Raw genomic sequence first — 51132 nt, forward strand, 5'->3', positions numbered from 1 at the left:
ACTGCTCCTGCGTTATTCTAATGACTTACATCCATGTAAGAATAAGTAAAAACCGAGTAAAGCTTCCGCGTCCTGCTCACGCCCCTTACACATCCATGTAGGCAACAAAGAGTTTATCGCCCCTAGGCAGAACCCGAAGGGCAGCGCATGTTTGGCATTTATGCTGCGTTATCGCCTATTTATGTGGAATAACCACACTTCATAGGCTCTGTCTTGCCTAAAAACCAAACATGCTGCTGCAAATTCAACCATCAAAGTTCAACACGCCCTCGAAACATAAATACTAAAAACCCAAGCAAAGGCTTGGGTTTTTTATAATTACGAGCTTGCTTTATCTGCGCTGCTAAGTATTTAGCTTTAAACAATTGCTACGCACAAATTCAGAGGGTAGCTCAGTGATCACCGCTGCGCGCTGCCTGAAGCAAAAAAAAGTATAAACTTCATTTTCAAAGTCATCATTAATTGCACTACCAACTTGGTAAAGCGCTGAAGTAAAACTGCTATCAACCCTAAAATGATCTTTTACCACATAGTCTTTACTCAAATACCAATATAATTGAATACCTTCGTTTTTAGCGTATTGGTTAAGTACGTCTTTTAACGTTGAGCCGTTTTCAAAGCGTCTGGGTGCACTGGTTCCTGTCCAGCTAGCTGGCATAGGATCAACGGTTCTACCGCGCTCTGCTAAAACACGTTCAAGCGTTTGCTCCGGCTTTTTAAGTTGCAGTACAAACTTGTCGCGCTCCCTATCGGATTTAACTTGATTACGGATAGACGAATAAAAGCGAGAAAGCCCCTCGGCGGCTGCGTTCTTACTCTCTTTTATATCAAACAGGGGCCCTGTACCTACTAACACGTAAACTGCTAATAAAATTAACGCAACAGCTAGTATTAAGTGCTTAATCCAAAACCACATAACTCATGCTCATTTAGTATCATTATTTATTTATACCACTACTTTTTATAAAAAGAAGGGGTATTTTTATCAGGGCGTGTTTTAAAGCGGCGGTGCAGCCACATATATTGCTCAGGTGCGGCATTAATTGCTTGTTCAACACGTTGATTTACGCGTATTACATCCGCTCTATCATCGCCGCTTGGGAAGTTTTCAAGCTCAGGTACAATTTCTAAATGGTATTTACCTTGCTCATCTCTGCGGCTAATTAAGCTCATTGTTTCGCAGTGCTTGCTTGCTGCAAATAATAACGTGCCTGTGGTTGTTGCTGCATCTGGCACTGCGTAAAAAGGCACAAATTCACAGCGGTTTCGGCCGTAGTCTTGATCCGGTAGATAATAGCAAACTTTTTTATTTTTAAGCGATTTTAACAAGCCTTTTACGTCTTTTCGTCCAATTAAATACTCGTTAGAACGAAGGCGTCCATTGGTCGTAAAGTATTCCATGAGCGCATTATTGTGCGGGCGGTAAAACCCAAGCCCTTGGCATTTGGTGCCCATAACACGACTTGCCATTTCTAAATGCAAAATATGTGGCACTAATAGCAAAACGCCTTTACCTTGTGCCTGTACACGCTCAAAGTGCTCTAAGCCTTTGATAGAACCATAAGCTTTTTTAACGCGCCATTGCGGCCACCACCAAGCCATGCCCGTCTCAACCATGGCAATACCGGTATTTTCCATGTTTTTAAGTACAAGCTGTTGCTGCTCGGCTTCGCTCATATCAGGAAAACACAGTTTTATATTAACCTCGGCAATATGGCGGCGACGCTTCATAAACCTGTGTACCAAGCGCCCAAGCAACTTACCTAAGCTAAGTTGAAACTTTTGTGGTAACCACGAAATCAAATATAAAAAGAAAACGCCAATCCAAGTTAGCCAATAGCGAGGACCTAAAAATGAGGCTTTAAAAGGAGATGAGGTGACCACAAAATACTCTCTAAAATAAAAACGCTAGTTTAACGCTTCACATAATAAAATACAAAAAGCCAGCAATGGCTGGCTTTAAGCGTTACTAATTAACTTATTAGGCTTTTTTTAAACCTTGGTTTATGCTGCGTAAATCGGCGCTTGTTAGTGTACCAGCCGCTTGCTTTAAGCGAAGCGTAGATAACACGTAACGATAGCGCACATCAGCTAAATTACGTTTAGCATTATATAAATTTTGTGTGCTTACAAGCACATCAACGATAGTACGGGTACCTACTTCAAAGCCCGCTTCAGTGGCTTTAAGTGCACTTTGCGCTGATACCACAGCTTGCTCTAAGGCTTTGTAAGTTGCGATGTCTGATACAACTTGGTTGTATGAAGTAATTACGGTACGCGTTACGGCGCGGTAGTTAGTTTCGTAATCTTGACTTGCAGAAACATAAAACGCACGGGCTTGTTTAGTTGCCGCAACGGTTGCGCCACCTGTGTACAGCGGTACACTCAAATTAACCGCAACCGATGTTGAATCGGCACGTGGTTGGTCGTTAAAGCTTAAACCATTTATATTTTGATCAGTTAACGAGTCACCGTAGCTGGCATCAAGTGTTAACTTAGGGTAGTGACCCGCTTTAGCTAGCGTAATTTGATCTTTAGCAATATCAAGTGTCACTTTTGATACTTGTAAGCTGATATTGTTGTTTTCAGCGACTTTCACAAAGTCAGTCGGTTTTTTAATCGGTTTTACCGTTGAAAATGTGTCGGTGTTTAAAAAATCAAGCTTTGCATGGTATTTACCGGTGATTTCACGAAGTTGCTCGCGTGCTGTTTCAACAGCATTGCTAGCAATAATTTCTTGCGCTACTGAGTTATCATATTGTGCTTGCGCCTCATGCACGTCTGTAATCGCTGTAAGACCAACTGCGTAGCGCTGTTTTGTTTGCTCTAACTGACGTTCTATGGCGCGCTTTTCGGCTTGCACAAATTCAAGGTTATCAATGGCGCTTAATACGTTAAAATAGCCCTCAGCCACGCGCACAATTAAGTTTTGTTTGGCGTTATCGTATTGTGCATTGGCTTGCAGTGCTTGTTTTTCTGCAATATCAAGTGTGTTCCAAGCACCTAGGTCAAATAAGGTTTGGCTTAAACTAACACCGCGAGTGAATTGGTCGGTTTCGCTATTGATTTTAACTTGGTCAGCTAAGTTACCAACGCTCTGAAAAGAGGTAGAATCGCTTTTTTCATAGCCCATGCTTACGCCAATTTGCGGCAGTAATGCACTCATTGCTAAGTCGCTTTCGTAAGATTGCGCATCAGCTTGCGCTTTTGCTTTTAAAACAGTGGGATCGTTAGCAGTAGCAATTTCAAAAACTTGCATTAAATCTTCAGCACTTGCTGTGGTTGTGCCTAATGCGCACGACAAACTAACGAGCGCTGCAAGGATGTTTTTTTTCATGTTAGGTTCAGTCCTTAGACAAATTTTGTACTAAAAGCATGGTAACGTGTTTTGACCAATAACTAAAAAAGAAATTGGTAAAACAGTATGTTCAAATGTAACAGAATATATTAACAAACTTTAATCGTTCAAATAAGCGGGATGTATAATATGGCAGATAAAAGCCTGGTGCAATTTACACATAAAGATGTGAGCTTAAAAGCAGTTAAAAGTCTGTATAATGGCTTTTTTAAGGTGGATATGTATGAGTTTGAGCATAGCCTGTTTAATGGTGGTACATCGCAACTTATAAAGCGTGAAATATTAGAGCGGGGCGATGCAATCGCTGTTCTACCTTATGATGTAACTACGCAAAGTGTCCTTTTAATAGAGCAAATACGTATTGGTGCTATTAACAGCAAACACTCGCCCTGGCTGCTAGAATGTATTGCCGGTATGACCGATGGCAGCACCGATTATGAGAGTGTGGTAAAAAAAGAAGCCTATGAAGAGGCTGGGCTTGAGCTTACAGAACTTGAATTTATGCTTTCTTACCTTTCAAGTCCGGGTGGGACCACTGAGCGCTTACATTTATACTTAGCACGAGCAGATTTAAGCCAAGTACAAAGTGGTGTTTACGGCCTAGAAAGCGAAGGTGAAGATATTAAAACCCATATTTTAACCCTTGATGATGCGCTTTCGCGCCTCAATAACGGGGAAATAGATAACGCGGCAACGGTAATCTGTTTACAGTGGTTGGCGTTAAATCGAGAAAAAATAAGCAGTAAGTGGACATAATTTAACTTTTTAATACGGCGGTACTTTGACAGCACTTTTAGCAACCCAACGATATATTCAGAGCCTCCCAAAGTACATGACACTTTGCGAGCATAATTACGTGCGTCTTTCAAAACTATTACCTAAAGAGCGTAGCGCAAATAGCGTGCGTGAAATTAAATTAGGTCATAGTGAATTTGCCATTATCATTGACGATAGTGCTAAGTACACACTGGATATTTCTATCAAACAGCTAACAGGGATGGTTAAAGGCGTTTCTCCTTTGTATTTAACAGTCAGGCTTTATCAAGATGCAAAAGTGGCTGAAATTATTCATCACGATTACCATCAACGGATAAAACCCTCCTATGGTTATCCAAACCCCAAAATGCACCAAAAAGATGAAAAGTATCAACTTAATGCATTTTTATATGACTGGTTAGTAGCCTGTGTAGAGCATGGCCAAGCAGTACTAAATTGGGATATAAACAATGGCTTGGTTTGATGAGCATTATCACTTTAATACCTCATCGCTGCGTGTTGCGCACATAACCGATAGCCATTTATTTGCCGACCCTAACGCAGAGTACTTTAACGTAAACACCGCCGCGCATTTTGCACAAGCATTAGCGCACATGGCCACGCAGTCATTAGATGCGGTTATATTTGGTGGTGATTTAACACAAGATCATAGTTTTGAATCTTATTTATTATTTGCTGAGCTTATTAATAACGCTGATTTGACCTGTCCAGTATTTTGGGTACCAGGCAATCATGATGAGATTGTCATGCTTAATCGCATCAGTGGTGGGCAAATAGTGTCAGCTAAACGCATTCTCGCACAAGGGTTTGAGCTGTTACTCATTAATTCAAAAGGGCCTACACCTGCAGGGTGGGTATCTAGCGAGCACTTAAATGAAATCACGGAGTATTTAGCAAGTTCGCAATCGCAGCATGTGGTGTTTTGTCATCACAACCCGCTTGCTATTAATGGCTACCTAGATAAACACATGCTCGAAAACGGCCCGCAATTATTAAACGTATTAGTGAATAGTGGCAATGTTGGCGGACTATTTCATGGCCATGTACACAATCAATACATGCAAACTTTTAGAGGGCTGAGTATTTATGCAACCCCAGCCAGCTCGGTGCAATTTACAAAAAATAGCCCGCAATGGCACCAAGAAAACCTCGGCCCCGCTTATCGAATGTTGCATTTAACTAAACAGGACAATGCTTTAACAGTTAAAACGGATGTTGTATGGTTAAACGCGTAATTTATATTCATGGTTTTAATAGTTCTGAAAAATCATATAAAGCTGTGCGCTTTGGCGAGCTTATGGCAAACTATGACGTTGACTATTGTGTACCACGTTTAAATCACGAGCCCTTACAAGCTATTTTGCAGCTTGAGCATTTATTAACGCCAGATACCGCGTTACTTGGGAGCTCATTAGGTGGGTTTTATGCCACCTATTTGTCGCAGCGTTATAACCTGCGAGCAGCACTAATAAACCCAGCAGTAGCACCGTTTAACTTATTAGCGCCGCTTATTGGCCACAATTATAATCCGTATCAAGATTATCATTATGAGTTAAATAGAAGCCACATGGATGCATTAAAAGCATTGTATGTGCCTAAATTAACATCGCCCAAACTGCTTTATTTGTTACAGCAAACGGGAGATGAAGTGTTAAATTATCAACACGCAGTAAATTATTTTTCACAATGCAAACAGTTAGTTGAGTTTGGTGGCGATCACAGCTTTGTAGGTTTTGAACGCACCTTAGATAGTATTGTAGAGTTTCTTAAATTACCTAAAACAAATTAGCCTAAGCGCATAAAAAGATAAAAATTATGAGTCAGCAAAATTATAATGCCGAAGCCATTGAGGTTCTCAATGGATTAGAGCCGGTAAAACGCCGCCCAGGTATGTACACCGATACGGTACGTCCGAATCATTTAGGCCAAGAAGTTATTGATAACAGTGTCGATGAGGCCATGGCGGGGCATGCCACTAAAATTGATGTGATTTTACACGAAGATAACTCACTTGAAGTTATAGACGATGGCCGAGGTATGCCGATAGATATTCACCCAGAAGAAGGCATTCCGGGGGTGGAGCTGATTTTTACCAAGCTACATGCAGGTGGTAAATTCTCAAATAAAAACTACCAGTTTTCGGGCGGTTTACATGGCGTAGGTATTTCGGTTGTAAATGCGTTATCTACACGTGTAGAGGTTACCGTAAGGCGCGATGCACAACAGTACAGAATGGCCTTTGAAAACGGTGATAAAGTTGAAGACTTAAATGTCATAGGCACCGTGGGTAAGCGCAATACGGGTACAACGGTTCGATTTTGGCCTGATGCGAGTTACTTCGACTCAGCTAACTTTTCTATTACTAAATTAAACCATTTATTAAAAGCAAAAGCGGTTTTATGCCCAGGTTTGCGCATTAAGTTTGTCAATAAACAAACAAAAGAAACGCAAGAATGGTTTTACGAAACAGGCTTAAAAGATTATTTAATTGAGGCTGTTAAAGGCTTTGAAGTACTGCCAAAAGACCCATTTGTAGGTGAGTTTTCAAGCTCGATTGAAGGAGCCGATTGGGCTGTTGTATGGCAGCCTGAAGGCGGCGAGTCGATTGCCGAGAGCTATGTAAACCTAATTCCTACCGCACAAGGTGGTACTCACGTAAATGGTTTGCGACAAGGCTTACTTGAAGCAATGCGCGAATTTTGTGAATTTAGAAACTTATTACCGCGTGGCGTAAAGCTTACCCCTGATGACATATGGGAGCGCTGTAGCTATGTGTTATCGGTAAAAATGCAAGACCCACAATTTGCTGGCCAAACCAAAGAAAAGCTTTCTTCTCGCTCATGTGCAGCGTTTGTAGCTGGCGTGGTTAAGGATTCTTTTAGCCTATGGTTAAACGAGCACACAGATACCGCTGAACTGCTTGCCGAATTGTGTATTTCAAATGCACAGCGTCGTTTACGTGCAGCAAAAAAAGTGGTGCGTAAACGCGTTACCTCAGGCCCTGCACTGCCTGGTAAGTTGACAGACTGTAGTGCAGCCGATAACGACCGTACCGAACTATTTTTGGTAGAGGGGGACTCAGCTGGCGGCTCGGCTAAGCAGGCTCGCGATCGTGAGTTTCAGGCAATAATGCCGCTGCGTGGTAAAATCTTGAATACGTGGGAAGTAGAGTCAGGGCAAATATTAGCCTCGCAAGAGGTGCACGATATTTCGGTGGCGCTGGGTATTGACCCAGACTCAAGTGATTTAACCGGCCTGCGTTATAATAAAATTTGTATATTGGCCGATGCTGACTCTGATGGTTTGCACATTGCTACTTTATTGTGTGCATTGTTCGTACGTCACTTTCCGCAGCTGGTTAAAGCAGGGCATGTTTATGTAGCGATGCCTCCGCTGTTTAGAATCGATATTGGTAAAGAGGTTTATTACGCCCTCGATGAAGACGAAAAAACAGGTATTTTAGCCCGCATAGAGGCTGAGAAAAAACGCGGCAAGGTTAATGTGCAACGATTTAAAGGGCTGGGCGAAATGAACCCGCTACAGCTGCGCGAAACCACAATGGATCCAAACACGCGCCGCTTAGTGCAACTTACACTTGATGAAGAAGAGCAAACATTAGAAATGATGGATATGCTACTTGCTAAAAAACGCTCATCAGACAGACGCCAGTGGCTAGAAGATCATGGTAATAAAGCACAAGTTTAATAGGCTTGTGTTTAACACTTGGAGAGGCAAATGAATAAAATACTAGGAAGTTTATTGTTGCTTGGCTTAACAACAGCCCCAGCAATGGCAAAAGACATACTAGACAAACTCACCGTAGCACCTGGGTTTGAAGTAAGCTTATTTGCTGATAATGTTGAAAACGCGCGCCAAATAGCAGTATCAAAAAAAGGCATTGTTTACGCAGGTTCTCGTAAAGCCGGAAATGTATATGCGTTAATTGATCATAACAGCGATGGTGTAGCCGATAAAAAAATGGTAATTGCTGAAGGGTTAAACATGCCCTCTGGGCTAGCAATTAAAGATGGCGATTTATACGTAGGAGAAGTACACCGTATTATTCGCTTTAAAAACGTCGATACACAGCTAAAAGACCCTAAATTTGATGTTGTTTACAATGCGTTGCCATCGGATCGTCACCACGGGTGGAAGTTTTTACGTTTTGCGCCCACCGGCGAGCTTATTATTCCGGTTGGTGTACCGTGTAATATATGCGCCGAAGATGAGCGCTACGGACGTATTTTTGCATTAGATGTAGAAACTAAACAAATTAAAACAATAGCCCAAGGGGTACGTAACTCGGTAGGCTTTGATTTTCACCCCAGCACGCAAGCGCTTTGGTTTAGTGATAATGGCCGCGATATGATGGGTGATGACATCCCACCGGATGAAATTAACCGCGTAAGTAAAGAAAACGAGCACTTTGGTTTCCCTTACGTTCACGCCGGTGCCATTTTAGACCCTGAGTTTGGTAAAGGTAAAAACATGAGCGACTACAGTGCGCCAGCGCTTGCACTAGGTGCTCACGTTGCGCCTTTAGGTATTCATTTTTACACCGGCAAACAGTTCCCAGCTAATTACAAAGAGCAGTTATTTGTAGCGGAACACGGCTCATGGAATCGAACAAAAAAGTCTGGTTATAAAGTGGCTTTAGCCAATGTAGAACAAGGGCGTATTACTAAATACACACCGTTTATTACCGGCTTTATGCATAACGAAACAACATTTGGACGCCCAGTTGCATTTGCACAATTAAATGACGGCAGTCTGCTGATAAGCGACGATTACGCAAACGTGATCTACCGCGTAAGCTATAAGAAAAACTAGGTAAGCTTTAATGAGTGATACAGATACCTTGCTGATGCAAGGAATTGAACAACAAACAATGGGGCGCTTTACCGAAGACGCCTACTTAAATTACTCTATGTACGTAATTATGGACCGTGCATTACCGCATGTTGGTGATGGTTTAAAACCGGTTCAACGTCGTATTATTTATGCTATGAGCGAGCTGGGATTATCGGCCGCGGCTAAATATAAAAAATCGGCTCGTACGGTAGGTGATGTATTAGGTAAATACCACCCGCATGGCGACAGTGCCTGTTACGAGGCTATGGTATTAATGGCGCAGCCGTTTTCTTACCGCTACCCGCTGGTGGATGGCCAAGGTAACTGGGGTGCAGCAGATGACCCTAAATCGTTTGCGGCCATGCGTTATACCGAAGCGCGCTTATCAAAGTTCTCTGAGGTATTACTTAAAGAGCTAGGCCAAGGCACCGTTGATTGGACGCCAAACTTTGACGGCACCATGGATGAGCCATTAGTACTACCTGCACGTTTACCGCATATTTTATTAAATGGCGTAACCGGTATTGCGGTAGGTATGGCAACTGATATTCCACCACATAATGTGCGCGAAGTGGCCAGTGCGTGTTGTTTATTACTTGATAAGCCTAAAACTGAGCTTGATGAATTACTTGAGCTTGTACACGCGCCTGATTACCCAACCGACGCTGAAATAATTACCCCAAAAGCCGATATTCATAAAATATACAAAACCGGCCGAGGCTCAATTAAAATGCGCGCGGTGTATACTGAAGAGCACGGCGATATCGTGATTACTGCGCTGCCACATCAATGTTCTGGGGCTAAGGTGCTTGAGCAAATAGCGGCGCAAATGAATGCTAAAAAGCTGCCAATGGTTGCCGACTTACGTGATGAGTCTGATCACGAAAATCCAACCCGCATCGTGATAGTACCGCGTTCAAACCGCATTAAAGCTGAGCCGTTAATGGCGCACTTATTTGCCACTACCGACCTTGAAAAAAACTACCGTGTAAATTTAAACATGCTAGGCCTTGATGGCCGCCCACAAGTGAAAGACTTACGCAGTATTTTATCTGAGTGGTTAACGTTTAGACGTGAAACAGTACGTAGGCGTTTACAGCACCGTTTAGATAAGGTGCTGGCGCGGTTGCATATTTTAGAAGGTTTACTCGCTGCCTTTTTAAATATTGACGAAGTGATTGAAATTATACGCACAGAGGATAAACCAAAACCTGTGTTAATGGAGCGCTTTGAGTTAACCGAAATCCAAGCCGAAGCTATTTTAGAGTTAAAACTTCGTCATTTAGCAAAACTAGAAGAGTTTAAAATACGTGGCGAGCAGGATGAGTTGGCCAAAGAGCGCGACAAGTTAGAGCTTACCTTAGGCTCAGACCGTCGTATGTCAACGCTCCTTAAAAAAGAAATTCAAGAAGCGGCCGACATGTACGGCGACGAACGTCGCTCACCGGTTATTGAGCGTGTAGAAGCTAAAGCACTTAGTGAAAAAGATTTAATACCGTCAGAGTCGGTAACCGTTGTGCTTTCTGATAAAGGGTGGGCACGTGTTGGTAAAGGCCATGACATCGACGTAGAGGGGCTAAATTACCGGGCGGGTGATGAATACAAAGCCTCAGCTAAAGGGAAGAGTAATCAGCCAGCGGTATTTTTAGACTCTGCGGGGCGTGCATTTGCAACGGATGCGCACAGCTTGCCATCGGCACGAAGCCAAGGTGAGCCCATGACAGGGCGCTTTAACCTCACCACAGGCGCTAATTTTGAGCATGTGGTAATGGGTGAAGACAATCAAGTACTACTTATGGCGTCGGATGCAGGTTATGGCTTTATAACCGAGTTTAAAGATTTAGTAAGTAAAAATAAAAACGGTAAAGCCTTGGTAAGCGTGCCAAAGGGCGGCATTTTACTATCACCCATAAGAGTGAACGATGTAGCGACCGATTACTGCATGGCTATTTCGAACGAAGGACGAATGCTGTTATTTCCATTGCGCGATTTACCAAAACTGGGTAAAGGTAAAGGCAATAAAATCATCTCTATTCCGGGTGCTAAAGTACAAGCACGTGAAGAGTTTGTAAAAGTACTTGCTGTAGTACCGCAAGGCAGTAGCGTTACACTCCATGCTGGTAAACGAAAGCTAACGCTCAAACCGGGTGACTTGGAGCATTATCATGGCGAGCGTGGACGCAGAGGTAATAAGTTACCTCGAGGCTTACAACGTGTTGATGAAGCTGTTGTCGAGTTTACGCCGGCTGATGAGCAAAGTGATGACACGTTAGCTGAGGAATAAACCCGTAATAGATACCTCTAACGGCCTGCTTTTGCAGGCCGTTTTTGTTTACCCTGTGTTTTTCAGCTTACAGCTGTTCGCTATTGTCTCGAGTTCGTCATAAAATCACGTTATAATAGTGAAATATGCGCGGCTTATAGCGCATTGCACACACATTTTGGAGAAAAGTTTGTTAGCTGTTATACGTATTTTAATTATGGTGCTGTTTATATTTTTCAGCTGCGTGTTTGGGTTGTTACTGTCAATTGTGAGGCCGTTTCATCCTAACAATGTGCATGTGATTGCGGGTTGGTTTGCTTCGATGGCTAAAATGCTTGGAGTTAAACTTGTATTAAAACGCCACCCTGATGCAAAAAATATTGGCCCTGCAGTGTATATATCTAACCATCAAAACAATTATGACTTATTTACCGTACCTGCCATGGTGCCTAAAAATTGCGTAAGTTTAGGCAAAAAAAGTTTAAAGTGGATCCCATTTTTTGGCCAGCTTTATTGGTTGTCGGGAAACATATTAATAGATAGAGCAAATCGCTCTAAAGCAGCAGGTACAATTTCAAAAGCCGCTGAAAAAATTAAACAAAATGGTTTATCTGTTTGGGTTTTCCCTGAAGGCACTCGAAGCTACGGTCGTGGTTTGTTGCCTTTCAAAACGGGGGCATTTCATACCGCTTTAAGCGCAGATGTACCCATAGTACCGGTATGTATGAGCACAACAGATAAAACTATTAAGCTAAACCGCTGGGATAATGGTACAATTTACATTGAAATGTTAGCGCCTATATCACTTGATAAAGAAGTGAGTGCCCGTGAACAGGCCACTCAAGTGCATAGTATTATGGCTGCTAAAATAACTGAATTAGATGCTCAAGTGAGAGATAAATAATGGAAAACTGGCGTGAAATAAGTGAAGACATCGTAAGTTCACTACTTGAAGATGGCTCTGATCCTGAAATACTTTATGAAGTTGAGCATCATTTTGTATGCGAAGATTTTAGCAAATTAGAGCAAGCTGCGCTGGCTGCTTTTAAATTAGGCTACGATGTTGAAGAGCCGGCAGAGCTTGAGCTAGAAGATGGCAGCAAAATTTGGAGCTTTGATATTGTCGTCGAAGCTGAGCTAGACGTTGAAGTTATAATGGAAGACGTTGAGAAACTTGCAGCCCTAGCTGTTGAGTGTGACGTTGAGTACGACGGTTGGGGCACTTACTTTCAAGAGTAAGGCGTTAGCTAGTTGATAAAAGCGAGCATTTATATGCTCGCTTTTTTGTGTTTAGGGCAACATGATTCTTTAAACTCTTGCCTATTTTAGATATTAATGCACATTTTTTAGTGTAATGGCGCACTAATCCCCGCCTTTATTTTGCCTTATTTAACGGCAAAAAATATAAGTTTTTTAGTATTACCAATTTTATTTTTGTTATAACCAATTATTATTTTTCATGTAAAAAATTTAATTTATCTAAATTTATTCATTAAAAGTTAAGCTTGCTATATTTTTATTGGTAATAGAGCTTTTTCCGGCGTACTACTTATTTATTAAATAGAAAAAATATTTTTATTTATCGCTAATCTGTCCCCAATATATAACCTATTGAATAGTTAATACTATTTAAAATTTTTTAATACAATTCTTAATAAAACTAATACTTATTTGCTATTAGATTTACTGTTGACATATTGGTAACAAAAAATATAGCCTTTACCTCGCCATTTGGCATTAATATTGGTAAGGTCGCTTTTGGGTTTTATATTGGTTTTTGTAACCTGGGTTGTCTTGCCAAATCGATTCATACACAAAAGTAGAAACCTGTTTATACAGTGTGATCTAAGTTTTAGTGTCTACCACAAAACTAAGTAGTTAGGTTATTTTTATGTTCAGGTTTAAAGGAATAAAGATAATGATTAACCATAAAAAACTGTTTTTTTACAGCGCGATTGCGACAAGCTCAGCACTATCACATGCTGCAACAATTAATAATGCAGGCTTTGAAAGTGGCTTTAGTAACTGGAACGAAACTGACCCAGCCGCTATTTCCTCAGATGCTTACAGTGGCTCAAAATCGCTAAAAATTCAGGGTAGCCCAGCACGCGTTTATCAAGTAGTCGATGTGCAGCCTAACACTGAATACACCCTAAGCGCTTATGTGCTCGGTAAAGGGCAAATTGGTGTAAACGACTTAAATGGTTTATTTAAAAACCAAACCTTTAATGTTTCTTCGTGGACTAAAGTAACAAAAACATTTACTACGGCTAATACCAATTCACTGCAGGTTTTCGCTAAACACTACAATAACACCAGCGATGTACGATTTGATAATTTTGCCTTGGTTGAGGGTAGTGGCAGCAATGATGGCGGCAGCGATAACTCAAATGGTTCAACAATTCCTAGCAGCATTACCAGTGGCAGCATTTTTGATTTAGAAGGGGATAACCCCAATCCTTTAGTTAACGATAGTACTTTGGTGTTTGTCCCGTTAGAGGCGCAACATATTACGCCTAATGGTAATGGCTGGCGTCATGAGTATAAGGTAAAAGAAAGCCTGCGCGTTGCTATGACTCAAACCTATGAAGTGTTCGAAGCTACGGTAAAGGTGGAAATGTCTGACGGTGGAAAAACGATTGTATCGCAGCACCATGCAAGCGATACCGGCACTATATCTAAAGTGTATGTATCAGATACTGATGAATCGGGCTTTAATGATAGCGTAGCGAACAACGGAATTTTTGATGTGTACGTACGTTTACGTAATACCAGCGGTAATGAAGAAAAGTTTGCTCTAGGTACTATTACCAGTGGTGAGTCATTCAACTTACGAGTGGTTAATAACTACGGTGATGTTGAGGTGACGGCTTTTGGTAATTCGTTTGGTATACCGGTAGAGGATGATTCGCAGTCATACTTTAAGTTTGGTAACTACTTGCAATCACAAGACCCATACACATTAGATAAATGTGGTGAGGCCGGTAACTCTAACTCGTTTAAAAACTGTTTTGAGGATTTAGGCATTACAGAATCAAAAGTGACGATGACCAATGTGAGTTATACGCGCCAAACTAATTAATCAGCGACTCAATCACGGCCACTCACCTGAGTGGCCGCATTAAAAATTTTTTTATAACCACTTTTTATTTTTAAAATACAGCCCTATACCACCTGTAAGCACAATCAAAAAAATCACAAATGTACTAAATGCATAGGGGTTTTCGGTCCCAGGTATACCGCCTACATTTACCCCTAAAAGGCCTGTTAAAAAGCCCAGCGGTAAAAAAAGCGCCGCCACAACTGACATAACGTACATGCGTTGATTTAGTTGCTCAGACACTTGGTTGGTAATGGTTTGCTGAATAATTTGTGCGCGCTCTATAGCGCTATCTAGCTCTTCTAAATAGCGAATAAGTAAGTTAGTGGTTTCGTTTAGTTTTGCTTTATCTTCATCTTTAAGCCAAAGGTAGTGGTTATTTATCAGTAAACTTAGCGCTTCTTTTTGTGGTTTTAAGTAACGTTTCAAGGCAATAGTTTGACGCCGTAGTTGTGATAAACCTTGGTTATCAAATTTTTTGCTTGGCTCGTCTATTTCCTCTTCAAATTCATCCAAGGTTTCATCGAGCTTATTAATGACACTTTGCATCCGTGATGTCAGCTTTTGGGTTATACAGCAAACCAGCTCAGAAATAGAGCATGGGCCTTGGCCAGCATTAAGCTCTGCTAATATATCTTGGATTGAAAGTAAGCGACGCTTGCGCGTAGTAATAACTATTGATTCGTTAATAAATAATCGAATTGAAACCATGTCCTCAGGGCTTTGTGCAGGATTTAAATTTACACCACGTAAAAACAGCATATGGCCATTGGTACTGGGTGTTAAGCGTGGGCGAGTTTCATCAGCAATAAGCGAATCAAGCTCAAAGTCACTAAGATGTTCTTGGTTTTTTAACCACGTTACTGCCTCGCTTTGGCTGTAGTCCATATGTATCCACAGTTTACCTTGTTTAGGGTGCCAGTTATTTAAATCGCGAGTGTTTTCTATGGCGTGCGCACCACCTTTTTCGTCAAGCACCAATGCATGCAGTAAACCATTAATCATATTTAAGGCCTATATAATAGTGTGTTTTTAATACAAATAACTATAGCGTATCTGCAAAGTGCTTTTTAAAGCTACCTTAATTTTTTAGTCAGTTAGCTTTAAGGCTTAACCCCATATGCAGCCTTTAATTGCTAAATAAAACGCTAAGCAACAAGGTGTGCATTGTGTGGTCAGTTTCTATAAAAGATCAATTTAATTTACTCATCGACTAGATAAATTTATTTCGCTGGTGTTTTTTTCGCCTTAGCGTATAAGTCACTTTTTTATTAAGGGCACATTTATGACAGCAAAGTTGACCGTGGGTTGGCGTGAGTGGTTGAGTTTACCGGAGCTTGGTATCGAGAAGATTAAAGCAAAGGTGGATACTGGCGCCCGCACCTCATGTATTCATGCAGTTAATATTGAAGAGTACCAAAAAAATGGCGAAAAATGGGTGAAATTTATAGCGCAACCATTACAAGGTGATGAACAAACACAGGTTAAATGCTCCGCGAAGGTTAAAAAAATTAAAGCTGTAACCAGTTCAAGTGGGCAAAAAGAAATGCGCTATTTTATAGAGACCACACTACATGCAGGCCAACATAGCTGGCCTATTGAAGTGACGCTAACAAATAGAGCAACAATGAAATTTAGGATGTTACTTGGCCGTACAGCCATGGAAAACCATTTAGTCGTTAACCCGGCTTTATCACATTTATTAGATAGTTAAGGTTTTAACTATGAAAATTGGTATTTTATCTCGCAGCAGTAGTTTGTATTCAACGCGACGCCTAATAGAAGCGGCAGAAGCCCGCGGGCATGAAGTAAAAGTAATTGATGCGCTACGTTGTTATATGAACATAAACTCACAGCAGCCAGAAATTCACTATCGTGGTGAAAACTTAAAAGATTTTGACGCCATTGTTCCACGTATTGGGGCATCGGTAACGTTTTATGGCTGCTCAGTGTTGCGACAGTTTGAAATGATGGGGGTTTACCCGGTTAATGAATCAGTGGCTATTTCTCGTTCGCGCGACAAATTACGCTCACTTCAGCTGTTATCACGTAAAGGTGTAGGCATGCCGGTAACAGGTTTTGCCAGTAAGCCAGATGATGTAAAAGACCTACTAGAAATGGTAGGGGGGACACCTGTGGTTATTAAGCTACTTGAAGGCACACAAGGCATTGGTGTTGTACTGGCCGAAACGCGTAAAGCAGCTGAAAGTGTGATTGAAGCGTTTATGGGCTTAAAAGCCAATATTATGGTTCAAGAATACATTAAGGAAGCTGGCGGTGCCGACATTCGGTGTTTTGTATTAGGGGATAAAGTAATAGCGGCCATGAAGCGCCAAGCGCAAGAAGGCGAGTTTCGCTCAAACCTTCACCGTGGTGGTAGCGCAACATTAGTACGCATTACCCCAGAAGAGCGTAAAACAGCTGTTGCTGCAGCAAAAGCAATGGGCTTAAATGTAGCGGGTGTTGATTTACTTCGCTCATCACGTGGGCCACTGGTTATGGAAGTGAATTCTTCTCCAGGGCTTGAAGGGATTGAAGTAGCAACAGGTAAAGATATTGCTGGTATGGTCATCGAATTTATCGAAAAAAACGCTGCTATTAAAGGAACCGCAACCCGTGGCAAAGGTTAAAATTAATCGCCCTTTTACTTTATTAGAGGAAAGTATTGGGGTGGGCGAGCGCAAAACTCTCGCGTTGGAGGCCGCTAAACTTTACACCCATTCACCACTTAATATTCCTATTGAGGTGGTTAATGGTGTGATGGAAGGCCCTGTTTTAATGATATGTGCAGCTATTCATGGTGATGAGCTAAATGGTGTAGAAGTTGTGCGCCAGCTGCTATCTAAAATAGATGTAAGCCAATTACGCGGAACCATAATTGCCGTGCCAATTGTTAATGTGTTTGGCTTTATTCATAAGTCGCGTTATTTACCCGATAGACGCGATATGAACCGCAGCTTTCCGGGCTCTGAACGAGGATCGCTGGCGGGGCGTATGGCGCATATGTTTTTTAATCAGGTGGCGGTACATTGTACCCACATTATTGATTTACATACCGGCGCTATCCATCGTACTAACTTACCGCAAATACGCGCTAACTTAGATGATGAAGCAACCGCTGAGATGGCTAAAGCATTCGGCACACCCGCGGTTATAAATGCTTCACTTCGTAATGGCTCATTACGAAGTGAAGCCGCTAATTTAGGTATACCGGTTATTACTTACGAAGCGGGTGAGGCCTTACGCTTTGACCCTATAGCCATTGCAGCTGGAGTACAGGGTGTGGACTATGTGATGCGGCATTTAAAAATGGTCCGTGGCAAGCGCCCTAAAAAACTGCCCGATCCTATTATTGCCGGTTCTACAAGTTGGATACGCGCTGAGGTAGATGGCATTGTACGCGCGCAGGTATCGCTGGGTGAACACGTAGAAAAAGGCCAAGTGCTGGCATATATAAGTAGCCCATTAGGTGATGCTGAGCTTGAGCTTTTAGCGCCTAAAGGCGGTATTGTAATAGGTCAGCAAACTATGCCACTGGTAAACGAGGGGGATGCGGTGTTTCACCTTGCTTATTTTGCAAATGCAAATAGCCTAGTAGAGCAGCAGTTAGAGCATTTTATTGACGAAATAAATGATTTAGATGAAGAGCTTAAAACAGCGGAGCTAAATAATTAGCATTGTGTTAGCTAGTAAAAAGCCGCAGTAGGTAATTTATCTACTGCGGCTTTTTTGTGAACATGACTTTTTAAACTATGTTTTTTTAGAGCCAATTATGCGTTTTATTACCGGCGCTTTAGTAGGCTTTGGCTCCTTATTTAACACCATTACAGGGCGGGTAACAAACAGGTTATTAGGATAAACAACTCTATGCCCATCTACATGTTCAAGGAGTACGTTCATTAAACCTAATTCGACTATGCGTCCTTCTATGTGGTTTGCGCCATCAACAATACGTACCCAATTACCTACATGAAAACCGTTTTGGATAAACATGAGTAAAAAAGCGGTAAGGTTACTAAGCAGCGACCAAGCGGCAAATAAAGCGACTCCAAGCATTGCAAATAATGATGAGCCAAGTACTAATAACCCGCGCAGCTCAATGCCCCAAAATATCAGCACTAAACACAGTACAACAAACGCTAAAATGATTTTTAATAAAAGCTCAGCCCTAAATTTACGATGAACATCTACTTTTCCTTTAATGGCTTTTTCGAGCAGTTTTTTTGTTGCTTTTAATAACAGTGGAAAAAGTAAAACGGCAATAAGGGTAACAATTAATTTATATTGTGTACCCATTAGCTCTAAAAGCGTAAACAATTCCAAAGTGAGATCCCGTACTGTTTTTAGGAAAATTTAAAACGCGAGTGTAACGCTTTCGTTTATTACCCGCTATTTAAAAAGTGTTTTTTACACTCACAAGCCATTGCACCGAATCAACATCATCGTAGCCATCTAGTGGAGCGGCAATATCAAGGTGGATCATGGTGCCAGAGTTTGCTCTGCTTGGCGCTAAGCGCAAACCCACCCCAACATTTTTTAAAACATGATCGTTCTCGCCGTTATCTTCATCGTTAAACCAAGCGCGGCCAACATCAACAAAGCCCGCTGCACCTACTTTAAATAACTGCAGTAAATCGTACTCCCAGTAATAGCGTTTTTCTAGGCTGACTAAAAAGCTTCGGTCGCCGTGCTGGTAATCCATGGGATAGCCACGAAGGCCTGTTTCGCCGCCAAGTGTTAGCTGCTTATCGGCAGTTAGGTTTTTAGCGTACTGGGCGCGGGCTTTAACAAACCAGGATTGGTTTTCGCTGGTATTTAAGTAGTACTGCACTTCGCTGGTGGCCAAAAAGTTTTCAAGCTGTTTTTGCTCTTTATTCCAATAACCATCCACTTGTGCACTAAAACGCCACAGCGTTCTGTCGGTAGTAAAGTGCGCTTTTTTAGCTTTTAACGAATACACGGCTCTGCTGTCATCATTACTAAGAGACTCATCGGAGTAACCTAAAAGCGCTTTAATGTTCCAGCCTAAATTTAAATCTTCTGTTCGCGAAATACTGTCAAAATTACGTACTTTTATATAACTGTCTTCAAACCAATGACCGCTAACATAGGGGTAACTTAGCTGCCTATCTTTGGCTAAGGGAGCAAAGGTTGTTTCTATTTCTGCAAAGCTGTCTTCTTGGTTTACATAGCCAAGTGTCAATCGCTGCGTCCAGCTATCAGATAATGCTTTAGAGTGACCTAAAAAAGCGCTAAAAAAATTGGTTGTTTGATCAAACTCGCTGTATTCGTCACCCCGGCGATACAGCGCCTCTTCTCTTTGTTCAGAAAAGCTTTTAATACCATAGCTATAGGGCGTATCTATGGCATAAAACGGGTAAGTTAACTCTAATAAGTGGCGTTTACCATCGCTGTTATCGGCATATTCTAAGCGCCCGCGATACCGGCTTGATAATATATTAGGATCGTCATAAACAAATAAATAACCATTGCGATCGCTGTCGGTGGTGCGTGAAAACGATAAACGCTTACCCCAACCTAGTAAGTTCGACTCGCGAAAACCTATGCTCGATTTATTTTCGCCACCGCTGCGGCTAAAGCTTATTTCGGGTAGTAAGGTCCATAAATCGCGAGTTACTACGGTTACATCTACGTTGCCGTCGCAGTTTTCAATCGCGCTTATTTGCGCATCGTATAAATAGTTTTGTTGGCGTAATAAACGCTCTGACTCAGCGAGTTTTCTGGCATTGTAATTATCGCCTTGTTTAAATAACAAAATATTACTAATTACATCTGGCTCTGTTTGGATATGCGCACGGTTAGCAAAACGAAAAAGCGCGTTATTTTCCTCTTCCCGTTCGGTATTAAACACATTGAGTTGTTTAAGGGTAATTGACGCTATTTGAGCATCGCTGCGGCTATTAACGAGCGTGGTTGTATCTTCAACTTCGCGGCGTAAATTATTGCTTTTATTTGAGTGCGATTGCACTGTGGGGCAGCTGCTAGTTTTATTGCTTGGTTGTTGTGCAAAGGCCTTAGGCGCACTAAAGCTTACGAGAGCTAAGCTTATACAACAGTGTGCAATCCATTTTTTATTCACCATTGAACCTCTTCAATACTACTGCCAATATGAGTCGTAATATCAGCTTACATCATTGTTATTACAATGTAAGTAAAAGGTATGGATTTTGAAACTAATTAATTGTTATCGTTACGCACCTTTGTTAATTAACCTCAACGCTGCTTGTTTAGAGCATAGGGATGCGTTTTAGCTTAAGTAAAAGGCCAGGGCTGCTAATAAGTGCTCGGCTTCATGGCCTTCGCCATTAATCCAAATACTTTCGCTGTAGTGTTCAAAATTTAAATTAAAGGTTTGCTGTTGATAGCTAAAACGTAATTGATGACGATCAGCCCCTTGTGCGTAATCAATAATGGTTATCTCATCAGCGTGTAAAAACAGCGTGCTCCACAGCTCAAAGTCTTCATCATGAGGTGCCTCTACGGGGCTGATAACAATGCATTTATGGGCGTGATTGTATTCAATTTTGGTCATGATTTACTTAATTATTAGCAAGGTAGTTACGAATGGCCGTTAAAAATTCGCCGCCATATTTATTGAGTTTGGTAAAGCCAACGCCCGACACCTTTAAAAACTCGCTGTCGTTGGTGGGCATTAATTGCGCCATTTCGGCTAAGGTTTTATCGTTAAATACAACGTACGGCGGTACATCGTCTGCATCAGCAAGTTCTTTGCGTAGCGCGCGTAAGCGGGCAAATAGTTTTTTGTCGTAATTAAACTGCGCCAGTTTATCTTGGTATACGTGTTTAGCTTGTAAGCGCGGCTCGGCAAGCTGTAGGGCATATTCGCTTTTAAGTACTGCGCGTGCAGCTTCGGTTAAGCGCAGTGAAGCACCTTGGGTAATATCTTGGCTTAACAGGCCTTGGTGTATAAGTTGGCGTAATATACTAAGCCAAAACTCACTGCTTTTGTCTTTGCCTATCCCATAGGTGCTGAGTTCGTGGTGGTTATTATCGCGAATGCGGCTGGTATTAGCCCCGCGTAATAGTTCTACAATATAGCCTAAGCCAAAACGCTGCCCAGCTCGGTACACACACGAAAGCGCTTGTTGCGCTACTAACGTGCCATCAAAGCTTTTTGGTGGGTTTATGCAAATGTCGCAGTTACCACATTGCTCGCGTTTATACTCGCTAAAGTAGTTTAAAAGTATTTGGCGACGACATGTCTGCGCCTCGGCAAAACTGGCCATGGCATTAAAACGCTGCTCTTCTACGCGGCGGCGTTGTTCATCGTCTATGTCTTCAAAAAAGCGCCTAACGCGGCCAATATCGGCGGGATCAAAATACATAATGGCTTCTGCGGCTAAGCCATCACGCCCAGCGCGGCCGGTTTCTTGATAGTAGGCTTCAATACTTTTTGGAATATCGTAATGCAGTACAAAACGCACATTTGGTTTATTTATGCCCATACCAAAAGCAACGGTTGCAACCACAATTTGAATGTCATCGCGGGCAAATCCGGTTTGCACGAATTGGCGTTGCTCGTTACTCATACCAGCATGATAGGCGGCGGCATTTAGCCCTGCATCAGCGAGCTTTTCGGCAATGTCATCAACGCGTTTACGGCTAGTGCAGTAAATAATACCACTTTGATTTTTTTGCTCTTTTAAATAGCGCAGTAGTTGCGCCATCGGTTTAAATTTTTCTTCGATGGTGTAACGAATATTAGGCCTATCGAAGCTGCCGGTATGTATATAGGGCTGTTGTAATTTTAATTGCTCAACGATATCAAAGCGGGTTGCTTTATCGGCCGTGGCGGTCAGGGCCATCATAGGGACATAGGGAAAACGCTGTTTAAGCTCGTTTAATCTAAAGTAGTGCGGTCTAAAGTCATGCCCCCAATGCGATACACAATGTGCTTCGTCTATGGCAAATAGGCTTATATTTAAGTGGCTGAGCCGTTCGGTAAATTCATGCTGAAGCACTTTTTCAGGGGCAACATACAGTAATTTTATTAGCCCTTGGTGCAATTGTTGGTACACTAATTGTTGCTCTTCGCGAGCAAGGCTATTATTAATGTAAGCGGCTTTAACACCTAACGCTTGCAGTTGCGTTACTTGGTCTTGCATGAGTGAAATAAGCGGCGAAATGACCACAGTAACCCCTTCTAGCACTAACGCTGGTACTTGGTAACACACTGATTTACCACCGCCTGTAGGCAGCAGTACCAAAGAGTCTTGGCCATTAATAGCCGCATCGATAACCGCTTTTTGGCCATCACGAAACTCGCTGTAGCCAAACACTTGTTTAAGAACGGTGTCGGGCTTGCGGACCAATGTGCTAGGAGTAGGGGTTAGAGTATTCATCGCGGCTATTTTAGTGTTTTTTTTATAGGATGTCTTTAGCTTAGCGGTAAATGATTTAATTAGTGCCTCGTGGTTTTGCTTCAGGTATGCTTAACTCATCGTACCAGTCTTAATTTAAACATAGAGAATAACAATGAATAAAGAAATGTTAATTGAACAAGTGGGCGCACTGTTTGTAAATGGCATGCCATTTAACCAGTTTTTAAATATCTCGGTAGAGTCACTCAGCCCTGAGCAAGCTAAAATTACGTTCCCGTGGCAAGATGTATTTATAGGTAATCCTGCGCAAAAAATTCTTCACGGCGGTATTATATCGGCGGTGCTTGATAATGTGGGCGGCATGCTTGCAGCAGCCAGTGTTATCGATAAATTAACCGACTTAGATATTCCAAGCGTACAGCAAAAGCTGGCTACCTTAGGCACTATAGATTTACGTACAGATTATTTACGCCCTGGCAAAGGGGAGGTATTTACAGCCAGTGCCACTTTGATACGCTCTGGAAATAAAGTATGTGTATGCAGAATGGAGCTGCACAACGAAAAGGCAATACAAATCGCTTTTGGTACAGGTACGTATTTAGTCGGATAATGATGTTAAAATAAACTGTCTTGGGTTTAGGTTTACTCGCCTCAAAATAAGTCACTTAATAGCGCGAATTGGTATAAACTGTCGGCCTTTTAATACGGATAAGTAGTATGTATGTCGATTGCAAACGAGCAGCGTAAAGGCGGGATTTTTGCCTGTTTAGCTTTTTTAATGTGGGGCTTAGCGCCTATTTATTTCAAACAAATACAACATGTTTCTGCCTTTGAAATTTTAACTCACCGTGTTCTCTGGTCTGTGGTTTTTTTAATACTTGTGGTCAGTGTGCTCAAATACTGGGATAGGGTTAAACGTATCATTGTCCAGCCCAAAATTGTTTTAATGTTAGTGCTTACATCCTCTATATTAGGCTTTAATTGGGGGTTGTTTATTTGGGCGGTCAATAATAACCATATGCTCGATGCCAGTTTAGGCTATTATATAAACCCATTACTGAATGTGCTGTTGGGCATGCTATTTTTGGGCGAGCGACTGCGTAAGTTGCAAGGGGTTGCAGTGTTTTTAGCCTTTGCTGGTGTGGTACTGCAGTTGGTCAGTTTTGGCTCGTTTCCGGTGGTGGCGTTTTCGCTTGCCACGTCTTTTGCTATTTATGGCTTACTGCGTAAAAAGTTACCGGTTGAAGCGCTGCCGGGCATTTTACTTGAAGCGCTAATTTTATTGCCTGTTGCATTAATTTACTGGTGGGTGATGGCCCCAACGCCTACCTCTGATTTAGCCGTTAACGATTGGCTGACCAATGCGCTGTTAATTAGTGCTGGTATTATTACGACCTTGCCGCTGTTGTGTTTTACCGGCGCAGCTAAGCGTTTGCAGTACACAACTTTGGGCTTTTTTCAGTACATAGGACCCAGTTTAATGTTTATGCTTGCTGTGGTGTTTTACGATGAAGTGTTTGATGCCGAGCGAGTGATCACGTTTGCGTGTATTTGGAGTGCTTTAGCTATATTTACGTGGGATTCTTATCATCAATCACGTAAGCGTAAAAAAGCGGCGGTAACCGCCGCTGAAGTCTAATCCCAATGCGCAATAATAGTTTAAGTAAGTAGCTATAAAGCAGCGTTAAGGTTTAGCTTATTACTTTATTACGGCCGGTTTCTTTTGCATCATATAGCTTTAAATCGGCCTGTTTTAACAGTTCATCTATCTGGTAAATTGGGCCGCTTGCAAAACCAATAGAAATTGTAAATTTAATTTTTTCTTGGCTAAACTCTTGGCTATTTAGCTCTATAAACTGCCTAAAGCCTTCTAAGCGTTTTAGTGCTTGTGCTGTGGTTGCATCAGTAAAGTAAACGGCAAATTCTTCCCCACCTAAACGAGCAACTAACTGCTTTTCAAAGTACTTTTTAAAACACACTGCCAACCCTTTGAGCACTTCATCTCCGGCATCGTGGCCGTATGTATCGTTAATCGATTTAAAATGGTCTATATCAAGCATAGCGAGTGCGCCATCTTGATTCGATTTTTTTAAATACTTGAGTGACTTGCTCGACTCTTCAAAAAAGTAGCGGCGATTAGGTAGCTTTGTTAAGTAGTCTGTATTTGCCTGGCGTTTAATTGTGGCTATTTGCTCAAGCATGTCGACGTTTTGACTTAGGCGGCAGTAAAACTCTTCGCTGTTAAAGGGTTTATGGAGGTAGTCATTAGCACCATTTTTTAAAAATAGGCTCGATAATGCTGATGAGTCAGCCCCAGAAATGCCGATAATGGCTTTTTCATCATTACTGTAAAGTCGGCGAATTTCAGCGCATAACTCATCACCATTCATGTTTGGCATTTCGTTATCGGTAATAATAACAGACACGTCTTTTTGGCTTTCGAGCACCTCTAGCGCGTCTTTTCCGTCCTTTGCTTCGAGTATTTGATACTTATGGCGCTTTAGTAAGCTGCAAATGTATCTACGGGTAGACGTTGAGTCGTCGACAACCAGCACTTTTACGTTTTCGTTACGGGGTAAACGGCTCAGTTGTTTTTCTAGGTATTGGTAAGCTTGTTTGTTTTCTTTGATTATGTAATCAATGATTGGGTACTTTTCTACTGTGTCGCGAGTTTGCTTATCTATGTTGCCTGTCATTACGATGGTAGGAATGTCAGCATTAATAGTATACGGAATCGCCTCACCCGCAGGCGCATCAGGAAGGATAAAATCTACAACAGCACAAAAGTAGCTATTGTTTTTTATTAGCTCTTTTGTTGCCGCCAAAGACTCGGCTATATCAACTTCATAACCCACTTTGAGCGCGATATGCTTTTGCACACGCGCTATAGTAGGCGTATCTTCAATTATAAGTATTTTTCGCGTCACGTAACAACCTTGTTTGATATTTTGCAAAAGTGTTTGCTTATACAAGTTGTAACTGCTAAAACGCAAAAAAGCAAATAACTTAGAGGGTTATACGCTATCTGACTCGCCATAATCGTCTTGGCTTATTGGCATTGACCCTGACATTTTTGAGCGACCAAAAAGTGTATGAAACTTGGTTTTACTAGTTGTTAGTTTTAAATATTTAACCCAGGCTTTTTCGATTGGGTTTGTAGGTTCTTTATTGCCACAAACTACATCAACAAATTGCGCTTGTAAGGTATTTTGTGGCGCTAACGTTTTATTATAAAGCCCTTTTAGTATTACGCCATGTTGCTCTAATATACTGGCTTCTAATAAGGTAAAGTTTCCGCTGCGGCTAAACCCGCGAGGAAAGTTTTGATCATCATAAAATTGACGCTGGCTAACAAACGCTTGGCGAAGTAGTGAAATATCGTTGCTCATAACTGTATCCTCATACCCTGTTTATTGCTGGAGTATGATGCAAGTTTGACAATTTATTAAACAAGTTATTTTTATCGTGAGGATAAAAAATTGGATATAGATTTATTAAAAACATTTGTAGAGGTTGTGCGCACGCGTCATTTTGGTAAAGCGGCTGAAAACCTATACATCACTCAATCGGCAGTCAGCTTCCGCATTCGTCAATTAGAGCAGGGGCTGGGTGTAAACTTGTTTATTCGTCAGCGGAACAATATTCAATTAACGGCGCCAGGAGAGAGATTGCTTCCGCATGCTAAAATGATCATCACCGGCATGCAGCGTGCCAAAGTGGATGTGGCATTGGCCGATAACATGCATAAGCAAATAAGCTTAGCAGGGACACCCAATATATGGGATGCCTTTTTACAATTTGGCATTACTAATATAGTGTCGGCTATGCCTGGGGTGTCGCTAGTTGCAGAGGTTAAAGCCCAGCAAGAAAGCACACGGTTATTATTAGAGCGGACGCTTGATTTAGCCATTTTATTTGACCCACCTAAAGTGGATGAGCTTGTGGTTGAGCGAATTTGCGAGCTACCAATTATTCCTGTCAGTGGCTATGACACAGCAACTAACGAAAACTTTTTTGATAACCAATATGTATATGTTGATTGGGGCACTACTTTTTCGCTGTGGCATGCGCGTCAATTTACGGGTAAAACGCCTCCTTATTTTAGAACCAGTACGGGGCGTATCGCGCTTGATTTAATTATTCAGTGTGGTGGCAGTGCGTTTATACCCGAGGTGCTTGTTGAATCTCATTTAGAAAAGGGTGAGCTGTTCCATGTAAAAGATGTTGAACATACCTCGCGTGATATTTTTGTGGCCTACCACAGAGACAACGAACAAAAAGAGTTAATAGAAACCTTGATTAACTTATTACCTAAAATAAATGCTCATCAGCCTATTGATGAACACTAAATACCGACTATTATTTTTAGTGAGATTGAGTGGGTACAATTTTGTTTATTAAATATTCATGTCAGTTTGTTTTCAGGATTTAGACACTTTTATTAAAATAAAAAGACAAAAATGTTTCCTTTGTAATATATCTGTCATTTAACGATGACAAACTGCAGCTGTTTTAAAAAATTAGTTTTGTGATTATCGAGGAAATAACATGAATTTTGTAAAATCGAGCTTATGTATTGCTCTAGTAAGTGGTTTATCTTTTAGTGCGTTTGCAGATGTTGATGTTTACGGTAAAGCGAATGTTACTGTGCAATCATCTGATGACGGTGAAGGGTCTTTCACTGAAATTAAAAGTAATGCATCTCGCTTTGGCCTAAAGGGATCTGAAAAGATCACAGATGGATTAGAAGCGGTTTATAAGTTTGAGTTTCAAGTTGATGTATCTGACGCTGACTCTAAAGGTGATAACGACGACAATATTTCTGCACGCAACCAATACGTAGGTTTAAAAGGTGCTTATGGTCAAGTTGTTGTGGGTCGTAACGATACGGCACTTAAGCAATCACAAGGCAAATTAGATTTATTTAATGATCTTGAAGGCGATATTAAAAACGTCTTTAAAGGTGAAAACCGCTTGGGTGATTCAATCACTTATACATCTAAAAGCTACGAAGGTTTTAAAGTACTTGCTACATTTATTGCCGAAGATGACGTAGATGCAGATAACGGTTATTCAATGGCGGTTACCTACGGTGACGCTGCACTTAAAAAGAGTGCGGTTTACGCCTCGGTTGCAGCCGATAGCGAAGTAAATGGCTACGATGTAGTGCGTGCGTCAATCCAAGGTAAAGTAGAGAGCTTTAAATTAGGCGCTATGTACCAAACTCAAGAAAAAGTAGACGGTAGCGCAGAAGCGGATGGCTACTTATTAAACGCAGCCTACAGCATGGGTAAAAACACGTTTAAAGTGCAGTACCAAGCAATGGACTTTGATGATAGTGATGACAAAACGGCAGTTTCTGTAGGTGTTGATCATAAGTTTAATAAAAACATTAAAGTATTTGGTTTTTACTCAAGCTTTGATATGGACAACAATGTTGACCAAGATTACGTTGGCTTAGGTATGGAATACAAGTTTTAACTATTCGCTAAATTAGTTAAAACGCTCCCTTTTTAACCGCGCTCCTTTGAGCGCGGTTTTTTTGCTTTAAATTATTTACTTACCCGCCCATAATAGACGCTCATTTGGAATGGGGTGAAATTCCTCAACTATTCCCGTAACTGTAATGAGCACCGTGCTTTAAGTCAGATACAAATGAATAAAATATTTTAACGAGCGGGTAAACTCATTTTATTAGTGCACTATTTTTTTAGTGGTGTCTTAGTGAGTGCGCGTTTTTAAAGGACTCACTTTGCAAACTACATTAGCGCCAAACACGCCTTTATTAGACATTCAAAATGTGTCGTGGGAAGTTGATAATCACGCCATTTTAAACACTATTAATTTGCCTATAACAAAGGGTAAATTTATTGGCTTAATAGGCCCAAATGGGGCGGGTAAGTCGAGCTTACTGCGCTGTTTGTATCGCTTTAATAAACCCACCACAGGCAAAATTACTTTTAATCAGCAGGATATTTGGCAGCTTAAAAGTGAAGATTACGCAAAATATGTTGCTGTCGTTCTGCAAGAAACGCCTGCTCAATTTAACCTAACGTTATTTGATGTGGTTGCCCTTGGGCTTACGCCTCATAAACCACTATTTAGCGCCACCACCCACAGCGACAAACAAAAAATTACACAGGCAATAAAAACCGTAGGGCTTGAGCAGCAGTGTAAGCAAAATTTTGAATCACTTTCGGGGGGCGAAAAGCAACGAGCATTAATTGCCCGCGCCATAGTGCAACAACCGCAATTACTCATTATGGATGAGCCAACCAGCCATTTGGATGTTAAATACCAAATACAAGTGATGGAATTAGCAAAATCGCTAGGGGTCACTGTGTTTGCCTCATTTCATGATTTAAATTTAGCAGCTGCTATGTGCGATGAACTGGTGGTTATTAATAAAGGGAAAATAACACATACAGGCTCGCCTGAGCAGGTACTTAGTGAAGAGATGCTAGCAGATGTTTTTGGGGTATGTGCGCACGTAACCAGCCACCCGCAGCGCACAGAAAATGGCCAAACTATTCCTCATATTACTTACTTTTATGGCTATTAATTAAATGGATATAACAAACATAAACCCGTGGACTATTTTTATAGCTGCCTCATTAATTGCACTGGGCAGCCTTTTTAGTGCACTGAGCTTTGGCGCAGCAGATACACCGTTAAGTGATGTGTTCACCGGAGTTTTATCGGCAGGGGAGGGCTCGCTTAACGCACGTATTATTTATGAGCTTAGGTTGCCCCGTACTTTACTTGCCTTTATGGCGGGCGCAGGTTTGGCTATTGCTGGGCTTATTTTGCAAACGGTTACTCGTAACCCGCTCGCCGATCCATACTTATTTGGTATATCGTCAGGTGCGTCGTTTGGGGTTGTACTGCTTATGGCTGTGACAGGTATAAGTGCTGGGTTTATGTTATCGACTGCTGCCTTATTAGGGAGCTTTTTAGCTATGGGCTTATTGATACTTATTGCTGGGCGGCAAAAAAATACGCACGTAGAGTCTATGTTGTTAGCAGGTGTGGCGCTGTCGTTTTTATTTAGCGCATTTACCAGTTTATTGTTGTATTGGAGCGACCCGCAAGCAGTGGCTGGTATTTTATTTTGGACGTTAGGTAGCTTTGCCCGCGCACAATGGGCCACGTTATGGTTGCCATGTATGGTTATAGTGGTGTGTATTGGCTTTATGCTGAGCTTTAAAAGACAGTTAAATGCGCTGCTTCTTGGCGATGAAAGCGCCATAACGCTTGGGGTGCGTGTGCACCGGTTTAGAATTTTTATGCTGGTATTGAGCTCCATAATAACGGCCGTGCTGGTGGCCTTATGTGGCGGTATTGGTTTTGTAGGTTTAATGGTGCCGCACATAGTGCGCTTTTTTATATCTCAAGGCAGTACTGCTGGCTTACTCATCACAAGCTTAGTGGGTGGCACGTTTATGGTGTGGGTCGATGTGCTTTCGCGCTCATTACTTAAAAACCAAGAGCTCCCTGTAGGGGTGATTACAGCAGCTATGGGTAGCGTATTTTTTCTAAGCTTGCTCTTTTTTAGAAAAACAAAGGCATAGGGCGGATGAAAACCTTAATGATTCAAGGCACTACGTCAGATGCCGGAAAAAGCACCTTAGTCGCTGCGCTTTGCAGAGTATTTGCAAAGCGAGGTGTAACGGTTGCGCCTTTTAAACCGCAAAATATGGCGCTTAATAGCGCGGTTACGAAAGAAGGCGGCGAAATAGGCCGAGCGCAAGCTTTGCAAGCAATAGCGGCTAATGTAGAGCCTCAAAACGACTTTAATCCTATATTACTTAAACCAAATAGCGATACGGGCGCACAAGTTATTATTCATGGCAAAGCCATTAGTAATATGGAAGCGAGCAACTATCACGACTACAAAAAAGTGGCGATGGATGCGGTGCTTGCCTCGCATAAACGCCTAGCTAAACAGTTCGATTTATTATTGGTTGAGGGCGCAGGCAGCCCCGCAGAAATAAACCTTCGCGAAAACGACATTGCCAATATGGGGTACGCAGAAGCGGTAGATTGCCCTGTCATTATTATTGCCGATATAGACAAAGGCGGTGTGTTTGCGCATTTAGTGGGCACACTTGCGCTGCTAAGCGAATCTGAGCAAGCGCGCGTAAAAGGCTTTGTTATAAACCGCTTTAGAGGCGATATCAGCTTATTGCAAAGTGGGCTAGATTGGCTTGAGCGCTATACGAAAAAACCTGTGCTTGGGGTGCTGCCCTACTTGCATGACCTAGCCCTTGATGCCGAAGATGCCGTTGCAATAGATAATAAAGTGACACACGCCACCATTAATATAGCTGTACTTTTATTGCCGCATATTAGTAACCATACCGATTTTGATGCATTGCGACTGCACCCAAATATTAATATAAATTATGTGCGCCATACTCAAGCAATTCCGCCGGTCGATCTGGTTATTATTCCAGGTAGTAAAAACGTGCTGGGTGATTTAAGTTTTGTAAAAAATGAAGGTTGGGATACGCAAATAAAGCGCCACATACGCTATGGCGGTAAAGTGTTAGGGGTGTGCGGCGGTATGCAAATGTTAGGGAATAGCATTACTGATCCCATGGGGGTTGAGTCGTCATTAAAGCGTGTTAAAGGCCTTGCATTAAGTGACTTTGATACCACTCTTAGCACCCAAAAAGTACTCACTAAAGTAACCGCAACTATGCAGTTAAATAATAATAAAACCCCCTGTAGTGGCTACGAAATTCATGCGGGTATTAGTGAAGGTGCAGCACTTAATAGGCCATTTTTAACGTTTAACTCGCACCCTAAAGGATTTGTAAGTGATGGCTTTATTAGTGATGATAATGCCCTTGCTGGTACTTATTTACACGGTTTATTTGATGAGCCAGCTGCCACATCGCAAATTTTAAAGTGGGTAAAACCAGAGGCCGCAATAACGCCAATTAGTATTGCTAAGCACCGTGAACAGCAGTTAGAACGTTTAGCAACTATGTGCGAGGAACACTTAAACATACAACACATTATATCGATTTACGAAGGACATAATAATGACAGATAAAAGCAACGATAAGCATAAGCAGCGTCAACAAAAAGTAAAAGAGCAAGTAGATGCACGCGTTGCTGCAGCGCAAGATGTTAAAGGCATATTTCAGGTAATTACGGGTAATGGTAAGGGTAAATCAACCTCTGGGTTTGGTGTGGTTGCACGTTGTGTAGGGCATGGTAAAAAAGCCGCTGTTTGTCAGTTTATTAAAGGCACATGGGAGTGTGGAGAGCGTAACCTACTACAAAGCGCAGGGGTTGAATTTGCGGTGATGAATACCGGCTTTACGTGGGATACGCAAAACAAAGAAGCCGACACTGCCGCAGCGCAAGCAACGTGGCAAGAAGCCAAGCGCATGCTTGCCGATAGCAGTATAGATTTAGTATTACTTGATGAGCTTACCTATATGGTGACTTATGGCTACATTGATCTTGATGAAGTAGTAAGCGCGTTAAATAACCGTCCTCCTATGCAGTCGGTTATTATTACAGGTCGTGCAGCGCACCGCACGTTAACAGAACTTGCCGATACAGTAAGCGAAGTACGTAATGTTAAACATGCATTCGATTCAGGCATTAAAGCACTTGAAGGGTTCGACTACTAATGTACAGGGCATTTATAGTTGGCCTTGGGCTATGTAGTTTAATAGCCAGTGCTGTTGCAAACGAAACAACGCCCCCAAAAAAGCTGCGTGTAGTTGCACTTGCGCCGCATATAGTAGAAAACCTATTTGCTATAGGTGCGGGGGATAATATTGTTGGCACTGTTGATTATGCCGACTACCCTGCTGAGGCTAAAAATATTGAGCGCATAGGTGGCTACTATGGTATTTCACTTGAAAAACTACTAGCGCTAAAACCCGACTTAGTGATTGGTTGGAAAGGCGGAAATCAAAGTGGAGACTTAGAACAAATTAAGCGCCTTGGTATAAAAATACATTTAAGTGATCCAAAAAAGATAGAAGAAGTAGCAAATGAGCTGATCACTTTTGGTAAATTTACTGGGCGTATTGAGCAAAGTAAGCAAATAGCAAACGCGTTTAATACCAAACTTAAAAACATAAAAAAACAGCAGCAAGGTAAAAAAGTATTAACTGGTTTTTATCAATTATGGCCAGAGCCAATGATGACGGTAAGTGAAAATACATGGATAAACCAGCTTATTGAAACATGTCATGTAAGCAATGTATTTGCACAAAGCGATACCGACTACCCACAAATAAGTATTGAAAACGTGGTAATGGCTAAACCGCAAATTATTATAACCCCTGATGAAAAATCAAAAACACCACAACCGGTAGTTAATTGGCAAAAATGGCCTGAAGTACCCGCGGTTAAAAATAATCATTTTATACGTGTAAACGCCGATTTATTACACCGTTTTTCACCACGCATGTTAGAAGGGCTTGCCGATATGTGTGATAAAATAGATGCATCACGCAAACAAATTAAGAGTACACAATGAGCGATTGGCCAGCCTTTTTAGAAGATGAATTACAGCACCCTTATATGCAGCAAACATTAGATTATGTAGCAAAACGCCGCGCAGAAGGGATTGCTGTGTACCCACCCAAAGAGCAAGTATTTAGCGCCTTTGAAGCCACAGCCCTTAACGATATTCGCGTGGTTATTTTAGGCCAAGACCCATACCACGGAGAAGGCCAAGCCCATGGTTTATGTTTTTCAGTATTGCCAGAGGTTAAAAAGTTACCGCCGTCGCTAAAAAATATGTACAAAGAATTGGCAACCGATATACCTGGTTTTGCAATACCCGAGCATGGCTACTTACAAAGCTGGGCTGAGCAGGGCGTATTTTTACTCAATACGGTACTTACTGTAGAGCAAGGGCAAGCGCACTCGCATAAACACTTAGGGTGGGAGCAATTTACCGATAACGTCATTGCGCATATAAACGAGCACTGCCGAGGCGTGGTATTTATTTTATGGGGCGCTCATGCGCAAAAAAAAGGAAAAAATATTAACAGCACTCGCCATCATATTTTAAAAGGGCCGCATCCGTCTCCGCTTTCTGCGCACCGAGGTTTTTTTGGCTGTAAGCATTTTTCACAAACTAATGAATTGTTACAAGCCCAAGGGGACAGCCCCATAAATTGGCAAGTTTAATGGATATATTAAAAAGGCTTTCATACACTGAAAGCCTTTTGTTTATGAGCGTTTATAGGATTAAAAATCTAGCTCATCAATTTCAATACTGTCTGTAAAAAAGTCCAACTCCTGTAGTTCTTTACGTAACCGTTGCTTGTCTTTTATGGCCTCAATCTCGCGCCACTTTCTTTTTTTATTCTTTTGAGAGGTTTTTCTTGTTGTATCAGGACCTTCTAATATCTCTAATATATCGTTTAGGCTATCCATGACTATCTCCTATTGATTTTAGTGAACCTCGAGAATACCTATACCACAGGCCTAGCTAAAATAGAATAAAAAAGTGACAATAATGTTGCAAGTATGTGATGCCTTAATGAATGTTAACTTAGTTCAGCAAATAACGTAGGCATAAAAAAACGCCGCAAGTGCGGCGTTTAATATAGCGTAATTAGCGTGTATTACATTGCTTTAAAGCGTGCTTCTAGCTGCTCTTGTGCATCTGCGAATGAGCGAATGCCTTCAGCTAGCTTTTCAGTGGCCATTGCATCTTGGTTATGTAACCAACGGAACTGCGACTCAGTAAGTGGAGCAGGCTTTGGCTCTTTAGGAATATCACTTTGTAGTAAGTACTCTTCTGCGCCTTCTAAATTGCCTAAGTCTTCTAGTAGATTAGGGCTAATTGTTAGCTTGTCACACCCTGTAAGCGCAATAATTTCGCCGGTATTACGGAAGCTCGCGCCCATAACAACGGTTTTGTAATCATGGCGTTTATAAAACTCAAAAATGCTACGTACTGATTGAACACCTGGATCTTGTAGCGGATCGGTTGGTTTTTCCATACCATTTGCTACGTGCCAATCTAAAATACGGCCAACAAATGGCGATATTAAAAATACGTTTGCATCAGCACATGCACGTGCTTGAGCATCGCTAAATAATAAAGTTAGGTTACATTTAGTGCCTTCTTTTTCTAGTTGCTCAGCAGCTTTAATACCTTCCCATGTAGACGCAACTTTAATTAAAATTTTGTCTTTGCTTACACCTTCTTTCTCATAAAGGCTAAGCAGGGTGTGTGCTTTATCAATAGTTGCTTGGGTGTCGAATGATAAACGAGCATCTACTTCAGTAGAAATATAGCCAGGTACAATTTCGCTAATTTCTTTACCAATTAATACGGCAAAGTAGTCACATGCAAGTTCAAGCTGTTTAGCTGCATCTTGCTCTGTTTCTTTTGCATAGCTCCAAGCTTTATCTAGATAAGGCTTGTATGCTTCAATCTCGCTTGCTTTTAATAAAAGCGACGGGTTTGTGGTTGCATCTTCTGGTTGATGCTTTTTGATCGCTTCAATATCGCCAGTGTCGGCTACGATAGATGAATGTTGTTTTAGCCTTTGTAGAGCGCTAGTCATTTGCCTTCCTCATTCCAAGCAAGTTAAAAGAAAATCTAAACTACCTTAATATAAGTATTCAATACTGCAACAGTGTGACAATGCTTGATAGGTCTTATGTCCTTATCAATAGAAAAACGACGATGCATGATTTATTAAGGTAGGATTTAGGCCATTGCGATTAATTTTCAATGGTATTTTATAAACAAAACGTGCTTTTCGTCTCATTTAATGTTGAAATTGACATTAAATAAATTACAAGTCAATAGCTAACTATGATCACTGTTATTTCACCAGCAAAAAATCTTGATTACGAAACGCCACCCGCAACAGATAAGTTCACTCAGCCTGAATTACTAGAGCACAGCGAAGAGCTCATGAAAGTATGCCGTGAACTAACGCCTGCGCAAATTGGCAGTCTAATGAAAATTAGCGATAAGCTTGCAGGGCTTAACGCTGCACGCTTTAGTGAATGGTCACAACCGTTTACGCAAAGCAATGCTAAACAGGCGGTACTAGCTTTTAACGGCGATGTGTACGGTGGTTTAGATGCCGCAACACTCACTGCAGCTAACCTTGATTATGCGCAAAGTCACTTACGTATACTTTCAGGTTTATACGGCTTATTAAAGCCGCTTGATTTAATGCAAGCCTACCGCCTAGAAATGGGCACTAAGCTTGATAACCCTCGCGGGAAAAATTTGTATGAGTTTTGGGGCAGCATTATTGCGAATAAATTAAACGAGGAATTAAAAGCGCAAGACGCACAATACCTCGTTAACCTTGCTTCAAATGAGTACTTTAAAGCGGTAGATAAAAAAGCGCTTAATGCGCAAATAATTACGCCGCATTTTAAAGACTGCAAAAATGGTCAATATAAAGTAATTAGCTTTTACGCTAAAAAAGCACGCGGCATGATGGCCCGTTACATCATAGAAAACCAAGTAACGCAGTTGAGCCAATTAAAAGAGTTTAGTGTGGCGGGTTATTACTTTAGCCCTGAAGCAACCACTAAAGATCTTGAGCCTGTATTTATGCGCGACGAGCAAAACTAGCGTTTATACCCAGCAAACAATGAGTTAAAAAGCCATGCAATGCATGGCTTTTTTTATGCTGGCGCTAAACTTGCTAACTTCACCTACTATTAATGAAATAAAAAACAGATAGGTGTAAAAATATGATCAGTATTCCCTCAGTTGGCGAAGCCGAAAAGCTTATAGAAGAAAAACTTGGCGGTTGGTTTGATGTTGTAATTAGCCATATCCCAAACTTTATTGTAGCTGTTGTAATCGCTATTTTGTTTTCAATAATAGCGCGCTTTGCCGGCCAGCTAATGAAAAACCTATTAAGGCGCTCACTCGACTCTAAGCAAATAGCTGATTTAATGGCCTCTATTTTTAAAGTGATTGTGTTATGCGTAGGTTTATTTATAGCACTTGATTTTATGGGGCTAAAAGGCACTGTAACATCGTTACTAGCGGGTGCAGGTATTGTGGGTTTAGCCATAGGTTTCGCATTTCAAGACATGACCGAAAACCTAATTGCCGGTATTGCTATGGGAATACGCAAACCATTTAAAGCGGGTGATGTAATTGAAACCGACGACGTATTTGGTTCAGTGCATTCAATAAACCTGCGTAACACGCTAATAGAGAGCTTTTACGGGCAGTTAATACTGGTACCTAACAAAGTATTATTTAGAAACGTGCTAAAAAATTACACCACGTTAGGCGTTAGACGCATAGAGGTACCGGTGGGTATTTCATATGGCGACGACATAGAAAAAGCCAAAGAAGTGATAGTAGATAAAATTAACGAATTTGACTTTGTAATACGTAAAGATGAAACCGCTGTATACGCAGAAGGCTTTGGCGACAGCAGTATTAATTTACTGGTATGGTTTTGGATTAAATACCCAGGTGAGCCAGACTTTATGACAGTACGTCACAAGGGCGTAGTAGCCGTTAAACAAGCACTTGATGACGCTGATATTAGTATTCCATTCCCGATACGTACGTTAGATTTTGGCATTAAAGGCGGTGAAAAGCTCGATGCCATGATAAGCGATAAAATAAGCCAGCAATCAGCAAATAAAAAGGGTGATAATAATACTGATGCAAGCCAAGGTGAGTAAATAATTTAAAACTCACAACGCAAAAGCATTGGGAAATAGTTACCGACTATCAGCGCGTTTTTACAAAGTAAAAGCGCGCTTTTTGTATTAAAAAGGAATTGGTAAGCAAAAATACTTTAAGTTTTGCTACTCCCTTAAATACCCCGCGGGTATATGCACACTTTTTTACCTGATAGAGTCTTTCAGGCTCTAGCGCTTTCACATTGTTGCCAGTTTAAGCTAAGTAAAGCTAACCACCTACGCTGTTAATATTTCCAGCCTGCAATAGTACCAGCCCATAATAATGCTTAACTAATTTAAGAGCTCACACATGTGCTAGCTGCGTTAAAACCGCTGCAACTATAACAACTGCATCAGCGAGGTTACGCTATATTAAAATAGATTAATTAAATTACTACTGACGTTGGTTAAAGCTCTACAGAGTTTGTCGCTTCTTAAAGAACGTTTATATGAGTAGGGCACTGTGTGTTTTTTGTGTGAAGGGAGTAAGCTAAAAGGCATTTACTAAGCTATTTAAACTGGTTTATGAATAGGTTTGCCGCCGTTGAGATTATGTAGGCCATAAAAAGCGCCGCTTGTGTTGGAGTAACAAGCAGCGCTGAGGAATAAGTTAGGAAGAAGGTATTTTAAATAACACTAATTTTATTACGGATAATTTTAACGCCATCCATGTTTTCTAAAAACTTTTGTGCAAGTGCACGCTGAAAACCTGTTTGCGCTTCACCGTATAAATCTACTTCACCGTCTTCAACCTGCACGCGAATATCGTTTAATGCTAAATTTGGGTTAGTGCGTAACGTGTTGGTGATTGTTTGTTGTAAGTTAGGTTGAGTAGCCACACTGCTTACTACGGCTAAGTTAGTTGCTGCACTTACTTTTGTAGCGCAAGCTAATAAAAATAAACAACAAAATGATACTAAAGCGATAGTTAACTTAAAGCGGTTCATAACTTTATCCTTACATTACGGTTAATTGTGCAGCTGTTCTTAGCTGAGTTACTATCTCAGTTACAATTTCGATGCCAATTTTAATGCTTTGAAATATAAGGGTATTTTATTAATAAAGAATTCAGGTGGGCAATAATTACATTTTAATGGGAATGAGTTACATGCTTGGGTTACATTTGTAACGGGTACAAATAAGCCGGCAATGGCCGGCTTATTTAGGGGGTTATTTCTTTTTGTTTTTAGCTTTGGCTTTTTTCTTGGCCTTCATTTTAACAGGGTCTTTACGCTTTTTAGCGGGTGGCTTAGCTTCTTTATGCTGTGGCTCAAGCCCTTTAATTATACGACGCTTAAGCTTTTGCTCAGTGTAGCGTTCAACCTTGTATAAAATACCAATGTCGTGTGCTTCAACTAATGAGATAGCAATCCCTTTTTTACCAGCACGGCCAGTACGGCCAATACGATGTACATAAACATCGGCTGTGCGTGGCATGTCAAAGTTAATGACGTGGCTAATATCAGAAACATCAATACCGCGGGCCGCGACATCGGTGGCTATTAATATGCGCGTTTTGCCACTGTGGAAATTTTCCATCGCTTTCATGCGCTTATCTTGCGGCATTTCGCCACGCAGCCACGCGGCTTTTACGCCATTGTTAGTTAGCTCACCAATTAGGGTTTCTAGGCGCTCACGGGTTTTTACAAACACAATGGCTTTACTTACATCTGGGCCGTTTAGGGTATTAACCAACAGCTCAAGCTTGTGGTGGTAGTCATCAGCAAGGTGCACCCATTGATGAATTTTTGCTTTTTCTTTACGCGACGATTCGGCTTCAAGTAAAGCTGGGTCGTTTAAAATACGCTCTGCAAATAACTCAACGCTATCGCCTTCTAAAGTCGCAGAGAATAAAAAGCACTGACGACGATTTTTAGCTTCGTCACATATGCGTAGCATTTCTTTTCTAAAGCCCATATCTAACATGCGGTCGGCTTCATCAAGAATAAGCATTTCTACGTTTTCGGCATGGAAATTTTCGGTTTCAAGGTATTCCATTAAACGCCCAGGTGTGGCGATTAAAATATCGTTATTGTTTTCAAAAATTTCTTTGTGGGTACCGTAGTTTATACCGCCTGTTACTACACCAATTTTAAGGTGAGTGCCTTTAGCAAGCAGTTCACATTGCTCATGAATTTGATAAGCCAGTTCACGGGTTGGGGTCATTATTAACACACGTGCAAAACCTGGGTCGCGACGTGGAAAATCCATTAAGTATTGAATAGCCGGAATTAAAAATGCCGCCGTTTTACCTGTGCCAGTAGGTGCTGATGCTAAAATATCGCGACCTTGCAGCGCTTCAGGTATAGCTTGTTGTTGAATGCTGGTTGGTGTCTCGTAGCCCATTTTATCAATGGCGTTGAGGAGTTTAGTATCAAGATCAAATTCAGAAAATTGCATAGAGTGTCTAAAATAAGGGACAATTACTTGCAATTATACGCGCTATACGCCAGTTGGTGAATGAAAAGGTGAAAAAATGTCAGGGTTTACGTTTAAACAATTTAAGGTTGAGCACGATAAGTGCGCCATGAAGGTCTCAACCGATGGCATTTTACTTGGTGCATGGGCGTATTTAAAAGGGGCCAACACATTACTCGATATAGGCACAGGCACCGGTCTGCTGGCGCTTATGTGTAAACAGCGCCAACCGGCACTTAGCATAACCGCAGTTGAAGTTGATGAAGCGGCTTACAATCAGGCACAACAAAATATAGCCTCTAGCCCGTGGCCCAATATCACAGTAAAGCACACCACTATACAAGCGTTTAAACAAGCGGCGCCATTTGATGTGGTGATTTCTAACCCCCCTTATTTTAACCACAGCTTAAAAGGGCTAAGCGATGCCCGTAACACCGCACGCCATACCGATGGTTTAAGTTTTGACGAGCTAATAAATGCCTATATGCGTTTAAGTCATAAGCATTCGTGCTTTAACGTAATTTTACCCACCACAGAAGCGAGCCTATTTATTGAATTAGCAAAACAAAGCGGGCTTTATTTAAACGCGCATTGCCAAGTAAAAACCACACCAGGTAAAGCATTTAGCCGCAGCTTAATGCGCTTTAGCTTAATAAATACTTCGCCTGAGCTTACTTCCCTATGCATAAAAAATGAAAACAATTGCTACAGCGATGATTATATTGCGTTATGTAAAGCGTTTTACTTGAAGATGTAATTTTAAGGCAGGTAATTATCTAGTAATAAAGGATAGTTTACCCATTATGCATACGTATTCAGTTTTTATTTGAGCAACTCTCAAACTAGTGTTAACCACTTGTAAATAACGTCGAGTATGTTGTTTAACTCGCCCAACACTGGAAACACACACTATGAAACTGAATAAAATGATCACCACTGCAGGTTTTAGTTTAGGTTTAACCTTACCAAGTTTAGTATCTGCTGCGCCTACAACATTTGTGCATTTATTTGAATGGAATTGGCAAGATGTAGCCCAAGAATGTGAGCAGTTTTTAGGACCAAAAGGGTACGCTGCTGTACAGGTGTCTCCGCCTAACGAGCATATTACAGGTAGCCAATGGTGGACTCGCTATCAACCGGTGAGCTACCAACTACAAAGCCGAGGCGGTAACCGTTCGCAATTTATAGATATGGTTAATCGCTGTAACGCCGCAGGCGTCGATATATATGTTGATACATTAATAAACCATATGGCAGCCGGCAGTGGTACGGGCACTGCTGGTAACACTTTTGGTAATAAACAATACCCTATTTATAGCCCACAAGATTTTCACGAAAGTTGCTCTATTAACCCAGAAGATTACGGTAATAACCGTTATCGCGTGCAAAATTGTGAGCTAGTAGGGCTGGCTGATTTAAACACTTCTTCAAATTATGTGCAAAATACATTAGCGGCATATATTAATGACCTTCAAGCTATGGGTGTTAAAGGTTTTAGGTTTGATGCTGCTAAGCATGTTGCTGCAAGTGATATTCAAAGTTTAATGGCAAAAATAAATGGCTCGCCTGTGGTGTTTCATGAGGTGATAGATCAAGGTACTGAAGCGGTTGCTGCCTCAGAGTATTTAAGTATAGGACTAGTTACCGAGTTTAAATACAGTACGCAGCTTGGTAATACCTTTAGAAATGGCTCGCTTGCATGGTTAAGTAATTTTGGTGAAGGCTGGGGCTTTATGCCAAGTTCATCAGCTGTGGTATTTGTAGATAACCACGACAATCAGCGCGGCCATGGTGGTGCAGGTAATGTAATTACCTTTGAAGATGGCCGTTTATACGACCTAGCTAACGTATTTATGTTGGCGTATCCGTATGGGTATCCAAAAGTAATGTCGAGTTATGATTTTCACGGCGATACAGATGCGGGTGGGCCAAGTGTACCGGTGCACAATAATGGTAATTTAGAATGTTTTGCAAGTAACTGGAAGTGTGAGCATCGTTGGTCTTATATTGCTGGTGGTGTCGATTTTAGAAATAACACAGCCGACAACTGGGTAGTAACAAATTGGTGGGATAACACCCATAACCAGATTGCATTTGGACGTGGTAGCTCTGGTCATATGGCAATTAATAAAGAAGACTCAACGCTTAATGCAACAATTCAAACAGGTATGGCGCCTGGACAGTACTGCAATGTGTTAAAAGGCGAGCTTTTGGGTAATGCTACTAGCTGTAGCGGTGAAGTAATAACAGTTAATAGCAACGGCACCATAAATTTAAATGTAGCGCCATGGGATGCAATAGCAATTCATAAAAATGCTAAGTTAACCCAAGGGACAGCGCCTAATAATAGCGACTGGCAAAGAACCGTTGTTTTTATTAATGCTCAAACACAAAGCGGACAAGACATGTTTGTACGCGGTGGTATAGACCACAACTATGCAAATACAAACCTTGCTAGAAACTGCCAAATAACAAATGTTGAATGTGCTATGCCAATTCGCCATAACAATCTAAAAAACAACACCACAACACCTTGGAAAGCAAACGATAACTACCTAGATTGGTATGGAATTGAACAAGGCCAAAGCAGAGAAGCGCAAGGTACTGCCATGGATTGGACTACAAATGTTTGGCCAAGTGAATATGGCGCCTACAAATCGGTAACAGTAGATGGCTTTGGTGTTACACCCCTTAATATATGGGGCGAACACTATTGGATGCTTGATGTTGATATGGATTGCAGTAAAGCTGTGAACGGATGGTTTGAATTAAAAGCATTTATAAAAAATGGCCAAGAGTGGGAGGGCGATATAAGCCAAGCAAATACCCCCTATACAAGTACTAACCATATGGCACAGTGTGGCAAAATTAATATGTTTGAATTTAACAGCTCAAGTGTAGAGGTACGTGACTTTTAAATACGTACTTTAAAACGCGTACATTAAAAAACTATCAGCCAATTTAAAAACCAAGTGGGTTAACGCGCACTTGGTTTTTTACTTTTATATGTACCTAAATAGCAGTTTAATTTAATAGTGAGTTTATAAATCAGCTGGTATTATCGTTTTATTCGCCATTTTTAATTTAGGCAACACAATGAAAAAGTTAAACAAATTACCGTTACTAACAACACTCGCTGCGGCTTTATTTATAAGCCAAGGTGCGCTTGCAAACATGACTCCTGTTGGGCTTTGGAAAACCATAGATGAAGACACCAACGAGGCTAAATCGTATGTACGCATTACTCAAAATGATAAGGTGCTCAGTGGTAAAGTTGAGACTATTTTAGACCCAGCTAAACAAGACGGTATTTGTAAAGAGTGTGATGGGGCATTAAAAAATCAACCTATTTTAGGGATGACCATTATTACTGATGTAAAGCCAGAAGATGGTGGCGTGTGGGGCGATGGTGAAATACTTGACCCTACAAATGGTAAAACTTATACCGTGCAACTAACGCCGCAAAACGACGGTAAGACGTTAGAAGTGCGTGGTTATATTGGCTTTTTTTACCGTAACCAATATTGGCAACGCGTAGAGTAAGCTTTTTAAAAAGCGCCGCAAACGCAGCGCTTTTAATCCTGTTATAGCGTTTCGCTATACTCTGTCATTATTTGTTCGACCCAAGTGGCTATGCGCTCATCGCTTAGCTCGTATTGGCTATCTTCATCAAGGGCGAGGCCAACAAAGTGTTTGCCATCGGGGGTAAGTGCTTTTGACGCTTCAAACTCGTAGTTTTCATCGTTTGGCCAAAAACCAAGTTGCGTAAACGACTGGGTATTTATTTCATCGTGAAGCATACCAAGGGCGTCTTGAAACCATTGTCCGTAACCTTGTTGGTCGCCCATGCCAAATAAAGCAATGGTTTTACCATTTAGGTTTACATCTTTAATGTCGTCCCACTTAGACTCCCAGTCTTCTTGTATTTCTCCAAAATCCCATGTTGAAATACCAAAGATGATAAAGTCGTACTGCTCTGCATTTTTTAGTGGTTCGTCTTTAATATTGTGTAAGGTCACTACATCGGCGCCAATAAGGTCGCGAATTTTTTCTGCTGCCATCTCTGTGTAGCATGTAGTAGAGCCAAAAAATAAACCAATCTGCATCGTATTTATCACTGTGTAATTGCCTGTTATGATAGGGCGCAGTTTACCGTAAGGTATTTTTAATTGATACCTTCTACCGTGGGTATTACCAACATGAGATCACAACGTGACAACGCTACCTGACGATTTACCTGAACCAAATACTGAGCTAACAAGCAATAGCGACTTTTTAGAAACCTTTTTAGATAGCTTGTACTTAGAGCAAGGTGTAAGCGAAAACACCCTTAGCGCGTATCGCAGTGACCTAGATAAGTTTTGTCAGTTTTTAAAAGGCGAAAGCTTAATGACGGTAACCAGCTTAGATATAGAAAGCTATCTAGCGTATCGCGTAGATTTAGGGTTAAAACCACGTAGCACGGCTCGCAGCATAAGTGCGTTAAAGCGGTTTTATCAGTATTTTGTACGTGAAAAACGTATCACAAGCTCACCGCTTGAAAACATTGCGCAACCAAAAGCGGGTCAATCGTTACCTAAAACGCTCTCAGAGGCCGAAGTAGAGGCATTATTAAGTGCGCCCAATATTGAAGAGCCAATGGGGCTGCGCGATAAAGCCATGCTAGAGCTACTTTATGCAACAGGCTTACGTGTAACCGAACTTGTAGGGCTGCGTATGGAGCAAATTAACTTGCGCCAGTCGGTTGTGTTTGTAAAAGGTAAAGGCAACAAAGAGCGCTTAGTACCTTTAGGTGAAGAGGCGATGTACTGGCTTGAGCAGTTTTTAAAAAGGGGGCGTGCGCAAATGATAAAACATGCCACCGATTTTGTGTTTCCTTCAAAACGCGGTGTAGGTATGACCCGACAAACCTTTTGGCATCGTATTAAACACTATGCTATTTTGGCGTCTATTGAGTCAGATTTATCGCCGCATACATTGCGTCATGCCTTTGCAACACATTTACTTAATCATGGTGCCGACTTAAGAGTAGTGCAGATGATGTTAGGGCACAGTGATTTGTCAACCACACAAATTTATACCCATGTTGCCAATGAGCGATTAAAATCGGTACACTCAGAGCATCATCCGCGCGCTTAATATGAAATTTATTATCAGCTTAGCGGTCAATTTAGTATGTATTATTAGATAGAGAAAATTATGAAAAAATTAATGTTAGCAAGTGCAATGTTGTGCACAAGTATGAGTGCATTTGCAAATGGCGAAGCCACAACGCCAGATGCTAATGATCCTATAGTTACTAAATTTGCCACGTTAGGTGTAACCGTTAAGCAAATAAATCCAAGCCCTGTTGCTGGTTTAAAAGAGCTTATTACAAATAAAGGTGTACTTTACGCCAGCCCAGATGGCCAGTTCTTAATGCAAGGCACATTGATTGATCTAAACAACCGTAGCAACTTAACCGAGCAAGCGCTAAATGGTGTACGTGTTGAAGGCATTAAAGAATATGAAGACTCAATGATTGTTTATAAAGCGCCAAACGAAAAACACCAAATTACTGTATTTACAGATATTAGCTGTGGCTATTGCCGTAAATTACATCGCGAACTAGACGACTTGCTTGATGCAGGCATTACTGTTCGTTATTTAGCGTTTCCGCGTGGAGGGCTGCAAGGTTCGGGTTACGCCGATTTAATGAATGTATGGTGTGCACGCGACCAACAAGAAGCCCTAACAGAAGCTAAATCGGGCGAAGACACAACAGTTGTTGCCGGTTGTAGCGCACCAGTAGCTGAGCATTACCAGCTAGGCCAAAGCTTTGGTATTAGCGGTACGCCAGCCATTATTTTAGAAGATGGTACAATGATCCCAGGCTATCAGCCAGCAGCCGCATTAAGCGCAGCGCTTGAGGCAAACAAAGCGTCTTAATAAGGCGCTTGCGTTTATTAAAAGGCCGTAATGGCCTTTTTTTGTTTTTATTTTGAATTTATAAGTAAACCTCAGCATGAAAAAACTGATCATTGCGCGCGAAAATGTAGACGATTCTTATCTGCCAAGCGATCTGCACCCTGTTATTAAACAAATTTATGCCACGCGTAACGTGCAAAATGCACACGAGCTAAATAATAGTGCAGCCACGCTAATCGACTTTAAACTGTTTAAAGACATCGACAAAGCCACCGAGCTATTAATTGATGCGCTGAATGCGCAAAGTCGCATTTTAATTGTTGGCGACTTTGATGCCGATGGCGCAACCAGTACTGCCACCTTAATGCAAGGCTTAGCCATGTTTGGCTTTAACAACTTAGACTACCTAGTACCAGACAGGTTTAGCTTAGGTTATGGCTTAAGCCCAGCGCTTGCTGAGCAAATTGTTGATATAAAACCAGAGCTGGTTATTACGGTAGATAACGGTATTTCGTGTATTGCAGGCATAGACATATTAAAAAAAGTGGGCATTAAAGTACTGGTTACTGATCACCACTTGCAAGGGGAACAGCTCCCTAGTGCCGATGCCATTGTTAACCCAAACCGCCATGATTGTAGTTTTCCTTCAAAATCGATTGCCGGTGTAGGCGTTGCCTTTTACTTGCTTATAGCCCTTAGAAGCACGCTACGTGAGCAAGGCTACTTTGAAAACCACGCTATGCCAAACTTGGCCGACCTACTTGATATAGTTGCCCTAGGTACTGTGGCCGATGTCGTTGCGCTTGATGCAAACAACCGCACCTTGGTACACCAAGGTTTAGCGCGTATTCGCAGCGGCAAAACACGCCCAGGTATAACGGCACTTATTGAAGTAGCTAATCGCAATGCCGCACGATTAAGCGCCAGTGACTTTGGTTTTTCGCTTGCGCCGCGTTTAAATGCTGCAGGGCGATTAGACGACATGAGTTTGGGCATAGCGTGCCTATTAAGCACCGATATAAACCAAGCAAGGCGTATTGCCGGTGAGCTCGATAGCTTAAACCATGCACGGCGCGAAATAGAGCAGGGCATGCAAGCCGAGGCGCAAGCTGTGCTTGATAGGCTCGCGTTTAGTGACGACACCATTCCCGATGCCATTTGTTTATACCAAGAAGATTGGCACCAAGGTGTTATTGGTATTTTGGCGGGGCGCTTAAAAGAAAAATACCACCGCCCAACCGTTATTTTTGCCGGTGGCGAAAACGGCGAAATAAAAGGCTCATGCCGCTCTATTGAAGGGCTGCACATGCGCGACCTACTCGAGGGGTTAAATACCACCGACCCGCACTTAATTAATAAATTTGGCGGCCACGCCATGGCGGCAGGCTTGAGTATTAATGAGCAAAATTTTAATGACTTTAAAAATGCGTTTGATGCCGCTGTAAGTGCGCAGCTGAGCGAAGAAAGTAAACGCTGTATTGTATTTACCGACGGCGAGCTGCCAAACGAGTGCTTTACAATGGACTTTGCCCAACTATTAAAGCAATCAGGCCCGTGGGGGCAGCAATTTCCTGAGCCGGTATTTGAGCACACCTTTGAAGTTATTCAACAGCGTATAGTCGGCGAAAAACACTTAAAGCTGGTGCTTAAACATCAATCAGGGCGATTAGTTGACGCCATTGCATTTGGAATAGATGTAAAAGCATGGCCCGACACCGAGGCTCGTTTTGTTAAAGTGGCGTATCAGCTCGACATAAATGAATTTAGAGGCAAGTTTAGCTTGCAATTAATAGTAAGAGAGCTTGAAAAAGTGCATTAAAAAATATGCACAATGCATGCATAAAAGGCTAATAAAGCGCGCGGTTTTTTGTTAAAATCGGGCGTTTTTATCATTTGACGATAATTTATTGCGTTTAGTGCTAATTTTAGCGCGCAATAATCTAGCCATTTTGGAGTAATGTACATGTTTGAAGTGAATCCTGTGATTAATCAAATCAAGGAAATTCGCGAACGTACTGAACTGCTTCGGGGGTACCTTTGACTACGCTCATAAACAAGAGCGCCTAGAAGAAGTAAACGCCGAACTTGAAGATTCAGCCGTATGGAATGAACCTGAGCGCGCACAAGCACTTGGCCGTGAAAAATCAGCCTTAGAGGCCGTTGTTGAGACAATCGACAACCTAGTAGCCGGTGCTGACGACGTAGAAGGTTTATTAGAGCTTGCAGTAGAAGCAGAAGACGAAGACACGTTTGTTGAAGCGCAAACCGAACTAGAAGGCTTAAATAAACAGCTTGAGGGTTTAGAGTTTCGTCGTATGTTTTCGGGCTCTCACGATGCAAACGACGCTTACCTTGATTTACAGTCGGGGTCGGGCGGTACTGAAGCGCAAGACTGGTGTAACATGTTATTACGCATGTATTTACGCTGGGGCGAAGCTAAAGGCTTTAAAGTTGAGCTAGTAGAAGCAACTGACGGCGATGTAGCCGGCATTAAAGGTGCAACAGTACGCTTTGTGGGCGAATACGCATACGGTTGGCTGCGCACAGAAACAGGGGTACACCGTTTAGTACGTAAAAGCCCATTTGACTCAAGTGGTCGTCGTCATACCTCGTTTGCCTCTGCCTTTGTTTACCCAGAAGTAGATGACAATATTGAAATTGATATTAATCCGGCTGACTTACGTATAGATGTTTACCGTGCATCGGGCGCGGGTGGTCAGCACGTTAATACCACCGAGTCGGCAGTACGTATTACTCACGTACCGACCAACACGGTTGTACAGTGTCAAAATGAGCGCTCGCAACATAAAAATAAAGCCCAAGCAATGAAGCAGTTAAAAGCAAAATTATTTGAGCTTGAACTTCAGCAGCAAAATGCTGAAAAGCAATCGCAAGAAGACGCAAAATCGGATATTGGCTGGGGAAGCCAAATTCGTTCTTATGTACTTGATGATGCACGTATTAAAGACTTACGAACTGGCGTTGAAAACCGTAATACGCAATCGGTACTTGACGGCAACCTAGACAAATTTATTGAAGCCAGCCTAAAATCTGGCCTATAACCACCAAGCTAAAAAAGAGCTAAAAAATGACTGATCAAATCCAAGACGAAAATAAGTTAATCGCTGAGCGTCGCGGCAAATTAGACGCTATTCGCGAAAATTGCCCAGCCAACGGTCATCCTAATCAGTTCCGTCGTGAACATTACACGGCTGATTTACAGGCTGAGTTTGGTGATAAGACTAAAGAAGAATTAGTAGAGCTTCAGCACGTTGTATCAATTGCTGGCCGTATTTTAGCTAAGCGTGGTCCTTTTATGGCCATTCAAGACATGAAAGGCCGCGTGCAAGCTTACGCATCTAAAGATGTACAAAAAGACTTAAAAGCAAAATATGGCCAACTAGATATTGGCGATATTATTGGTGTTAAAGGTGCGCTTAATAAATCAGGTAAAGGCGATTTATACGTAGAAATGACCGAGTACGAGCTACTTACAAAGTCATTACGCCCATTACCAGAGAAGTTTCATGGTTTATCAGATCAAGAAACCAAGTACCGTCAACGTTATGTTGATTTAATTACTAACGAAGCAACGCGCGAAACATTCCGCATTCGCTCACAAGTAGTTGAAGGTATTCGTCGCTTTTTAGCAGAGCGCGACTTTATGGAAGTAGAAACGCCAATGCTACAGGTTATTCCTGGCGGCGCATCTGCGCGTCCGTTTGTAACTCACCATAACGCACTTGATATAGACATGTACTTACGTATAGCGCCAGAGCTTTACCTTAAGCGTTTAGTGGTAGGTGGTTTTGACCGCGTATTTGAAATTAATCGTAACTTCCGTAACGAAGGGTTATCAACGCGCCACAACCCAGAATTCACTATGATTGAATTTTACCAAGCGTATGCTGATTACATCGATTTAATGAACATCACCGAAGACATGTTACGTACAGTTGCAACAAACGTTTTAGGTAGCCCAATTGTTGTTAATACAACTAAAGATGAAAACGGCGACGTTATCGACTCAGTAGAGTACGACTTTGGCAAACCGTTTGAGCGCCTAAGCATGGCTGATGCTATCTTAAAATATAACCCTGAGTTTGATGCTGCGGTATTTAAAGACCCAGAAAACCACTTTGAAGAATTAAAAGCGTACGCTAAACAAGTGCACGTTAAAATTCCTGAAAATTGTGTATGGGGCCCAGGTAAGTTTTTATGTGAAATATTTGAAGAGACGGCTGAGCACATGCTTATCCAACCTACATTTATTACAGGCTACCCGTGGGAAGTATCGCCACTTGCGCGCCGTAACGACGAAAACCCATTTGTTACCGACCGCTTTGAGTTTTTTGTGGGTGGGCGTGAACTTGCAAATGGCTTCTCGGAGCTTAACGATGCACAAGACCAAGCAGAGCGCTTTATTCGCCAAGTTGAAGAAAAAGACGCCGGCGATGATGAAGCAATGCACTACGATGAAGACTACATACGCGCACTAGAGTACGGCTTACCGCCTACTGCCGGTGAAGGTATTGGTATTGACCGCTTAGTCATGTTATTTACTGATTCACCAACCATTAAAGATGTTATTTTGTTCCCGCATATGCGCCCACAAGCTGACTAAGTTTAAATTAACAAAATAAACACTAAAAACGCCGCTAAATTTTAGCGGCGTTTTTGTATGAGTATAAAAATAAGCGCCAATGCAGTAAAAGTTGGAGAGTAAACTGCTTTATAAAACAGACGAAAGAGAGGATAAGATTGTTCTCTTTTTAATTAATTAGTACTAAACTAAATTTTAAAGCTAGTTATTAGTGCTTATTAATAGTTAATTCAGATTAGGTTATTTAATGTAGCTTTGTTTTAAATAATCTTAATGACAGTGCTACAACGTAATTTATGACTGTTTTTTAAACATTATGTTGTATTTATGTAAAAAACTTAGCTAGAATACGCCAAAATTTTGAGCTGGGTCAAAATAGCACGCTAAATATGAATTCTCAAATGGACTTAGAATATAATATGAAAGACAACCGAGTTGAAGAATCGCCAGAAACCGACACAACAGAGCAAAAGCGACAAGCCTATTACAGAGCCTGTATTGCTGAGTTTCAGCAGTTAGGTTACCAAGAGCAATATCTAGCGCAGCTAAAAGATGATTTAGTGCCTTTAATGGGCGTTAACCCGCAAGACAAAAATATTTAAATCGTTTACTTTTCAAACCAATTATACAATTAAAGCTGACTTATGTGCGTTATGTAATCAGATAGTCATTTTTGACATAAAAGTGTTTGACATATTTTCTGAAATCTTTATTATACGCCCCACAAGACGGAGAGGTGTCCGAGTGGCCGAAGGAGCTCCCCTGCTAAGGGAGTATAGAGTTTGTAGCTCTATCGAGGGTTCGAATCCCTCCTTCTCC

At 41.5% G+C, this 51132-nt stretch carries 49 protein-coding genes, 1 tRNA gene and 1 riboswitch; of the genes, 35 read left to right on the forward strand and 15 right to left on the reverse strand.

Annotated features, from left to right (window positions below):
- Nucleotides 1-343: 343 nt before the first annotated feature.
- The 3 genes from AN393_RS15590 to tolC form a co-directional block, all read right to left on the reverse strand.
- A complete protein-coding gene (locus tag AN393_RS15590; protein ID WP_055018572.1) occupies nt 344-916 on the reverse strand; it encodes a toxin co-regulated pilus biosynthesis Q family protein in 573 nt (190 codons plus the stop codon).
- A gap of 38 nt (nt 917-954) precedes the next feature.
- The gene (gene lpxL, locus AN393_RS15595; protein WP_055016309.1) at nt 955-1884 is read right to left on the reverse strand and encodes an LpxL/LpxP family Kdo(2)-lipid IV(A) lauroyl/palmitoleoyl acyltransferase; all 930 of its coding nucleotides are present in this window, start codon (nt 1882-1884) and stop codon (nt 955-957) included.
- A gap of 97 nt (nt 1885-1981) precedes the next feature.
- A complete protein-coding gene (gene tolC, locus AN393_RS15600; protein ID WP_055016310.1) occupies nt 1982-3337 on the reverse strand; it encodes an outer membrane channel protein TolC in 1356 nt (451 codons plus the stop codon).
- A gap of 150 nt (nt 3338-3487) precedes the next feature.
- Here tolC and AN393_RS15605 point away from each other — a divergent pair, with 150 nt between their 5' ends.
- The 10 genes from AN393_RS15605 to AN393_RS15650 all read left to right on the forward strand — a co-directional run bounded on the left by AN393_RS15605 (nt 3488) and on the right by AN393_RS15650 (nt 14331).
- Complete coding sequence (locus AN393_RS15605) at nt 3488-4114, forward strand: NUDIX domain-containing protein (RefSeq protein WP_055016311.1); 627 nt, start codon at nt 3488-3490, stop codon at nt 4112-4114.
- A gap of 25 nt (nt 4115-4139) precedes the next feature.
- Nucleotides 4140-4598, forward strand: coding sequence for a DUF1249 domain-containing protein (locus AN393_RS15610; RefSeq protein WP_055016312.1), 459 nt, complete (start codon nt 4140-4142; stop codon nt 4596-4598).
- The gene (locus AN393_RS15615; RefSeq protein ID WP_055018573.1) at nt 4585-5370 is read left to right on the forward strand and encodes a metallophosphoesterase; all 786 of its coding nucleotides are present in this window, start codon (nt 4585-4587) and stop codon (nt 5368-5370) included. Before AN393_RS15610 ends, AN393_RS15615 begins: the two co-directional genes overlap by 14 nt.
- The gene (locus AN393_RS15620; RefSeq protein WP_055018574.1) at nt 5355-5924 is read left to right on the forward strand and encodes a YqiA/YcfP family alpha/beta fold hydrolase; all 570 of its coding nucleotides are present in this window, start codon (nt 5355-5357) and stop codon (nt 5922-5924) included. Before AN393_RS15615 ends, AN393_RS15620 begins: the two co-directional genes overlap by 16 nt.
- Nucleotides 5925-5950: 26 nt before the next feature.
- Nucleotides 5951-7840, forward strand: coding sequence for a DNA topoisomerase IV subunit B (parE, locus tag AN393_RS15625; RefSeq protein ID WP_055016315.1), 1890 nt, complete (start codon nt 5951-5953; stop codon nt 7838-7840).
- A 30-nt stretch (nt 7841-7870) separates the two neighbouring features.
- Complete coding sequence (locus AN393_RS15630) at nt 7871-8965, forward strand: sorbosone dehydrogenase family protein (RefSeq protein WP_055016316.1); 1095 nt, start codon at nt 7871-7873, stop codon at nt 8963-8965.
- A gap of 10 nt (nt 8966-8975) precedes the next feature.
- Complete coding sequence (parC, locus tag AN393_RS15635) at nt 8976-11270, forward strand: DNA topoisomerase IV subunit A (protein ID WP_055016317.1); 2295 nt, start codon at nt 8976-8978, stop codon at nt 11268-11270.
- A 169-nt stretch (nt 11271-11439) separates the two neighbouring features.
- Nucleotides 11440-12153 carry a 1-acylglycerol-3-phosphate O-acyltransferase gene (locus AN393_RS15640; protein WP_055016318.1) on the forward strand — a complete coding sequence of 238 codons (714 nt, stop codon included), beginning with the start codon at nt 11440-11442 and terminating at the stop codon, nt 12151-12153.
- Nucleotides 12153-12488, forward strand: coding sequence for a ribonuclease E inhibitor RraB (gene rraB, locus AN393_RS15645; RefSeq protein WP_055016319.1), 336 nt, complete (start codon nt 12153-12155; stop codon nt 12486-12488). Before AN393_RS15640 ends, rraB begins: the two co-directional genes overlap by 1 nt.
- Nucleotides 12489-13167: 679 nt before the next feature.
- Nucleotides 13168-14331 carry a polysaccharide lyase family 7 protein gene (locus AN393_RS15650; RefSeq protein WP_055018575.1) on the forward strand — a complete coding sequence of 388 codons (1164 nt, stop codon included), beginning with the start codon at nt 13168-13170 and terminating at the stop codon, nt 14329-14331.
- 51 nt (nt 14332-14382) lie between these two features.
- On the opposite strand, the gene AN393_RS15655 is transcribed toward AN393_RS15650, so the two are convergent.
- Nucleotides 14383-15354, reverse strand: coding sequence for a zinc transporter ZntB (locus AN393_RS15655; protein WP_055016321.1), 972 nt, complete (start codon nt 15352-15354; stop codon nt 14383-14385).
- A 280-nt stretch (nt 15355-15634) separates the two neighbouring features.
- Between AN393_RS15655 and AN393_RS15660 the strand changes: the two genes are divergently transcribed.
- The 3 genes from AN393_RS15660 to AN393_RS15670 are packed head-to-tail and all read left to right on the forward strand — an operon-like array spanning nt 15635 to nt 18024.
- Entirely contained in the window at nt 15635-16063 is a 429-nt protein-coding gene (locus tag AN393_RS15660) for an ATP-dependent zinc protease (protein ID WP_055016322.1), read from the forward strand.
- Between the two features lie 10 nt (nt 16064-16073).
- Entirely contained in the window at nt 16074-16979 is a 906-nt protein-coding gene (gene rimK / locus AN393_RS15665) for a 30S ribosomal protein S6--L-glutamate ligase (RefSeq protein ID WP_055016323.1), read from the forward strand.
- A complete protein-coding gene (locus AN393_RS15670) occupies nt 16966-18024 on the forward strand; it encodes a succinylglutamate desuccinylase/aspartoacylase family protein (RefSeq protein ID WP_055016324.1) in 1059 nt (352 codons plus the stop codon). Before rimK ends, AN393_RS15670 begins: the two co-directional genes overlap by 14 nt.
- 75 nt (nt 18025-18099) lie before the next feature.
- On the opposite strand, the gene AN393_RS15675 is transcribed toward AN393_RS15670, so the two are convergent.
- The 4 genes from AN393_RS15675 to recQ all read right to left on the reverse strand — a co-directional run bounded on the left by AN393_RS15675 (nt 18100) and on the right by recQ (nt 22733).
- A complete protein-coding gene (locus AN393_RS15675; protein WP_055016325.1) occupies nt 18100-18672 on the reverse strand; it encodes a mechanosensitive ion channel domain-containing protein in 573 nt (190 codons plus the stop codon).
- 70 nt (nt 18673-18742) lie between these two features.
- Nucleotides 18743-20452, reverse strand: coding sequence for a POTRA domain-containing protein (locus AN393_RS15680; RefSeq protein ID WP_055016326.1), 1710 nt, complete (start codon nt 20450-20452; stop codon nt 18743-18745).
- A gap of 165 nt (nt 20453-20617) precedes the next feature.
- Nucleotides 20618-20902: a DUF3630 family protein gene (locus AN393_RS15685; protein WP_055018576.1), complete on the reverse strand. Its 285-nt coding sequence runs from the start codon at nt 20900-20902 to the stop codon at nt 20618-20620.
- A 7-nt stretch (nt 20903-20909) separates the two neighbouring features.
- Nucleotides 20910-22733 (reverse strand): DNA helicase RecQ, encoded by a 1824-nt coding sequence (gene recQ, locus AN393_RS15690; protein WP_055016328.1) that lies wholly within the window; start codon nt 22731-22733, stop codon nt 20910-20912.
- A gap of 133 nt (nt 22734-22866) precedes the next feature.
- Between recQ and AN393_RS15695 the strand changes: the two genes are divergently transcribed.
- Together AN393_RS15695 and rarD are read left to right on the forward strand one after the other, a co-directional pair.
- Nucleotides 22867-23322: a thioesterase family protein gene (locus AN393_RS15695; RefSeq protein WP_171042098.1), complete on the forward strand. Its 456-nt coding sequence runs from the start codon at nt 22867-22869 to the stop codon at nt 23320-23322.
- 111 nt (nt 23323-23433) lie between these two features.
- Nucleotides 23434-24351 (forward strand): EamA family transporter RarD, encoded by a 918-nt coding sequence (gene rarD / locus AN393_RS15700; RefSeq protein ID WP_055018577.1) that lies wholly within the window; start codon nt 23434-23436, stop codon nt 24349-24351.
- Nucleotides 24352-24403: 52 nt separating this feature from the next.
- On the opposite strand, the gene AN393_RS15705 is transcribed toward rarD, so the two are convergent.
- Together AN393_RS15705 and AN393_RS15710 are read right to left on the reverse strand one after the other, a co-directional pair.
- Complete coding sequence (locus AN393_RS15705) at nt 24404-25639, reverse strand: response regulator (RefSeq protein ID WP_055016351.1); 1236 nt, start codon at nt 25637-25639, stop codon at nt 24404-24406.
- Nucleotides 25640-25726: 87 nt separating this feature from the next.
- Complete coding sequence (locus AN393_RS15710) at nt 25727-26101, reverse strand: DUF413 domain-containing protein (RefSeq protein WP_055018578.1); 375 nt, start codon at nt 26099-26101, stop codon at nt 25727-25729.
- Nucleotides 26102-26191: 90 nt separating this feature from the next.
- Between AN393_RS15710 and AN393_RS15715 the strand changes: the two genes are divergently transcribed.
- The 8 genes from AN393_RS15715 to ung all read left to right on the forward strand — a co-directional run bounded on the left by AN393_RS15715 (nt 26192) and on the right by ung (nt 33881).
- Nucleotides 26192-27061 (forward strand): LysR family transcriptional regulator, encoded by an 870-nt coding sequence (locus AN393_RS15715; RefSeq protein ID WP_055016331.1) that lies wholly within the window; start codon nt 26192-26194, stop codon nt 27059-27061.
- 199 nt (nt 27062-27260) lie between these two features.
- Nucleotides 27261-28193 (forward strand): porin, encoded by a 933-nt coding sequence (locus tag AN393_RS15720; RefSeq protein WP_055016332.1) that lies wholly within the window; start codon nt 27261-27263, stop codon nt 28191-28193.
- Between the two features lie 56 nt (nt 28194-28249).
- Nucleotides 28250-28386, forward strand: a riboswitch (cobalamin riboswitch).
- A gap of 78 nt (nt 28387-28464) precedes the next feature.
- Nucleotides 28465-29274, forward strand: coding sequence for an ABC transporter ATP-binding protein (locus AN393_RS15725; RefSeq protein WP_055016333.1), 810 nt, complete (start codon nt 28465-28467; stop codon nt 29272-29274).
- 4 nt (nt 29275-29278) lie between these two features.
- On the forward strand, nt 29279-30283 hold the full coding sequence (locus tag AN393_RS15730) for an iron ABC transporter permease (protein ID WP_055018579.1): 1005 nt from the start codon (nt 29279-29281) through the stop codon (nt 30281-30283).
- A 5-nt stretch (nt 30284-30288) separates the two neighbouring features.
- Entirely contained in the window at nt 30289-31773 is a 1485-nt protein-coding gene (locus AN393_RS15735; RefSeq protein WP_055016335.1) for a cobyric acid synthase, read from the forward strand.
- A complete protein-coding gene (gene cobO / locus AN393_RS15740; RefSeq protein ID WP_055016336.1) occupies nt 31763-32362 on the forward strand; it encodes a cob(I)yrinic acid a,c-diamide adenosyltransferase in 600 nt (199 codons plus the stop codon). Before AN393_RS15735 ends, cobO begins: the two co-directional genes overlap by 11 nt.
- The gene (locus tag AN393_RS15745) at nt 32362-33222 is read left to right on the forward strand and encodes a cobalamin-binding protein (protein WP_055018580.1); all 861 of its coding nucleotides are present in this window, start codon (nt 32362-32364) and stop codon (nt 33220-33222) included. Before cobO ends, AN393_RS15745 begins: the two co-directional genes overlap by 1 nt.
- The gene (ung, locus tag AN393_RS15750) at nt 33219-33881 is read left to right on the forward strand and encodes a uracil-DNA glycosylase (protein WP_055016338.1); all 663 of its coding nucleotides are present in this window, start codon (nt 33219-33221) and stop codon (nt 33879-33881) included. Before AN393_RS15745 ends, ung begins: the two co-directional genes overlap by 4 nt.
- A gap of 60 nt (nt 33882-33941) precedes the next feature.
- Here ung and AN393_RS15755 read toward each other — a convergent pair whose 3' ends face one another.
- Together AN393_RS15755 and tal are read right to left on the reverse strand one after the other, a co-directional pair.
- Nucleotides 33942-34130: a DUF3545 family protein gene (locus tag AN393_RS15755; RefSeq protein WP_004587992.1), complete on the reverse strand. Its 189-nt coding sequence runs from the start codon at nt 34128-34130 to the stop codon at nt 33942-33944.
- 191 nt (nt 34131-34321) lie between these two features.
- Nucleotides 34322-35272, reverse strand: coding sequence for a transaldolase (gene tal / locus AN393_RS15760; RefSeq protein WP_054983753.1), 951 nt, complete (start codon nt 35270-35272; stop codon nt 34322-34324).
- A gap of 254 nt (nt 35273-35526) precedes the next feature.
- Here tal and yaaA point away from each other — a divergent pair, with 254 nt between their 5' ends.
- Both yaaA and AN393_RS15770 read left to right on the forward strand, forming a co-directional pair.
- Entirely contained in the window at nt 35527-36306 is a 780-nt protein-coding gene (gene yaaA / locus AN393_RS15765) for a peroxide stress protein YaaA (RefSeq protein ID WP_055016339.1), read from the forward strand.
- A gap of 122 nt (nt 36307-36428) precedes the next feature.
- Nucleotides 36429-37385, forward strand: a complete 957-nt coding sequence (locus AN393_RS15770) for a mechanosensitive ion channel family protein (protein ID WP_055016340.1) — start codon at nt 36429-36431, stop codon at nt 37383-37385.
- A gap of 626 nt (nt 37386-38011) precedes the next feature.
- Here AN393_RS15770 and AN393_RS15775 read toward each other — a convergent pair.
- On the reverse strand, nt 38012-38332 hold the full coding sequence (locus tag AN393_RS15775) for a BON domain-containing protein (RefSeq protein WP_054983750.1): 321 nt from the start codon (nt 38330-38332) through the stop codon (nt 38012-38014).
- A 223-nt stretch (nt 38333-38555) separates the two neighbouring features.
- Nucleotides 38556-39785, reverse strand: coding sequence for an ATP-dependent RNA helicase SrmB (gene srmB, locus AN393_RS15780; RefSeq protein ID WP_055016341.1), 1230 nt, complete (start codon nt 39783-39785; stop codon nt 38556-38558).
- Nucleotides 39786-39861: 76 nt separating this feature from the next.
- Here srmB and AN393_RS15785 point away from each other — a divergent pair, with 76 nt between their 5' ends.
- The 3 genes from AN393_RS15785 (at nt 39862) to AN393_RS15795 (ending at nt 43346) form a co-directional block, all read left to right on the forward strand.
- Nucleotides 39862-40560, forward strand: coding sequence for a tRNA1(Val) (adenine(37)-N6)-methyltransferase (locus AN393_RS15785; RefSeq protein WP_055016342.1), 699 nt, complete (start codon nt 39862-39864; stop codon nt 40558-40560).
- A 154-nt stretch (nt 40561-40714) separates the two neighbouring features.
- Nucleotides 40715-42721: an alpha-amylase family protein gene (locus tag AN393_RS15790; protein WP_055018581.1), complete on the forward strand. Its 2007-nt coding sequence runs from the start codon at nt 40715-40717 to the stop codon at nt 42719-42721.
- A 178-nt stretch (nt 42722-42899) separates the two neighbouring features.
- Complete coding sequence (locus AN393_RS15795; RefSeq protein ID WP_055016344.1) at nt 42900-43346, forward strand: DUF2147 domain-containing protein; 447 nt, start codon at nt 42900-42902, stop codon at nt 43344-43346.
- A gap of 41 nt (nt 43347-43387) precedes the next feature.
- Here the strand turns inward: AN393_RS15795 and fldB are convergent, their stop codons facing one another.
- Nucleotides 43388-43909 carry a flavodoxin FldB gene (gene fldB, locus AN393_RS15800; protein ID WP_055016345.1) on the reverse strand — a complete coding sequence of 174 codons (522 nt, stop codon included), beginning with the start codon at nt 43907-43909 and terminating at the stop codon, nt 43388-43390.
- A 106-nt stretch (nt 43910-44015) separates the two neighbouring features.
- Between fldB and xerD the strand changes: the two genes are divergently transcribed.
- From xerD to AN393_RS15835, 7 genes are all read left to right on the forward strand, one after another.
- On the forward strand, nt 44016-44942 hold the full coding sequence (xerD, locus tag AN393_RS15805; protein ID WP_055018582.1) for a site-specific tyrosine recombinase XerD: 927 nt from the start codon (nt 44016-44018) through the stop codon (nt 44940-44942).
- Nucleotides 44943-45002: 60 nt separating this feature from the next.
- Complete coding sequence (gene dsbC, locus AN393_RS15810) at nt 45003-45731, forward strand: bifunctional protein-disulfide isomerase/oxidoreductase DsbC (RefSeq protein ID WP_055018583.1); 729 nt, start codon at nt 45003-45005, stop codon at nt 45729-45731.
- A 76-nt stretch (nt 45732-45807) separates the two neighbouring features.
- The gene (gene recJ / locus AN393_RS15815) at nt 45808-47529 is read left to right on the forward strand and encodes a single-stranded-DNA-specific exonuclease RecJ (RefSeq protein ID WP_055018584.1); all 1722 of its coding nucleotides are present in this window, start codon (nt 45808-45810) and stop codon (nt 47527-47529) included.
- A gap of 144 nt (nt 47530-47673) precedes the next feature.
- Nucleotides 47674-48772 (forward strand): peptide chain release factor 2 gene (prfB, locus tag AN393_RS15820; protein ID WP_096041210.1). Its coding sequence is split into 2 segments (ribosomal slippage): nt 47674-47748 and nt 47750-48772, totalling 1098 coding nucleotides; the frame shifts between segments, so codons are not numbered across the junction.
- Between the two features lie 26 nt (nt 48773-48798).
- Nucleotides 48799-50334, forward strand: a complete 1536-nt coding sequence (gene lysS / locus AN393_RS15825; protein WP_055018585.1) for a lysine--tRNA ligase — start codon at nt 48799-48801, stop codon at nt 50332-50334.
- Between the two features lie 398 nt (nt 50335-50732).
- Entirely contained in the window at nt 50733-50915 is a 183-nt protein-coding gene (locus AN393_RS15830; protein ID WP_024031585.1) for a hypothetical protein, read from the forward strand.
- 128 nt (nt 50916-51043) lie between these two features.
- Nucleotides 51044-51132 (forward strand) — tRNA-Ser (locus AN393_RS15835).

The sequence above is a fragment of the Pseudoalteromonas sp. P1-25 genome (assembly GCF_001401805.1).
In the GTDB taxonomy this organism is placed as follows: Bacteria; Pseudomonadota; Gammaproteobacteria; order Enterobacterales; family Alteromonadaceae; genus Pseudoalteromonas.

Excerpts from the sequence above, each read along its gene's own strand:
- AN393_RS15590 (WP_055018572.1), bottom strand. The coding sequence starts at position 916 with ATGTGGTTTTGGATTAAGCACTTAATACTAGCTGTTGCGTTAATTTTA.
- tolC (WP_055016310.1), bottom strand. The coding sequence starts at position 3,337 with ATGAAAAAAAACATCCTTGCAGCGCTCGTTAGTTTGTCGTGCGCATTA.
- AN393_RS15605 (WP_055016311.1), top strand. The coding sequence starts at position 3,488 with ATGGCAGATAAAAGCCTGGTGCAATTTACACATAAAGATGTGAGCTTA.
- AN393_RS15615 (WP_055018573.1), top strand. The coding sequence starts at position 4,585 with ATGGCTTGGTTTGATGAGCATTATCACTTTAATACCTCATCGCTGCGT.
- AN393_RS15620 (WP_055018574.1), top strand. The coding sequence starts at position 5,355 with ATGGTTAAACGCGTAATTTATATTCATGGTTTTAATAGTTCTGAAAAA.
- parE (WP_055016315.1), top strand. The coding sequence starts at position 5,951 with ATGAGTCAGCAAAATTATAATGCCGAAGCCATTGAGGTTCTCAATGGA.
- AN393_RS15630 (WP_055016316.1), top strand. The coding sequence starts at position 7,871 with ATGAATAAAATACTAGGAAGTTTATTGTTGCTTGGCTTAACAACAGCC.
- parC (WP_055016317.1), top strand. The coding sequence starts at position 8,976 with ATGAGTGATACAGATACCTTGCTGATGCAAGGAATTGAACAACAAACA.
- rraB (WP_055016319.1), top strand. The coding sequence starts at position 12,153 with ATGGAAAACTGGCGTGAAATAAGTGAAGACATCGTAAGTTCACTACTT.
- AN393_RS15650 (WP_055018575.1), top strand. The coding sequence starts at position 13,168 with ATGATTAACCATAAAAAACTGTTTTTTTACAGCGCGATTGCGACAAGC.
- AN393_RS15655 (WP_055016321.1), bottom strand. The coding sequence starts at position 15,354 with ATGATTAATGGTTTACTGCATGCATTGGTGCTTGACGAAAAAGGTGGT.
- AN393_RS15660 (WP_055016322.1), top strand. The coding sequence starts at position 15,635 with ATGACAGCAAAGTTGACCGTGGGTTGGCGTGAGTGGTTGAGTTTACCG.
- rimK (WP_055016323.1), top strand. The coding sequence starts at position 16,074 with ATGAAAATTGGTATTTTATCTCGCAGCAGTAGTTTGTATTCAACGCGA.
- AN393_RS15680 (WP_055016326.1), bottom strand. The coding sequence starts at position 20,452 with ATGGTGAATAAAAAATGGATTGCACACTGTTGTATAAGCTTAGCTCTC.
- AN393_RS15685 (WP_055018576.1), bottom strand. The coding sequence starts at position 20,902 with ATGACCAAAATTGAATACAATCACGCCCATAAATGCATTGTTATCAGC.
- recQ (WP_055016328.1), bottom strand. The coding sequence starts at position 22,733 with ATGAATACTCTAACCCCTACTCCTAGCACATTGGTCCGCAAGCCCGAC.
- AN393_RS15695 (WP_171042098.1), top strand. The coding sequence starts at position 22,867 with ATGAATAAAGAAATGTTAATTGAACAAGTGGGCGCACTGTTTGTAAAT.
- rarD (WP_055018577.1), top strand. The coding sequence starts at position 23,434 with ATGTCGATTGCAAACGAGCAGCGTAAAGGCGGGATTTTTGCCTGTTTA.
- AN393_RS15710 (WP_055018578.1), bottom strand. The coding sequence starts at position 26,101 with ATGAGCAACGATATTTCACTACTTCGCCAAGCGTTTGTTAGCCAGCGT.
- AN393_RS15720 (WP_055016332.1), top strand. The coding sequence starts at position 27,261 with ATGAATTTTGTAAAATCGAGCTTATGTATTGCTCTAGTAAGTGGTTTA.
- AN393_RS15730 (WP_055018579.1), top strand. The coding sequence starts at position 29,279 with ATGGATATAACAAACATAAACCCGTGGACTATTTTTATAGCTGCCTCA.
- AN393_RS15735 (WP_055016335.1), top strand. The coding sequence starts at position 30,289 with ATGAAAACCTTAATGATTCAAGGCACTACGTCAGATGCCGGAAAAAGC.
- cobO (WP_055016336.1), top strand. The coding sequence starts at position 31,763 with ATGACAGATAAAAGCAACGATAAGCATAAGCAGCGTCAACAAAAAGTA.
- AN393_RS15745 (WP_055018580.1), top strand. The coding sequence starts at position 32,362 with ATGTACAGGGCATTTATAGTTGGCCTTGGGCTATGTAGTTTAATAGCC.
- ung (WP_055016338.1), top strand. The coding sequence starts at position 33,219 with ATGAGCGATTGGCCAGCCTTTTTAGAAGATGAATTACAGCACCCTTAT.
- AN393_RS15755 (WP_004587992.1), bottom strand. The coding sequence starts at position 34,130 with ATGGATAGCCTAAACGATATATTAGAGATATTAGAAGGTCCTGATACA.
- tal (WP_054983753.1), bottom strand. The coding sequence starts at position 35,272 with ATGACTAGCGCTCTACAAAGGCTAAAACAACATTCATCTATCGTAGCC.
- yaaA (WP_055016339.1), top strand. The coding sequence starts at position 35,527 with ATGATCACTGTTATTTCACCAGCAAAAAATCTTGATTACGAAACGCCA.
- AN393_RS15770 (WP_055016340.1), top strand. The coding sequence starts at position 36,429 with ATGATCAGTATTCCCTCAGTTGGCGAAGCCGAAAAGCTTATAGAAGAA.
- AN393_RS15775 (WP_054983750.1), bottom strand. The coding sequence starts at position 38,332 with ATGAACCGCTTTAAGTTAACTATCGCTTTAGTATCATTTTGTTGTTTA.
- srmB (WP_055016341.1), bottom strand. The coding sequence starts at position 39,785 with ATGCAATTTTCTGAATTTGATCTTGATACTAAACTCCTCAACGCCATT.
- AN393_RS15785 (WP_055016342.1), top strand. The coding sequence starts at position 39,862 with ATGTCAGGGTTTACGTTTAAACAATTTAAGGTTGAGCACGATAAGTGC.
- AN393_RS15790 (WP_055018581.1), top strand. The coding sequence starts at position 40,715 with ATGAAACTGAATAAAATGATCACCACTGCAGGTTTTAGTTTAGGTTTA.
- AN393_RS15795 (WP_055016344.1), top strand. The coding sequence starts at position 42,900 with ATGAAAAAGTTAAACAAATTACCGTTACTAACAACACTCGCTGCGGCT.
- fldB (WP_055016345.1), bottom strand. The coding sequence starts at position 43,909 with ATGCAGATTGGTTTATTTTTTGGCTCTACTACATGCTACACAGAGATG.
- dsbC (WP_055018583.1), top strand. The coding sequence starts at position 45,003 with ATGAAAAAATTAATGTTAGCAAGTGCAATGTTGTGCACAAGTATGAGT.
- recJ (WP_055018584.1), top strand. The coding sequence starts at position 45,808 with ATGAAAAAACTGATCATTGCGCGCGAAAATGTAGACGATTCTTATCTG.
- lysS (WP_055018585.1), top strand. The coding sequence starts at position 48,799 with ATGACTGATCAAATCCAAGACGAAAATAAGTTAATCGCTGAGCGTCGC.
- AN393_RS15830 (WP_024031585.1), top strand. The coding sequence starts at position 50,733 with ATGAAAGACAACCGAGTTGAAGAATCGCCAGAAACCGACACAACAGAG.